This window comes from Pseudomonas sp. 8 R 14 (genome assembly GCF_900005955.1).
Lineage (GTDB): Bacteria > Pseudomonadota > Gammaproteobacteria > Pseudomonadales > Pseudomonadaceae > Aquipseudomonas > Aquipseudomonas marginalis.
The window spans coordinates 113,145-169,138 of sequence record NZ_CVTH01000092.1 but is presented as its reverse complement, the minus strand read 5'-3'; the positions used below and the strand labels follow the sequence as shown (position 1 = coordinate 169,138).

Annotated in this window: 52 protein-coding genes; 32 read left to right on the top strand and 20 right to left on the bottom strand. The window is 61.5% G+C overall.

Translation table 11 applies throughout. The features are described 5' to 3' along the window. Positions 1-158 precede the first annotated feature (158 nt). Positions 159-995 (bottom strand): cache domain-containing protein, encoded by an 837-nt coding sequence (locus tag BFQ01_RS30340; RefSeq protein ID WP_065928187.1) that lies wholly within the window; start codon positions 993-995, stop codon positions 159-161. A gap of 50 nt (positions 996-1,045) precedes the next feature. Then, entirely contained in the window at positions 1,046-1,819 is a 774-nt protein-coding gene (locus BFQ01_RS30335) for a transporter substrate-binding domain-containing protein (protein WP_065928186.1), read from the bottom strand. 347 nt (positions 1,820-2,166) lie between these two features. Between BFQ01_RS30335 and BFQ01_RS30330 the strand changes: the two genes are divergently transcribed. From BFQ01_RS30330 to BFQ01_RS30310, 5 genes are all read left to right on the top strand, one after another. Beyond that, a complete protein-coding gene (locus tag BFQ01_RS30330; protein ID WP_065928185.1) occupies positions 2,167-3,537 on the top strand; it encodes a glutamine synthetase family protein in 1,371 nt (456 codons plus the stop codon). Between the two features lie 101 nt (positions 3,538-3,638). After that, positions 3,639-4,238, top strand: a complete 600-nt coding sequence (locus tag BFQ01_RS30325) for a class I SAM-dependent methyltransferase (RefSeq protein ID WP_027604278.1) — start codon at positions 3,639-3,641, stop codon at positions 4,236-4,238. 122 nt (positions 4,239-4,360) lie between these two features. After that, positions 4,361-5,494 carry a ribonuclease D gene (gene rnd / locus BFQ01_RS30320; protein WP_065928184.1) on the top strand — a complete coding sequence of 378 codons (1,134 nt, stop codon included), beginning with the start codon at positions 4,361-4,363 and terminating at the stop codon, positions 5,492-5,494. Next, a complete protein-coding gene (locus BFQ01_RS30315; RefSeq protein WP_027604276.1) occupies positions 5,491-5,784 on the top strand; it encodes a YcgL domain-containing protein in 294 nt (97 codons plus the stop codon). The genes rnd and BFQ01_RS30315 overlap by 4 nt, the downstream gene beginning before the upstream one ends. A 107-nt stretch (positions 5,785-5,891) precedes the next feature. After that, positions 5,892-6,824, top strand: a complete 933-nt coding sequence (locus tag BFQ01_RS30310) for a D-2-hydroxyacid dehydrogenase (protein ID WP_027604275.1) — start codon at positions 5,892-5,894, stop codon at positions 6,822-6,824. Positions 6,825-6,951: 127 nt separating this feature from the next. On the opposite strand, the gene BFQ01_RS30305 is transcribed toward BFQ01_RS30310, so the two are convergent. Then, complete coding sequence (locus tag BFQ01_RS30305; RefSeq protein WP_027604274.1) at positions 6,952-7,536, bottom strand: nitroreductase family protein; 585 nt, start codon at positions 7,534-7,536, stop codon at positions 6,952-6,954. A 153-nt stretch (positions 7,537-7,689) separates the two neighbouring features. Between BFQ01_RS30305 and BFQ01_RS30300 the strand changes: the two genes are divergently transcribed. Together BFQ01_RS30300 and BFQ01_RS30295 are read left to right on the top strand one after the other, a co-directional pair. Next, entirely contained in the window at positions 7,690-8,139 is a 450-nt protein-coding gene (locus tag BFQ01_RS30300) for a YcgN family cysteine cluster protein (protein ID WP_065928183.1), read from the top strand. 13 nt (positions 8,140-8,152) lie between these two features. After that, positions 8,153-9,373 (top strand): hypothetical protein, encoded by a 1,221-nt coding sequence (locus tag BFQ01_RS30295; protein ID WP_065928182.1) that lies wholly within the window; start codon positions 8,153-8,155, stop codon positions 9,371-9,373. A 188-nt stretch (positions 9,374-9,561) separates the two neighbouring features. Here the strand turns inward: BFQ01_RS30295 and BFQ01_RS30290 are convergent, their stop codons facing one another. From BFQ01_RS30290 to BFQ01_RS30280, 3 genes are all read right to left on the bottom strand, one after another. Then, positions 9,562-9,912: a YgaP family membrane protein gene (locus tag BFQ01_RS30290; protein ID WP_027604272.1), complete on the bottom strand. Its 351-nt coding sequence runs from the start codon at positions 9,910-9,912 to the stop codon at positions 9,562-9,564. A 67-nt stretch (positions 9,913-9,979) separates the two neighbouring features. Next, positions 9,980-10,447 (bottom strand): RNA methyltransferase, encoded by a 468-nt coding sequence (locus tag BFQ01_RS30285; RefSeq protein WP_065928181.1) that lies wholly within the window; start codon positions 10,445-10,447, stop codon positions 9,980-9,982. 168 nt (positions 10,448-10,615) lie between these two features. After that, the gene (locus BFQ01_RS30280; RefSeq protein WP_003210675.1) at positions 10,616-10,990 is read right to left on the bottom strand and encodes a YajD family HNH nuclease; all 375 of its coding nucleotides are present in this window, start codon (positions 10,988-10,990) and stop codon (positions 10,616-10,618) included. A 106-nt stretch (positions 10,991-11,096) separates the two neighbouring features. Between BFQ01_RS30280 and BFQ01_RS30275 the strand changes: the two genes are divergently transcribed. Beyond that, the gene (locus BFQ01_RS30275) at positions 11,097-12,017 is read left to right on the top strand and encodes a ParB/Srx family N-terminal domain-containing protein (RefSeq protein WP_065928180.1); all 921 of its coding nucleotides are present in this window, start codon (positions 11,097-11,099) and stop codon (positions 12,015-12,017) included. 40 nt (positions 12,018-12,057) lie between these two features. Here BFQ01_RS30275 and BFQ01_RS30270 read toward each other — a convergent pair whose 3' ends face one another. Beyond that, positions 12,058-12,744 (bottom strand): spermidine synthase, encoded by a 687-nt coding sequence (locus BFQ01_RS30270; RefSeq protein ID WP_065928179.1) that lies wholly within the window; start codon positions 12,742-12,744, stop codon positions 12,058-12,060. A 78-nt stretch (positions 12,745-12,822) separates the two neighbouring features. Between BFQ01_RS30270 and BFQ01_RS30265 the strand changes: the two genes are divergently transcribed. Then, entirely contained in the window at positions 12,823-13,101 is a 279-nt protein-coding gene (locus BFQ01_RS30265) for a hypothetical protein (protein WP_027604268.1), read from the top strand. Here BFQ01_RS30265 and BFQ01_RS30260 read toward each other — a convergent pair. After that, positions 13,098-13,571, bottom strand: a complete 474-nt coding sequence (locus tag BFQ01_RS30260) for a cyclic nucleotide-binding domain-containing protein (RefSeq protein WP_027604267.1) — start codon at positions 13,569-13,571, stop codon at positions 13,098-13,100. The two genes, BFQ01_RS30265 and BFQ01_RS30260, sit on opposite strands and share 4 nt — an antisense overlap. A gap of 69 nt (positions 13,572-13,640) precedes the next feature. Continuing rightward, positions 13,641-15,683 (bottom strand): S9 family peptidase, encoded by a 2,043-nt coding sequence (locus BFQ01_RS30255; RefSeq protein ID WP_065928178.1) that lies wholly within the window; start codon positions 15,681-15,683, stop codon positions 13,641-13,643. A gap of 1,148 nt (positions 15,684-16,831) precedes the next feature. Here BFQ01_RS30255 and ltrA point away from each other — a divergent pair. The 4 genes from ltrA (at position 16,832) to BFQ01_RS30235 (ending at position 20,454) form a co-directional block, all read left to right on the top strand. Continuing rightward, positions 16,832-18,538 (top strand): group II intron reverse transcriptase/maturase, encoded by a 1,707-nt coding sequence (gene ltrA, locus BFQ01_RS30250; protein ID WP_065928177.1) that lies wholly within the window; start codon positions 16,832-16,834, stop codon positions 18,536-18,538. 87 nt (positions 18,539-18,625) lie between these two features. After that, positions 18,626-19,093, top strand: coding sequence for an MFS transporter (locus BFQ01_RS30245; protein ID WP_065928176.1), 468 nt, complete (start codon positions 18,626-18,628; stop codon positions 19,091-19,093). Between the two features lie 30 nt (positions 19,094-19,123). Continuing rightward, the gene (locus BFQ01_RS30240) at positions 19,124-19,900 is read left to right on the top strand and encodes a class II glutamine amidotransferase (RefSeq protein WP_065928175.1); all 777 of its coding nucleotides are present in this window, start codon (positions 19,124-19,126) and stop codon (positions 19,898-19,900) included. A gap of 11 nt (positions 19,901-19,911) precedes the next feature. Next, positions 19,912-20,454, top strand: a complete 543-nt coding sequence (locus BFQ01_RS30235) for a DUF2937 family protein (protein WP_027604263.1) — start codon at positions 19,912-19,914, stop codon at positions 20,452-20,454. Positions 20,455-20,513: 59 nt separating this feature from the next. On the opposite strand, the gene BFQ01_RS30230 is transcribed toward BFQ01_RS30235, so the two are convergent. Further along, positions 20,514-21,428: a LysR family transcriptional regulator gene (locus BFQ01_RS30230; protein WP_065928174.1), complete on the bottom strand. Its 915-nt coding sequence runs from the start codon at positions 21,426-21,428 to the stop codon at positions 20,514-20,516. 174 nt (positions 21,429-21,602) lie between these two features. Here BFQ01_RS30230 and BFQ01_RS30225 point away from each other — a divergent pair, with 174 nt between their 5' ends. Genes BFQ01_RS30225 through BFQ01_RS30215 form a run of 3 tightly spaced genes read left to right on the top strand, consistent with a single transcriptional unit; the run spans position 21,603 to position 23,949 of the window. Continuing rightward, positions 21,603-22,343, top strand: a complete 741-nt coding sequence (locus tag BFQ01_RS30225; protein WP_065928173.1) for a 5-oxoprolinase subunit PxpA — start codon at positions 21,603-21,605, stop codon at positions 22,341-22,343. Further along, entirely contained in the window at positions 22,340-23,044 is a 705-nt protein-coding gene (pxpB, locus tag BFQ01_RS30220) for a 5-oxoprolinase subunit PxpB (RefSeq protein ID WP_065928172.1), read from the top strand. The genes BFQ01_RS30225 and pxpB overlap by 4 nt, the downstream gene beginning before the upstream one ends. Next, positions 23,041-23,949 carry a 5-oxoprolinase subunit C family protein gene (locus tag BFQ01_RS30215; protein WP_065928171.1) on the top strand — a complete coding sequence of 303 codons (909 nt, stop codon included), beginning with the start codon at positions 23,041-23,043 and terminating at the stop codon, positions 23,947-23,949. The genes pxpB and BFQ01_RS30215 overlap by 4 nt, the downstream gene beginning before the upstream one ends. Positions 23,950-24,031: 82 nt before the next feature. On the opposite strand, the gene BFQ01_RS30210 is transcribed toward BFQ01_RS30215, so the two are convergent. The 3 genes from BFQ01_RS30210 to BFQ01_RS30200 all read right to left on the bottom strand — a co-directional run bounded on the left by BFQ01_RS30210 (position 24,032) and on the right by BFQ01_RS30200 (position 27,317). Then, entirely contained in the window at positions 24,032-25,210 is a 1,179-nt protein-coding gene (locus BFQ01_RS30210; protein ID WP_024074064.1) for a vWA domain-containing protein, read from the bottom strand. Further along, on the bottom strand, positions 25,210-26,055 hold the full coding sequence (locus tag BFQ01_RS30205; RefSeq protein WP_027604257.1) for an AAA family ATPase: 846 nt from the start codon (positions 26,053-26,055) through the stop codon (positions 25,210-25,212). Before BFQ01_RS30205 ends, BFQ01_RS30210 begins: the two co-directional genes overlap by 1 nt. Before the next feature lie 185 nt (positions 26,056-26,240). Then, positions 26,241-27,317 (bottom strand): DUF748 domain-containing protein, encoded by a 1,077-nt coding sequence (locus BFQ01_RS30200; protein ID WP_065928170.1) that lies wholly within the window; start codon positions 27,315-27,317, stop codon positions 26,241-26,243. 129 nt (positions 27,318-27,446) lie between these two features. On the opposite strand from BFQ01_RS30200, the gene cysK reads away from it, so the two are divergent. Together cysK and BFQ01_RS30190 are read left to right on the top strand one after the other, a co-directional pair. Beyond that, on the top strand, positions 27,447-28,421 hold the full coding sequence (cysK, locus tag BFQ01_RS30195; RefSeq protein WP_065928169.1) for a cysteine synthase A: 975 nt from the start codon (positions 27,447-27,449) through the stop codon (positions 28,419-28,421). 127 nt (positions 28,422-28,548) lie between these two features. After that, positions 28,549-29,487, top strand: coding sequence for an aspartyl/asparaginyl beta-hydroxylase domain-containing protein (locus tag BFQ01_RS30190; protein WP_065928168.1), 939 nt, complete (start codon positions 28,549-28,551; stop codon positions 29,485-29,487). Positions 29,488-29,619: 132 nt separating this feature from the next. Here the strand turns inward: BFQ01_RS30190 and acnA are convergent, their stop codons facing one another. Further along, a complete protein-coding gene (gene acnA / locus BFQ01_RS30185; protein WP_065928167.1) occupies positions 29,620-32,361 on the bottom strand; it encodes an aconitate hydratase AcnA in 2,742 nt (913 codons plus the stop codon). A 196-nt stretch (positions 32,362-32,557) separates the two neighbouring features. On the opposite strand from acnA, the gene rlmM reads away from it, so the two are divergent. Then, entirely contained in the window at positions 32,558-33,634 is a 1,077-nt protein-coding gene (rlmM, locus tag BFQ01_RS30180; protein ID WP_046490414.1) for a 23S rRNA (cytidine(2498)-2'-O)-methyltransferase RlmM, read from the top strand. 27 nt (positions 33,635-33,661) lie between these two features. Then, entirely contained in the window at positions 33,662-33,913 is a 252-nt protein-coding gene (gene tusA, locus BFQ01_RS30175) for a sulfurtransferase TusA (protein ID WP_065928166.1), read from the top strand. A gap of 126 nt (positions 33,914-34,039) precedes the next feature. Here tusA and BFQ01_RS30170 read toward each other — a convergent pair whose 3' ends face one another. Beyond that, the gene (locus BFQ01_RS30170) at positions 34,040-35,428 is read right to left on the bottom strand and encodes an MATE family efflux transporter (protein ID WP_065928165.1); all 1,389 of its coding nucleotides are present in this window, start codon (positions 35,426-35,428) and stop codon (positions 34,040-34,042) included. Positions 35,429-35,589: 161 nt separating this feature from the next. Here BFQ01_RS30170 and pdxB point away from each other — a divergent pair, with 161 nt between their 5' ends. Next, positions 35,590-36,735, top strand: a complete 1,146-nt coding sequence (pdxB, locus tag BFQ01_RS30165) for a 4-phosphoerythronate dehydrogenase PdxB (RefSeq protein WP_065928164.1) — start codon at positions 35,590-35,592, stop codon at positions 36,733-36,735. Positions 36,736-36,789: 54 nt separating this feature from the next. Here the strand turns inward: pdxB and BFQ01_RS32690 are convergent, their stop codons facing one another. Beyond that, positions 36,790-36,963, bottom strand: coding sequence for a PA1571 family protein (locus tag BFQ01_RS32690; protein ID WP_027604248.1), 174 nt, complete (start codon positions 36,961-36,963; stop codon positions 36,790-36,792). Between the two features lie 246 nt (positions 36,964-37,209). On the opposite strand from BFQ01_RS32690, the gene BFQ01_RS30160 reads away from it, so the two are divergent. Then, the gene (locus tag BFQ01_RS30160) at positions 37,210-38,994 is read left to right on the top strand and encodes an ABC transporter transmembrane domain-containing protein (RefSeq protein WP_176718772.1); all 1,785 of its coding nucleotides are present in this window, start codon (positions 37,210-37,212) and stop codon (positions 38,992-38,994) included. Positions 38,995-39,059: 65 nt separating this feature from the next. On the opposite strand, the gene BFQ01_RS30155 is transcribed toward BFQ01_RS30160, so the two are convergent. Beyond that, positions 39,060-40,988, bottom strand: coding sequence for a transglycosylase SLT domain-containing protein (locus BFQ01_RS30155; RefSeq protein ID WP_065928162.1), 1,929 nt, complete (start codon positions 40,986-40,988; stop codon positions 39,060-39,062). Positions 40,989-41,201: 213 nt separating this feature from the next. On the opposite strand from BFQ01_RS30155, the gene BFQ01_RS30150 reads away from it, so the two are divergent. Next, complete coding sequence (locus BFQ01_RS30150; RefSeq protein WP_065928161.1) at positions 41,202-43,121, top strand: ATP-binding cassette domain-containing protein; 1,920 nt, start codon at positions 41,202-41,204, stop codon at positions 43,119-43,121. A gap of 82 nt (positions 43,122-43,203) precedes the next feature. Here the strand turns inward: BFQ01_RS30150 and BFQ01_RS30145 are convergent, their stop codons facing one another. Continuing rightward, complete coding sequence (locus BFQ01_RS30145; RefSeq protein ID WP_027604244.1) at positions 43,204-43,644, bottom strand: universal stress protein; 441 nt, start codon at positions 43,642-43,644, stop codon at positions 43,204-43,206. Positions 43,645-43,749: 105 nt separating this feature from the next. Between BFQ01_RS30145 and BFQ01_RS30140 the strand changes: the two genes are divergently transcribed. The 7 genes from BFQ01_RS30140 (at position 43,750) to BFQ01_RS30110 (ending at position 52,299) form a co-directional block, all read left to right on the top strand. Continuing rightward, positions 43,750-44,187, top strand: a complete 438-nt coding sequence (locus BFQ01_RS30140; protein WP_027604243.1) for a hypothetical protein — start codon at positions 43,750-43,752, stop codon at positions 44,185-44,187. Between the two features lie 611 nt (positions 44,188-44,798). Continuing rightward, positions 44,799-46,946: a fatty acid oxidation complex subunit alpha FadB gene (gene fadB, locus BFQ01_RS30135; protein WP_065928160.1), complete on the top strand. Its 2,148-nt coding sequence runs from the start codon at positions 44,799-44,801 to the stop codon at positions 46,944-46,946. 29 nt (positions 46,947-46,975) lie between these two features. Then, positions 46,976-48,151 (top strand): acetyl-CoA C-acyltransferase FadA, encoded by a 1,176-nt coding sequence (fadA, locus tag BFQ01_RS30130; RefSeq protein ID WP_026136849.1) that lies wholly within the window; start codon positions 46,976-46,978, stop codon positions 48,149-48,151. A 96-nt stretch (positions 48,152-48,247) separates the two neighbouring features. Next, positions 48,248-48,484 carry a DUF1653 domain-containing protein gene (locus BFQ01_RS30125; protein WP_027604241.1) on the top strand — a complete coding sequence of 79 codons (237 nt, stop codon included), beginning with the start codon at positions 48,248-48,250 and terminating at the stop codon, positions 48,482-48,484. 114 nt (positions 48,485-48,598) lie between these two features. Beyond that, positions 48,599-51,220 carry a type I DNA topoisomerase gene (gene topA / locus BFQ01_RS30120; RefSeq protein ID WP_065928159.1) on the top strand — a complete coding sequence of 874 codons (2,622 nt, stop codon included), beginning with the start codon at positions 48,599-48,601 and terminating at the stop codon, positions 51,218-51,220. A 205-nt stretch (positions 51,221-51,425) separates the two neighbouring features. Further along, positions 51,426-51,947, top strand: a complete 522-nt coding sequence (locus tag BFQ01_RS30115; RefSeq protein WP_027604239.1) for a DUF6586 family protein — start codon at positions 51,426-51,428, stop codon at positions 51,945-51,947. 118 nt (positions 51,948-52,065) lie between these two features. Next, entirely contained in the window at positions 52,066-52,299 is a 234-nt protein-coding gene (locus BFQ01_RS30110; protein WP_010212068.1) for a hypothetical protein, read from the top strand. Positions 52,300-52,382: 83 nt separating this feature from the next. On the opposite strand, the gene sulA is transcribed toward BFQ01_RS30110, so the two are convergent. Both sulA and lexA read right to left on the bottom strand, forming a co-directional pair. After that, positions 52,383-52,856, bottom strand: a complete 474-nt coding sequence (sulA, locus tag BFQ01_RS30105; RefSeq protein WP_027604238.1) for an SOS-induced cell division inhibitor SulA — start codon at positions 52,854-52,856, stop codon at positions 52,383-52,385. Positions 52,857-52,866: 10 nt separating this feature from the next. After that, a complete protein-coding gene (gene lexA, locus BFQ01_RS30100) occupies positions 52,867-53,475 on the bottom strand; it encodes a transcriptional repressor LexA (RefSeq protein WP_003172575.1) in 609 nt (202 codons plus the stop codon). Positions 53,476-53,738: 263 nt separating this feature from the next. Here lexA and BFQ01_RS30095 point away from each other — a divergent pair, with 263 nt between their 5' ends. Next, complete coding sequence (locus tag BFQ01_RS30095; RefSeq protein WP_027604237.1) at positions 53,739-54,446, top strand: TetR/AcrR family transcriptional regulator; 708 nt, start codon at positions 53,739-53,741, stop codon at positions 54,444-54,446. A 136-nt stretch (positions 54,447-54,582) separates the two neighbouring features. After that, positions 54,583-55,593 carry a beta-N-acetylhexosaminidase gene (gene nagZ, locus BFQ01_RS30090; RefSeq protein WP_065928158.1) on the top strand — a complete coding sequence of 337 codons (1,011 nt, stop codon included), beginning with the start codon at positions 54,583-54,585 and terminating at the stop codon, positions 55,591-55,593. Positions 55,594-55,994: the final 401 nt, after the last annotated feature.

The following is a 55,994-nucleotide window of genomic DNA, read 5'->3' as shown; positions in this document are numbered from 1 at the left end:
TCGCCACAGGGGAACTCGCCAGTCTCTGAAAATTGTGTAGATACCCATGCCCTGATGGCGGTGGTTCAGTTGGAACATCTTCGACTGACACACTGCCATCGGGGGCAAGTCGAATCGGCGCACCGGCCCTCCCACATTTGAATGCATTCCAGTTCAGATCAGGGGCTGTAGTAACCCACCGCAACCATGAAATGCCCGCTCTTGCGGATATACGCATGCTTGTTCTCGACCTTGCCCGTCACCGGGTTCTTCCAACGGTATTTGTATTCTCCCTGGTCCTGCTCGGCCATCAGCTTGAGGATCGGCTCGCCCACCGGCTTGCCGTCGGGGTCCTTGATCTTGCTGAAATCGGTGTTGATCAGTCGCAGGTTGGTGCCATGGGCCACGTAACGCTGGGTGTTCAAGTCCACCACAAACACATAGAGGTCATCCTGCAGGAAACCGCCCTGCAATGAGTTGATGGCCTTGAGCGTGCCGGCTTCATCCTTCACCAACGCGTTCACCGCCTTGTTGCGCAGGGCCCGGGCCTGTTCCGGGGTGGCGCGCGGCAGGTAATAACCCACAGCGAGGATGCGCTGGCCGACGCGCTGGTAAAACACATGCTTGTGCTCGACCTTGCCGTCGTTCCAGTTCTGCCAGCGGTAGTCGGCCTGTTGGATACCCTGGCCTTCCGGTACCTTGAGCGCGTCCTTGAATGACTGGCGCAACTCCGGCCCGAGTACCTCGGACACATCGCGGCCGATCAGGGCGGAGGAGGGCCCGCCACTGGCCAGCAGCACGCCCTGGGTATCGACCACGAACACATAGCGGTCGTGGTCGATGAACTCGCCCTGGCGGCTGAACGCCGCAAAGGCCTTGTCACCGTTGGTCTGGTAGTAGGCCAGGGCTTTTCCCAGCAAGGCCTTGGCGGCCTGGGCGTCCTCACCCGGCGTGTCGGCGTGCACCTGGCTGAAACACAACAGCAGCAGCCAGGTGGCGCGGAGCAATCCCTTCATGTTCCGTCCCTCGTTCTTATTGATGTGACCACAGCGTAGACGGCCATGGCTCAGGGCGCCGCCAACCATTGGCTGACGATGCCGTCGTAGACGCCGGTGGCCACGCTCAGGTGCAACCACTGGTCGACATAGCTCTTCCACGCCACATCATCGCGGGGCAGCAGGAAGGCTTTTTCGCTGTACTGCATCTGCCGCTCCGGGTTGACCGCGCACAACCCGGGCTTTTGCTTCTGCTGGTAACGCGCCTCGCTGGCGTCGGTGATCATCACGTCGGCCTTGCCGGCCAGCAGTTCGTCGAAGATGGTCACGTTGTCGTGCAGGCGGATTTGCGCCTGGCCCAGATGGGCGCGAGCGAAGACTTCGTTGGTGCCGCCCGCCGGTTCGATCACGCGCACCTGGGGCTGGTTGATCTGCTCCACGGTCTGGTAACGCTTGACGTCGGCGCAACGCACCAGCGGAATCTTGCCGTCGACCCCGAGGGACTGGCTGAAGAAGGCTTTTTTCTGGCGTTCCAGGGACACCGAAATCCCGCCCACGGCAATGTCGCAGCGCTGGGCGAGGAAGTCCGGCATCAGGGTTTTCCAGGTGGTGGGCACCCACTGGATCCTGGCATTAAGGCTCTTGGCCAGGGACTCGGCCATGGCAATGTCGATGCCTTCATAGCCGCCATCGGCGCGCAACGAGGTGTAGGGCTTGTAGTCGCCGGTGGTGCAGACGCTGAGGGTGCCGCGCTCAAGCACCTGGTCAAGGCGCGAGGGGGCGGTGTCGGCCAGGGCGGAGGTGGCCAGGCTTACCAGTACGCACAGGGTTATCGTTGTTTTCATGCGATCGAGTCCTTGGGGCATGCTCGGGGGCGGTCATTATTTCCAGCAGCAAGGCCAGGTAGCAAGGGGCGTTGAATGTTTAGCCAAGTCGCAACCAAACTCCATCAACCCTGAATTTAAACACCTATGCGGGCGTGTGACGCTGGGCGCATCTCTATCATTGTGATCCACCCATGGGCGGCTCTTCCGACACTCACCCTGCGACACTGCCCTCCGAGCTCGCCTTCTGGGCCCTGTTCCACTGCCGCCACGCGCGCCCGCCAGACCCCCTTCTCCTACGCTGATTTACCCCACGGATGACGCACCCTTGTGCGCGCCTGCCTGAAACAAACGTACGAGAACCCCCCATGAGTGTTTTTGCCAGCCTGCACGAAGCCCACGCCTTCCTTGAACAGCATCCGGACATCGAGATGTTCGAGCTGTTTATCCTCGACAACAACGGCGTGCCGCGCGGCAAGTTGCTGCACCGCGACGAATTGCTGGCGGTGTATGAAAGCGGGCGGCCGCTGCCCAGCACCATCCTCGGCCTGACCATCAATGGCGACGATGTGGAAAATTCCGGGCTGGTGTGGGAAGTGGGCGATATCGACTGCCGCGCCTACCCGATCAGCGGCAGTTTGCAGCGCATGCCGTGGCGGCTGATCCCGACCGCTGCGGTGCAGGTCAGCATGCACCCCACCGAAGGCCTGCCCGCCACCGTGGCCGACCCCCGGCATTTGCTGGTCAAGGTGATCGAGGGCCTGAACGCCGACGGTTATTACCCGGTAATGGCGGCGGAGCTGGAGTTCTACCTGCTCGACCAGAAGCCCGACGGCAATGGCCGCCCGCAACCCGCACGGGACGTGGACGGCGGGCGCCCACGCGCAACCCAGGTCTACGGCCTGCGTGAGCTGGAGCAGATCGAACCGTTCCTCGCCGACCTTTACAGCGCCTGCAAACTGCAAGGCATTCCGGCGCGCACGGCGATCTCCGAATACGCCCCGGGCCAGGTGGAAATCACCCTGGAACACCGCGCCGACGCCCTGCAAGCCATGGACGAAGCGGTGCGCTACAAGCGCCTGGTCAAGGGCGTGGCGCACAAACACGGCATGGCTGCGTGCTTCATGGCCAAGCCGTTCGATGACCTGGCGGGCACCGGCATGCACATGCACGTCAGCCTGGCCGACGCCGAGGGCAACAACCTGTTCGCCAGTGAAGCCGCCGACGGCACGCCACTGCTGCGCCACGCAGTGGGGGGCATGCTCAGCACCCTGCTCGATTCACTGCTGATGTTCTGCCCCAACGCCAACTCCTATCGCCGTTTCCAAACCAACAGCTATGCGCCGCTGGCCGCCACCTGGGGCGTGGACAACCGCACCGTCAGCCTGCGGGTGCCGGGTGGTCCGGCCCATTCCCGGCATATCGAACACCGCATTTGCGGCGCCGATGCCAACCCTTACCTGGCGGCGGCCGCGATCCTGGCGGGCATCCACCGTGGCCTTCGCGAACAACGCGACCCCGGTGCCCCGGTGGAAGGCAACGGCTACGCCCAGGCCAAGGCGTTGCTGCCCACCGATTGGCTCACCACCCTGCGCGCACTGGAGGCTTCAAGCTGGGCGCGGGAGGCGTTCGGCAGCGAGTTCCTGGGCGTGTACCTGGCGGTGAAACATGCTGAATACCGCCAGTTCATGGGCGAGGTGGGCGAGCAGGACTGGCGTTGGTATCTGCATCAGGCGTGATGGTTTTTACGCTGGTGAGGGCTTCGACCTTTTTTTCACGTTGCAAGGGTTAAGCTGCGAATCAAGGTCGTTCACTACCGTTTCAGTCACATGAGCCTGCGATGTCGCCACAACCTCCTTCTTCCATCGAGATCGAATACGCCGAACGCTGTGGCCTTGAGCACGCCAGGGTCTGCGGTGACACGCGCCCGCCCGGTCTGCGCCAGCGCCTGGCGTCATGGCGCGACGAGTGGTTGGTGCGCCAGGCGCTCAAGGTCGCTGGCGAGCCGGGGCTGATCCTGGACCTGGCCTGCGGCTCGGGGCGCTTCTGGCCGGTGTTGGCCGAGCACGTCAACCGCGTGATCCTGGCCTCGGACAATTCCCAGGACATGCTCGACCACGCCCGTAGCCACCATCCGCCGTCATTGCTCAAGCGCGTCAAGACCTTTCAGGGCTCGGCATTTTCCATCGGTTTGTCGGCGAATGCGGTGGATTGCATTTTCTGCCTGGAGTTGTTTCGTCATGTGCCCAGCAGCGAAGGGCGCATGGCGTTGCTGCGCGAGTTTCACCGGGTCAGCCGCGACACGGTGATTGTCTCGGTACCCTCGCGTACCGCTGTGGAAGAGGAATTTCGCCAGGCCGGGTTCAAGGTCTTGAGTCAGCAGGAATTCATGCCGGGCTCCAGCCTGTGGCGGGTCTACGTTCTTCGTAAGAAAGGATAACTCCCACTTGTCGGACTATTCTTCATCTCCTGTCTGAGTTTTCATGGTTGCCTGTGCACTGCGGATGCTCGCTAGCCCCGTTCGCGATATATACTGCGCGCCATTCTTCAAGGGAGAGCCGTGTGGCCATCGATATTCACTGGATCTGCGACAACGATAGCCTCGGCCAGCATTGCGCCGAATGGCAGCAGTTGCCATTCGTCGCCCTCGACACCGAATTCATGCGGGTCGACACCTTTTATCCCATTGCCGGGCTGATCCAGATCGGTGATGGCGTACGCGCTTACCTGATCGATCCCCTGACCATCGACAACTGGCAACCCCTGGCCGCGTTGCTGGAGAACCCGGCGGTGATCAAGGTGGTGCACGCCTGCAGCGAAGACCTTGAGGTGTTGCTGCGCCTGACCGGCAGCCTGCCGGTGCCGTTGTTCGATACCCAATTGGCCGCCGCCTACCTGAACCTCGGCTTCTCCATGGGCTACTCGCGCCTGGTGCAAGCCGTGCTCGATATCGAGTTGCCCAAGGGCGAGACCCGTTCGGACTGGCTGCAGCGGCCATTGTCCGAGACCCAGGTGAGCTACGCCGCCGAAGACGCCGTGCACCTGGCCGAGGTCTACATTCGCCTGCGCCCGCGCTTGTCGGATGATAAATACGCCTGGGTCCTGGAAGACGGTGCCGAACTGGTTGCCAACCTGCGCCGCGAAGTCGACCCGTACGAGGTCTACCGTGACGCCAAGCTGGCGTGGAAACTCTCCCGTGCCCAGCTTGCCGTATTGCGTGAACTCTGCGCCTGGCGCGAGCAGCAGGCCCGCGCCCGCGACCTGCCGCGCAACCGCATCATTCGCGAACACTCGCTGTGGCCCCTGGCCAAGTCCCAGCCGGACAACCTCGCCGCCCTGGGCAAGATCGAAGACATGCACCCGCGTACCGTGCGCCAGGATGGCCAGTTCCTGTTGGACCTGATCAAGCGTGCCGGCAGCGTGTCCATGGACCAGTGGCCGCCGGCCGTGGCTGAACCGCTGCCGGTGGACGCCGCCACGTTGATCAAGCAACTGCGCGCCCTCGGCCAGACATTCGCCGAGCGCCTGGAGATGGCGCCGGAACTGATGCTGCGCAAGAAAACCCTCGAAGCCCTGGTTAAAAGTGGCTTCCCCGATGGGCCTTACCAATTGCCAGACTCGCTGCGTGGCTGGCGCCGCGAGTTGATGGGCCAGGCGCTGCTCGACAGCCTGGCCCCTGCCGGAGAACAGCCTTGAAACGTATTTGCTCCATCTATCGCAGCCTGAAAAAAGACGGCATGTACCTCTACGTGCTCAAAAGCGACGCCCTGGAGCGCGTGCCGGAGCCCTTGATGGCGGCGTTCGGCAAACCGCACCACGCCTTCGACATGGTGCTGACGCCGGAGCGCAAGTTGTCCCGCGAAGACATCATCGTGGTGCTGGAAAACCTCGACAAGCAGGGCTATCACCTGCAAATGCCGCCGGCCGAGGACGAGTACATCGAGCACCTGCCCGAAGAGCTGCTGCGTCGCAACGACCCGATGTGATCGGGCAGTGCCTCGCCCGGGGCACAGGTTTCAATGGAATCGTATTAGTGGGCGGTGGCCGTAGGGAAGCGGGCGGCCGTCTGCACTGTTTTTGAAAGGTTTGAACCATGCGTGTTCTGATTGCTGAACAGGATCACCCGCTCTACGCCCAATTGCTCAATGACGCGGCGCCGGACCTGGAGGTGCTCACCAGCGGCGACTCGGCCGAGCTGTCGCGCCTGGCCGCCGATTGCCCGGTATGGCTGGGCCAGCCGGACCTGTTGGCGACGCTGTTGCGCCAGGGACACCAGCCGCAGTGGCTGCAATCGACCTGGGCCGGCATTACGCCGCTGCTGGCCGAAGGCTTGCCCCGCGACTATCGCCTGACCCGCGCCGTCGGTATTTTTGGCCAGGTCATGGCCGAATTTGTCCTCACCTACATGCTGGGCCACGAGCGCGAAGTACTGGCGCGACTGGTCAGCCAGGTCGAGCGCAAGTGGGACAGCCGCACCGGCCAGAGCCTGGCGGGGCGCAAGGCGTTGATCGTGGGTACCGGTGACATCGGCCAGCGTGTCGCCGAGTTTCTCGTGCCGTTCGGCGTCAAGCTGTACGGCATCGCCAGCACTGCGCGGGAACAAGCGCCGTTTATCGAAGTGGCCGGGCTCGACCAACTGGGCCGGTTGGTGGGGGAGGTGGACTACGTGATCAACCTGCTGCCCAACACACCGAACACCCATGACCTGTACGACGCAGCGCTGTTCAAGCAGTTCAAGCCGACCGGTTTGTTCATCAACGTCGGGCGCGGTGTGGCGGTGGTGGATGCCGATCTGGTCGAGGCCCTGAAAGAAGGGCACCTGGCCGGCGCGGTGATCGACGTGTGCCGCCAGGAACCGTTGCCGCAGCGCCACCCGTTCTGGACCGCCTGGGGCCTGCTGTTGACCGGGCACAGCTCCGCGCCGACCTCGCCGCCGATGATGGTGGAGCTGTTCCTGGAAAACCTGCGCGCGTACAAGGCCAAGCAAGCCTTGCGCGGGGAAGTGGATTTCGAGCGCGGTTACTGAGGCGGCGCGGGGAGAAAGTGTGGGAGGGGGCTTGCTCCCGATAGCAGAGTGTCAGTCACTGTATCTATTGACTGAACCACCGCTATCGGGGGCAAGCCCCCTCCCACATTTTGAGATTGCGTCAGTTTCAGAGGCTGAAATCACCTTCTGACACCAGCTCGCTCAGCGGCTTGCGCGGGCTTGGCGCTTCACGGCCTTGCAGGTACTCCGGCAAGGTCGATTTGTCGCCCAGCTTGCCCACCGCAACGGCGGCATGCAGCGCATAACCCTGTGGAATCTTCAGCTCCTTGCGCGTCAGTTCCTGATCGAAGCCGGCCATGCCGTGGGTGTGCCAGCCGCTGAGGCTGGCTTGCAGCGCCAGGTGGCCCCAGGCCGAGCCGGTGTCGAAGGTGTGCCACAGTGCCGGGGTTTCTTCCGTGGCGCCGGGGGCGATGAAGTCGGTTTTCGAGGCAATGATCACCAGGGCCGACGCATGCTGTGCCCAACCACGGTTGAATTCATTCAGCAGGCCCAGGAAGCGCTCCCAGTCCGGCGTGTCACGGCGTGCGTAGAGAAAACGCCAAGGCTGCGAGTTGTAGGCCGACGGTGCCCAGCGTGCGGCTTCGAAGAAGCTCAGCAGGGTTTCCTGCGGGATGCTCTCGCCGGTAAAGGCACGGGGCGACCAGCGTTCGGTGAACTGGGTATGGATCGGGTAATCGGCAACGCGTGTCATGGGCAGCTCCTGATCGTCAATTCGGCGCTCAAAGCTACTGCGCCCCCGCTAGACTGACAAGTCTTGTCATACCGACAGTCGTAAGCGCTTGGCCCCAGGGGCCTTGGGCACTAGACTGGCGGCCTTTTCACCTACCGATACCGATGTAGAGCCATGGCCGCCAAAGTCGAACCTTTCTGGATACGCAAAACCCTTGAACACCTCGACCAGGAGGAGTGGGAGTCGTTGTGCGACGGCTGTGGCCTGTGCTGCCTGCAAAAGCTTGAGGATGAAGACGATAACAGCGTCTATTACACGCGCATCGCCTGCAAGCTGCTGGACCTGAAAACCTGCCAGTGCACCGACTACCCCAACCGCCGTGCCTCGGTACCCGACTGCATCCAGCTCACCCCGGGCCAGGCCGACCAGTTCAAATGGCTGCCGCCCACCTGCGGCTACCGCCTGGTCAGCGAGCGCAAGGACCTGCCGTTGTGGCACCACCTGGTCTGCGGCGACCGCGATGCCGTGCACCACGAACGCATTTCCCAGTCCGGGCGCATGCTCTGCGAAGGCAGCGTGCCCGAGGACGACTGGGAGGATTACCTGATCTTCCGCGCGGGCTGAACAAGGAGTGTGTATGAGGGCGGGAACCAAGCTGGCGGCAAGCCTGGTGTTGCTGGCGTTGAGCATGCCTGCGTGGTGCGCGAAGAAAGTCGACCTGGATTATCACGTCAAGCTGCTGCCCCAGGACGATCAGGCCGAGGTGCGGGTGAGCCTGTCCCAGGGTTCGGCGGTGCGCAGCCTGAACTTCGACCTGGGCCGCGCCGGCGACTACAGCGACTTCAAGGCCGATGGCCAGTGGAGTGTCAATGACCACCGTGGCCTGTGGCAACCCAGCGCCAACAAGGCCAGCCTGACCTATCGGGTGCGCCTGAGCCACGCGCGCAAACCGGGTATTTACGAAGCTCGGATGACTCCGAGCTGGGCGCTGTTTCGCGGCGAAGACCTGGTGCCGCCCGCACGCCTCGACCAGCAGGACGGCGTCGAACTGGTCTCGCGCCTGGTGTTCGAACTGCCGGCCGGCTGGAAAAGCATCGAAACCGCCTGGCCGCGCATCGGCAAGAACAAGTTCCGCATCGACAACGTCTCGCGCCTGTTTGACCGGCCCACCGGCTGGATGCTCGCCGGCACCCTGGGCAGCCGCCGCGTGCGCCTGGGCGAGACCGAAGTGACCATCGCCTCGCCCAAGGGCCAAGCCATGCGGCGGATGGATGTGCTGACACTGCTGACCTTTGTCTGGCCGCAGGTGGAAGCGGCGTTCCCACGTCATCCGGCCAAGCTGCTGGTGGTGGGCGCCAGCGATCCGATGCGCCGTGGTGCGGTCTCGTCGCGCGACTCGATCTACCTCAACAGCCGCACGCCGCTGGTCAGCGAGAACGGCAGCAGCCCGTTGATCCGTGAAGTGGTGCAGGCGATTGGCCGCTTCAACGACCACGACACCAGCGACTGGATCAGCGAGGGGCTGGCGGAGTACTACGCCATTGAACTGGTGCGCCGTGCCGGCGGGGTGACCGATGAGCGCTATCAGGCGATACAGGCGCGCTTGGCCAGGGACGGCAAGGACGTGACCAGCCTGCGCGGCGACCACGTCAGCGGTGCGACGGTGTCACGGGCGGTGGTGGTGTTGCAGGAGCTGGATCGCGAGATCCGCGTAAAGACTCACAACAAGCGCTCCCTGGATGATCTCGCGCAGGCGGTGATGCGCGCCAACAGCATCACCACCGCCGAGTTTGTGCAGTTGGCCGAGAGCATCATTGGGGAATCGTCGGTGGTACTGGACAGCAAGCTGCTGCGCTGAGCCCTCGCCATACACAAAACAAAAGGTGGGAGGGGGCAAGCTCTAATGCCATGTAGGAGCGAGCTTGCTCGCGAAAAACGTCAACGATAACGCGTGCTTCCTGAATGAACGCGGCGCCTGTGAGTTTTTCGCGAGCAAGCTCGCTCCTACATGATGGCATTAGGACTTGCCCCCTCCCACATTTGAATCTAACCCGTGGTCTTAACGGCCTTCTCAGCCGCCACTTCCGCCTTGGTCTTCAGGTTTTTCAGCTCTGCACCGGCACGCTCGATCTTCGTGCGTACGCTGTTCATTTCCTGGCGGCCCTGTTCCAGCTTGTCTTTAAGCGCACTGTGCCCGGTAAACCCGCGCGCCAGTGCCACGCCGCCGATCGCCACCTGAATCAGGCCGAAAATCCCGCCACGGCGCAGGCCTTTGCCCACCATCATCACGCCACCGGCCACTGAGCCGATACGTTCCCAGCCGTGCACGTTCTGGGTGGGCTGATTCTGGAAGGGGGTGTGTTCGATGATAGGTCGCAAGGTTGTGCTGTCGCTCATGATCTGTCTCCAACAAGGTCAAGTGTATGCAGCTGACTGCGCGCAGGCGCCGGATGTTCCCAAAAGATCAGTACTTGGGGCCCGAACGGGTGTTATTGCCCTTGGCCATGCGGTCGTAGAGCACCACGTTGACGGTGGCGGCCAGGTTCATGCAGCCGGTGGTGGGGATGTACACGACGTCTTCGCACCAGTCGCGGATGTCTTTATCCAGCGACCCGTCTTCAGGGCCGAAGATATACAGCGCGCGGTCGGGGTGAGTGTATTCGGGCAGCGGGCGGGCACCGTCCACCAGCTCCACGGCGACCGGGATGCAGCCCAGGGGCAGGATCTTCTTCAGGTCATCGATGCCGATCAGCGGAATATCGTGGTGGACCTTCTTGGTGTCGGTGATGAAGTCCCGGGCGCGCTCGTAGCGCACGCCGGTGTAGAACACCGAGGCCACGCCGTAGCAGCCGGCGGCACGCATGACCGAGCCAACGTTTTCGGGGGATTTGGGGTTATACAGACCGATGCAGCTGTAGCGTTTATTGGCCACGGGGAAGGGTGCCTTGGAGAAAAGCGGCGATTATACGGCCTCAAGGCGGTGTATTGCTTGGGCTAACGCTATCGGGAGCAAGCCCCCTCCCACATTTGAAAGTGTTCACAACTCAAAATGTGGGAGGGGGCTTGCTCCCGATGAGGCCAGGACAGGCGACGACACTCTTCAGTCGTCTTTCTTCATCAACCCCGCCAACGCCGCAAACGGGTTATGCGTGGCCTTGGCGATCGTCGGGCTGCTGGTGGAGCCTTCGCCGAAGTACTGCTGGTCGGTGTAGCGCGAGTGTTCGTTGTCGTGGCAGTACAGGCACAGCAACTCCCAGTTCGAGCCGTCCTGGGGATTGTCATCATGATTGTGGTTACGGTGGTGTACGGTGAGTTCGCTCAAGCGCTTGCCGGCGAACTCACGGGCGCAGCGGCCGCACACGTGGGGGTACATCTTCAGGGCTTTGTCGCGGTAGCCCATTTCCCGGTCGCGCTGGGCATCGGCAAGGATGCGGTCCAGCTTGGCGGTGTGGGAGGGCGGGTTGGTCGAGCTCATCATGGCTCCTGGCTGTTTGGTGGTCACGGATAGCGTTGATTCTAGCCGCTTGCGCCGCAAATGACCGCTGGGATCGATTTACTTTACTCATAAGGATCTGAAAAACATGCGTCTGCTTTCATGGACTGTTGCACTGCTGCTGTGTGTCGTTACCCTTCAGGCCCAGGCGTTCTCGACGCCCAAGCCCGGGCAGGTGATCGAGGTTGCCCTTGAACAGTTGCATCCGACCCAGGCGGTGGTGGGCTTCGACCAGATCTACTACAGCCTGGGCCTGTTCGCCGACAAACCCGCCAAGGTCTTCGATGAATACTGCGAAACCAACGGCCAGGGTGAGGCCGGCAAGGTGCCCGACAAGGCTGACCTGCACCAGCCCGACAGCTTCACCTGCAAGGACCCGGTGGGCACCCATCCCGAGGACATGAAAACCGTGGTGGTCGGCCCTGCCGGCCAGCTGTACCTGACCGACGGTCACCACAGTTTCACCACCTTGTGGGAAGTGCCCGGCGGCGGCCCGCGCTTGAAGATGTGGGTCAAGGTCACCGACGACTTCAGCAACAGCCCGAACATGGCGAGCTTCTGGCAGCGCATGGAAGCGGCCCGCAAGGTCTGGCTCAAGGACAACCAGGGCCAGGCCCTGCCGCCGGAACAACTGCCGGCACACCTGGGCTTCAAGAACCTGCAGGACGACACCTTCCGCAGCCTGGTGTACTTCACCCGCAAGGCCGCCTATGGCAAGCCGAATGACGGGCAGATCGCCCCGGAGTTCCTGGAGTTCTATTGGGGTAACTGGCTGCGCACGCAGATTGATCTGGGCCAGTACAACCTGAACAAGAAAGGCGGCTACAAGGATGCTATCGAAGCGGTCGCCAAGCGCATGGTCAGCCTGGCGCCGGGCTCACAGGTGGGTGACAGCGGTTTTACCGCCCATCAACTGGGCGGCATGACCCGGCTGGACCGCGATGAGCTGGAGAAGACCTTCGACAAAAAAGTGCCGTACGTGATCGACTACCGCAAATCCCACAACTGACAGGGATCAACATGTGGGAGGGGCGTCTTGGGAAGCGTGCTCAGCCCTTGAGCTTCTCCGCTATCCAGATGGTATGCCGGGTGCCCTTGTTGCCATGGGCAAACACCTGCACTTCCTCGGCTTTGAAACCGGCCTTGCGCAGTTTGTCGCTGAACAGTTTGTCGGCGCTGGCGGACCACACCGCCAGCACGCCCTTGGGCCGCAAGGCCTTGGCGCAGGCAGCCAGGCCACCGGCGGAATAGAGCCAGCTGTTGGCCTTCTGCGTCAGGCCTTCGGGGCCGTTGTCGACGTCGAGCATGATCGCGTCAAAGCCCTGGGGCTCGGCCTGCAGCACCTTGGCCACGTCTTCCATGCGGATCACCGTGCGCGGGTCCAGCAGTGGGCGGCCGGACTTTTCCCCCAGTGGCCCCCGGTTCCATTCCACGACACCGGGCACCAGTTCCGCCACCACCACTTCGGCGCTCTTGCCCAGGTGCTTGAGCGCCGACGCCAGGGTAAAGCCCATGCCCAACCCACCGATCAATACCCGTGAGCCCGGGCGCCCCGCGACCTTGCGGCAAGGGATTTGCGCCAGCGCGTCTTCGGAGCCGTGCATGCGCGTGTTCATCAACTGGCCGCCGTCACCGCCCTGGATCTTGATGACAAAGTCTTCACCGTATTCGAACAGGCACAAGGCACCGCCGTTGTCGGGGATCGGGGTGGTGTCCAGCAGAACGAAACGTTTCATGGAAATCTCATTGGGAAGGGCATTCTTGCGCGGTTGGGAGTAGCCTTACGACATTCCGGTCAGGCCATGGAGCCATCGATGAAGTGCAGCATTCTAACGGTCATTGTGTTGAGCGCGCTCGCATTGGGTGCGGCGCAGGCTCAGGAGTTGCAAACCGTACCGGTGGCGCCGGCACCTAGCCCCGGCGCACCGGGCACGCCAACGCCGACGCTGTACCCGCAGATCACCCCGCCGGCCGTGCCGAAGACGAACGGTTCACCGCCGTTGGTGCCCATCGTATTGCCGACGCCGCCGAAGGACCAGACGGTGCCTGGCCTGCAGCAGAACGACAGCAAGCCGAAGACGCCCGGCGGTTAAAACTGTTGGGAGAGTAATTGCCCATCGGCCATGCGCAGGCGCTTGGACAACGCGATGGCGATTGCGCGGATGATCTTCGCCGCCACACGCGGCGTTTCATTGAGCATCTTTTCCAGGGCGTCCTTGCCCAGGTTCAACAACACGCAGTCGCTGGCGGCCACGCAACTGGCGGAGCGCCGCTCGCCGTCAAGCACGGCCATCTCCCCAAAGGCCCGGCCGCTGCGCAGGGTGGCAATGGTCAGGCGCTGGCCGGTGTGGTTGGTTTTCTGCACCGCCACCTGGCCGCTGTGGATGATGCACATGAAGGTGCCGGCATCGCCCTCGAGGAAAATCACCTCGCCCTCGGCAATGCTGCTGATATTGAAGTAGCCGGCGGCGACGTAAAAGTCTTCCGGCAACAACGGGTCGAACAGGCCGCAGTCCATGAGCATGTCGCGGATTTCGGTATTCATTAAAGTCGGGAGTGCCATGGCTGCAATCTTGGTCCATCAATCAGGAGGCGGTCTGAATGTTCAGACAGGACCGCCCCGCTAAGTTCCTTAAACCAGCCCCAGCGCCTTGAACACAAATGCATATTCGAGTGCTACGTCACGTAATCCCTGGTAGCGACCGCTCATCCCGCCGTGGCCGGCACCCAGTTCGGTCTTGAGCAACAGCAGGTTGTCGTCCGTCTTGGTTGCGCGCAACTTGGCCACCCACTTGGCCGCTTCCCAGTACTGCACGCGGCTGTCGTTGTAGCCGGCGATCACCAGGGTGGCCGGGTAGGCCTGGGCGCTGACGTTTTCGTACGGTGCGTAGGCCTTGATGCGTTCATACACCGCGGGCTCTTCGGGGTTGCCCCACTCGTCGTACTCGGTGATGGTCAGCGGCAATTCCGGGTCGAGCATGGTGTTGAGCACGTCGACAAACGGCACTTCGGCAATCGCCGCCTGGAACAACTCCGGACGCTGGTTGAGCACCGCGCCGATCAACAGGCCGCCGGCACTGCCGCCGCTGATGACCAGTTGCCTGGAGGTGGTCAGGCCCTCGGCGATCAGGTGTTCGGCACACGCGATAAAGTCGCTGAAGGTGTTCTGCTTGTGTTCCTGCTTGCCATTGCGATACCAGGCTTCACCCAGTTCGCCACCGCCGCGCACATGCGCAATGGCGAAGGCCACGCCACGGTCCAGCAGGCTCAGGCGTGCATGGGAGAACCACGGGTCGAGGCTTGAGCCATAGGCGCCGTAGCCATACAGGTACAACGGTGTTGGCTTGCCGAGCTGGTCGCGCTTGACCACCAGGCTGATCGGCACCTGGGTGCCATCGGCGGAGGTGGCCCACAGGCGCTGGCTGACGTAGTCATCGGCATTGAACACGCCGAGTACCGGGGTTTCCTTGAGCACCTGTTGCGCGCCGCTGGCCAGTTCCAGCTGGCGCACCTGGGCCGGGCGGTTCAGGGCTTCATAGCGCAGGCGGATCTTGTCGCTGACGAATTCCAGGCTGTTTTGCACGTAGAGGCTGTAGGCGGCATCGGGCAGCTCCACGCGATACGGCGGCAAGCCCTGGGGGTGTACTTCGATCACCGGCAGGCCGCCGATGCGCAGGCTCAGGGTCATGGCACCGGTGTTCAGGCTGACGCCGTCGAGCATCACGTCATCGCTGTGGGGGATCAGGTTCTGCCACTCATCCTCGGTTGGCACGTCGCCAATGTCGGTCGCCACAAACAGGGCGTAGTTGATGCCATCACGGTTGCTACGGATAAACCAGGTCCACGCGCCATTCAGTTGGCCGTGGTCGACATCGTATTCATGGTCCTCGACCCGTGGCGCCAGGCAGGTGAAGTCCAGGTGCGGCTGGTCGGCATCCAGCGCCCAGACCTCGCTGGTGGTCTTGCTGCCGAGCGAGAGCAGCAACTGGCGCTCGGAGCTGGAGCGGTAGCAGTGCAGGAAGAAACGCCCGTCGGGCTCGTGGAACACTTCCTGCGCCGCCGTGCCATCCAGGCGGTAGCGATACAGCTTGTGCGGGCGGTGGGTGTCGTCCAGCTCGCCGAAGAACAGGGTCAGGCTGTCATTGGCCCAGGTCATGCTGCCGTCGCAGTTCTCGAACGCCAGTTCGCTGACTTTGTCGGTGGCCAATTCCTTCACGAACAGGGTATAGATCTCTTCGCCACTGGTATCGAGGCTGTAGGCCAGGCGCTGGTGATCGGGGCTGATGCTGAATGCGCCGAGGGAAAAGAAGCCGCCGTTGGCCAGCACGTTCGGGTCCAGCAACAGCTCTTCGCTGCTGTCGTCCACCTGGTTGCCGTCGTCGGCCGGGCGGCGGCAGCGGTAGTGGCGGGCGTATTCGTCACCGGCGGTGGTGCGCGTGTAATACAGATACGGGCCCCAGGGAGAGGGCAGGGACAGGTCGGTTTCGAGGATGCGGCCCTTGATCTCCTCGAACAGGGTTTCGCGCAGGGCCTGCTGGTCGGCGAGCTGGGCTTCCTGGAAGGCATTTTCGGCCTTCAGGTAATCAAGGACTTCAACGCTGTCGCGCTCTTGCAGCCAGGCGTACGGGTCCTGGCCTGGGGCTTTACGGGCAATCGGGGCGGTCGATGAAGGCATGGAGCACTCTCTGTCTGGCGGAAGGTGGCAGGCATTGCAGCCGCGACACGCAAAAGCCGTTATCATAGCCGCCTGTGTGCGACACGCGTAGCGTGTCTTCAGAACCTTGAGGTGTTCAGTCATCTTGAGGGATTTCCATCGCGGAAATCGACAGCTTGGGTACCCAGTCCCAGGAACCAAAACTGCCCTTTAAGTCCAATGCCTTCAAGGACTTACCGCTGCGGCGGTTGGCACAGAGATAGGTCGACTAGCACTTGGAAGCTCGACCACAGGACCGGTTCCCCCGATCTTGAAGTGCACATTAGTCCTCAGCCCTTTTAGGGCTTATCCCATGCGGGAGAGAATCCCCGCAGGGGTTTTCTCCTGCTTTTGAAACAGGAGGAAACACTATAGAGAGCATGCTGACTCGTCAGTTCCTGCTCACATCCATCTGAAGACCCGAGCGAAAGCTCTGTCTGTCATTGTCCAACTACCTTGCTTGCAGGGTGGCAGCGGACTCGTTGTGCGACCAACGATAGCCTAGGAAAACATGCGTCACTGGTAACGGTGGGGTGTGAAGCTTTTCCAACAATGCAGTCCTCGTCAGGGTGCGCTTTCACCGCGAGGTGGCGCGCAGAGGCTCGGAGCAGTACCGGGTCGAGACGCTAGGCTGGTTGGCATGGGTAACGTAAGTGAACTGCTGATAAACACCGTAACTATGAACAAGCCAAAACTGCTGACAGGCTTGGGCCAAAAGGCACGTGGTCGGTTACGTCCGTACAGGTTGGGCGTACGTCGTCCTCAAGACCACCGGTGAAAAGGCAGACCCTAAACCAATCGTGTGACAGGCAGGGAACGTGGTAAGCCCGTATGGCTGCCTTCGGGCAGGTGAACCGCAAGGGGATCTGTTGGCTATGCGGGTATGGGATCGCAGAAAAAGCGAACGCCGGGCTGTAATGGTTCGGATAGGGGTTGAGACATTACCCCACGGGAAACCGGGCAGACTTCTGCGTGGTCTTTTATCGCATGAACACTGAGTGAACCTGTCTCAAAGATCGTCGAAGTCCGGCAGTAATGGGCTTCTTATTCATCCACTCCTGACGGGAGCGTCCATTCCCGTCAGGGGATGCGTACGTCTTCTGCTCGGGGCAACTTGAGAGGAAGGCAGCATGTTAGTACCTAGCCAGATGGCCGGGTCTGCGCCTTCCGGCGTTCCGCAGCATTGGCATGACATCGATTGGTGTCGTGTGCAGCAGAACGTACGGGCGATGCAGATTCGGATTGCGAAGGCTTGTAGGGAAGGCAACTGGCGCCGGGTGAAAGCCCTGCAAAGAATGCTGACCCGTTCTCGTTCGGCCAGATACCTGGCCGTACGGCGTGTCACTGAGAACCAAGGCAAGCGCACGGCGGGAGTCGACCGCGTGCTTTGGGATACACCCGATGCCAAATGGAAAGCGGCAAATGGGTTGAAGCGCCACGGGTATAAACCACGGCCATTACGGCGTGTGTTTATCCCAAAGTCGAATGGGAAAGAACGCCCTCTGGGCATTCCAACCATGACTGACAGAGCCATGCAGGCTCTTTACCTGCTGGCCCTGGCGCCCATCGCAGAAACCACCGGTGATCCAAACAGCTACGGCTTTCGGATCGAGCGTTCTACGGCGGATGCAATGGGGCAATTGTTCGTATGCCTATCCAAGAAGGTTTCGGCCCAATGGGTATTGGAGGCGGACATTAAAGGCTGCTTTGACCACATTAACCATGACTGGCTGATCGCAAATGTCCCCACGGACAAAGAGATCCTCCGGAAGTGGTTGAAGGCTGGCGTGATTCATAAAGGCCAGCTACAGGGGACGGATGCGGGTACGCCACAGGGCGGGATTATCTCGCCCACCTTGGCAAATTTGGTGCTGGACGGGCTGGAGTCGCAACTCAAGCAACATCTGGGTGTGACAAAGGCGAAGAAGCTGAAAATCAACGTGGTGCGATATGCGGACGATTTTGTGATTACCGGTAGCTCGAAAGAGCTGCTTGAAAACGAGATCAAGCCTTGGGTTGAGCAATTTCTCGCGCTGCGGGGATTGCAGTTGTCGCCCGAGAAAACCCATGTCGTCCACATAGATGAAGGCTTCGACTTCCTGGGTTGGAGTTTCCGCAAGTACAGTGGGAAGCTTCTGATCAAACCGAGCAAGAAGAACGTGGGAACGTTCTATCGCAAGGTCAAGACCGTGATAGATACCAACAAGATGGCGACACAGCACTACTTAATAAAGCTGTTGAACCCAATCTTGAAAGGCTGGGCGTTGTATCACCAGCCAGTGGTTGCCAAGCAAGCGTACAGTCGTCTGGACCATTTGCTGTTTCGTGCATTGTGGCGCTGGGCAAAACGGCGACATCCCAAGAAATCGCTGGAATGGGTCAAGAAGAAGTATTTTCGGACTCGGGAAAGCAGGGACTGGGTGTTTGCCACCACAGTAGTAGAGGAAAGCGGAAGCATTAGGACTGTCGAGTTGTATTCGCTCGCGGGTACACCGATTGAGCGGCACAAGAAGGTGAGCGGGGAGTACAACCCCTTCGACCCTTCCATGGAGGAAACGGGCGAGAAATTGCGAATGGCGCGGATGTTGAACAAACTGAAGTACCGCAAGCAGATTTTGAGCCTGTTCCAGAGTCAACGAGGATTGTGCCCATTGTGTAATGGAGCGATTACCAAGACAACGGGATGGCATGACCATCACATCGTCCACCGCTCCCAAGGCGGTAGAGACACCTTGGATAACCGAGTACTATTGCACCCAGTGTGTCACCAACAGCTTCACAGCCGTGGATTGACAGTGAACAAGCCGGCCCCACAAGGGGTTTTACTTAAGACTTGAGCCGTATGCGTTGAAAGACGCACGTATGGTTCTTAGGGGGAGGCAGACCAGTAATGGTCTGTCTCCACCCGACTTGCCTACCTTGCCATGGACACCATGACCGAGAACGACTATCTGACCGCTTGGGGCCTTTACGCCTTCGCTGCCTTGGGCTGCCTGTTGGTGTGGTGGCGCATGACCCGCTGGATCTGGCGCTGGCTGCGCGAACCGCTGCAATTGCTGATGGCCGTGCTGTTGTTGAGCCCGACCATCGTCGACCCGGTCAAGACTCAGTTCGCGCCGGCCGTGGCCATCACGGCCCTGGACCTGGTGCTCAAGGTCGGCAATAACGCCTGGCGGGCGATTTCCGATTTGTTCATGTACACCCTGATCGCCTTTGGTGTGTACCTCGTGTTTGTGCTGATCCGCTGGCCCATCGAGCGCGCCGCCAACGCCCGCCGTGAGCGCAAGGCCGCCACCGACGCCGCCTTGGCCGCCGAGCCTGTGGATGAAGACGACGAGCCGTTCCGTCGTCCTGCACCGGTGAGCGGTATGCGGGTCGAACCGCGCCTTTAACGTTGTCCGCCCTGCAGCGAGAGCCCTGGCATGTGTGAATTATTGGGCATGAGTGCCAACGTCCCCACCGATATCGTGTTCAGCTTTACCGGGCTGATGCAGCGCGGTGGACGTACGGGCCCCCACCGCGACGGTTGGGGCATCGCTTTCTACGAAGGTCGTGGCCTGCGCCTGTTCCAGGACCCGGCCGCCAGCAGTGAGTCGGAAGTCGCCCTGCTGGTGCAGCGTTACCCCATCAAGAGTGAAGTGGTGATCGGCCATATCCGCCAGGCCAACGTCGGCAAGGTGAGCCTGGCCAACACCCACCCGTTCGTGCGCGAACTGTGGGGCCGCAACTGGTGTTTCGCCCACAACGGCCAGTTGGCAGACTTCCACCCCCGCGCCACGTTCTATCGGCCAGTCGGCGATACCGACAGCGAAGCGGCCTTCTGCGACCTGCTCAACCGCGTGCGCGAGGCCTTCCCCGAGCCGGTGGACATCGAACAGATGCTGCCGGACCTGATCGCCGCCTGTGCCGAATACCGCAGCAAAGGTGTGTTCAACTGCCTGCTCAGCGACGGTGACTGGCTGTTTTGCTATTGCTCGACCAAACTGGCGCAGATCACCCGGCGTGCGCCGTTTGGTCCGGCGCGCCTGAAGGATGTCGACGTGATCGTCGATTTTCAGGCCGAAACCACCCCCAACGATGTGGTGACGGTGATCGCCACCGAGCCGTTGACCGACAACGAAAACTGGACCCGCTACGAACCGGGCCAATGGAGCCTGTGGCGACGCGGTGAATGCGTCAGCCAGGGCGTTACCGAGTAAGGATATCGACCATGTTGCTCAGCTATCTGCGGTTGGTGCTGTTTGCCATTGGCCTGTTGGTCGGCGTGCAAGTGCCGGGGTTTATCAACGACTACGCCAAGCGCGTCGAAGCCCACCTGATCGAGGCGCAGACCGGCCTGAGCGGGTTTGAAACCACCGCACGACAGTTCTTCAACGGTGACTTGAAGGCCTTGGTGGCGCATTACCGCGCCAGCGACGACCCGGTGTTCCAGAGCGACGCCAACAGCCTGGGTGCCATGCTTGACCGCCAGGTGGCGTTGGACAAGCAATTCCAGGCCATGCAAGGCCCGTGGTACATCCGTGCCCTGCAAGTGGCGGTGGCCGCCGACCCGGATATCCGCCTGGAGACCTGGAACGGCTACAGCTACCAGATCCTGCTGACCCCCGAAGCCATGGGCTGGGGCCTGGGCGGGGCGATGCTGCTGTCGTTTGGCCTGGAGTGTCTGTTCCGCCTGATCGACTGGGTGGTGCTGGGTGGCAAGCGCTTGCGCCAGAGCCGGCCAATCGAAGAGCGGGACCTGAAAGGTCTCTAACCCACACCTCGGTCTAATGTGGGAGGGGCTTGCCTCCTCCCACATTTGTACCGGTTTATTCAGTTGCTCAGCACCATCCGCTCTTCGCCGACTTCCTCGGCATAGCGGGCAACGACCTGTTGGCACAACCCCACGATCTCCTCCACCAATTCCACCCCCACGCGCCACGACACCACCACCTGCAGGTTCGGCAGTTTCTGCGCCATCGGCAACATCACCAATTCGCCCCGCGCCAGTTCTTCCCTGACCAGCACCGGCGGCAACGCACCAATCCCGAAGCCATCGCGCAACAACCGGGTAATCGCCGACACCGAGTTCACGCAGTTCATCCGTGGCGCGGCCACGCCGTTGGCCTGCATCAGGCTGATGACGTCCTGGTGCGGGTGGGAGTTTTTCGAGTAGGTGATGATGCGCTCCTGGGCCAGTTCGGCGAGGGAGGCGTAGTCGCGGTTGTAGATCGACTGGCTGGCGACGATCCAGGCCATGGGGTGGCTGGCCAGCTCCAGGCTGCGCACGGTTTCCAGGCGCAGCAGGTCGGTTTGCAGGATCAGGTCGAGAAAGCCTTTTTGCAGCTGATCGCTGAGGTTAAGCGCGGTGTCGGCGATCAATTCGATTTCCACCAGGGGGAAATGATCCATCAGTTCCGCCACCAACGGGCTGAGCCAGGTATGGATCACCGTGTCCATCGCACCGATGCGAATGCGCCCGACCTTGCTGCTGGTGGTTTCCAGGGACTGTTTCAGGCCCTGCATGGTCACCATCATCTGCTCGGCGTAATCGAGCACCTTCAAGCCTTCCGGGGTCAGGCTGACGCCCCGGGAGTCGCGCAGGAACAGCTTTACCCCCAGCTCGCTTTCCAGCACGGCGATGCGGCTGGAAATCGAGGCCTGGGTGGTGAACAGCTTCTCCGCAGTCAGGCGGAAGCTCTTGAGCTTGGCCACCCAGACGAAGGTTTCGAGGAACTTCAAATTCATGGGATCAACTTTTTCTTATGCATGGATCGGTTTTTATTAGTTGGACGCCGCACCGGGCAAACGCCAAAAATCAGGCTATTCCACGATAAGCGCCGTTGGGGTATCAGGACAAGTTGCGAGTTCTGCGTAAAAAATCCCACACTACAAAAAACAAAGCCTACAGGAGCAACCACCGTGAGCCGTCTGCTATTGAATTGCGACATCGGCGAGAGCTTTGGCAACTGGACCATGGGTCTGGACGCCGAGGTGATGCCGTTCATCGATTGCGCCAACGTGGCCTGCGGCTTTCATGCCGGCGATCCGAGCATCATGCGCAAGACCGTCAGCCTGGCCCTCAAGCACGGTGTACAGGTGGGCGCACACCCGGCGTACCAGGACCTGCAAGGCTTCGGCCGCCGCTCCATGGCGTACACCCCCCAGGAAATCCAGGACCTGCTGCATTACCAGATCGGCGCCCTCGACGGCATCTGCCGTGCCCAGGGCGGACGTGTCAGTTACGTCAAACCCCATGGCGCGATGTACAACGACATGATGGCCAACCCGGCGCAACTGCGTGCGGTGATCGAGGCCGTGGCCGCGTATGGCGACCTGCCGCTGATGCTGTTGGCGACCCGCGACAACAGCGCGGCCCAGGCACTGGGCGACGAATACGGGGTGATCCTGTGGTTCGAGGCCTTTGCCGACCGTGCCTACGACGCCAACGGCCATCTGGTTTCACGTCAATTGCCGGGGGCGGTGCACCATGATCCAGAGGTCATCGTCCAACAGTCCTTGACCCTTTCCCGTGGTCAACCCCTGACCGCCAGCGACGGCAGCCCGCTGCTATTGCGCGCCAATACCCTGTGCGTGCATGGCGACAATGCCAGCTCGGTCGCCGCCGTAAAGCGTATCCGCGAGGCATTGAAGCCAGCATGAAGCCGCGGATTGAAGTGGTGGCGATCGACTGCCTGATGGTGCGTCTGTTCGAGGTGATCGCCGAAGCCAATATGCCGTGGATGCTCGCCGCCACCCATCGCTTGCGCAGCGGTTTTGGCGCAGCCTTGGTGGATCTGGTGCCGTCCTACACCACCTTGATGGTGCATTACGACCTCACGGCGTTGAGCCCGGCCCAGGCGCGGGAATTGATCGACCAGGCCCTGACCGACCTGCAACCCCAGGCCCAGGGCAGCGGCCAGTGCCATGTGCTGCCGGTGTGGTACGACCTGAGTGTCGGCCCTGAACTGACATTACTCGCCCAGCGCAGTGGCCTGGCCGTCGACGACGTGATCCGCCGCCACAGCGCCCACGAATACCAGGTATTCGCCCTCGGCTTCGCCCCCGGTTTTGCCTTTATGGGGCTGGTGGATGAAATCCTCGCCACACCGCGCCTGAGCACCCCGCGCCAGCGCGTGGCGGCCGGCAGTGTCGGTATCGCCGAGCGACAGACCGCTGCCTATCCGGTGGTGTCCCCCGGTGGCTGGAATCTCATTGGCCGTACCCCGGCCAAGCTGTTTGATCGCGAGCGCGACGGCTACAGCCTGATGCAGCCTGGCGACACGGTACGCTTTGAGTCAGTCAGCCACGCCGAATTTATCAATCTGGGTGGCGATGACACGCCGTTGGAGGCGCAGGCATGAGCCGCTTGATCATCCAGGCCAGCACGCCGCTGTGCCTGTTGCAGGACGTCGGTCGTTTTGGCGTGCGTCACCTGGGCGTGACCCAGGGCGGCGCGCTGGATTGGGTGTCGATGTCCTGGGCCAACTGGCTGCTGGGCAATGCGCTGGACGCGCCGGTGGTGGAAATCACCCTCGGCGGCTTTACTGTGCAGGCCGAGGAGTATTGCCTGCTGGCGTTGGCCGGTGCGGATCTGGGCGCGTATATCGACGAGCGCGCCCTCAGCCCCGGGCGCAGTTTTATCCTGCAAAAGGGCCAGCGCCTGCGCTTCACCCAGCCGTTCAGCGGCGCGCGGGCTTACCTGGCGGCGCCCGGCGGGTTTGATGCGCCGGATGTGCTGGGCAGCTGCGCCACGGTGGTACGTGAGGCGCTGGGCGGGCCGGACGGTTTCGGCAAGGCCTTGGCCGAAGGCGGGCGCTTGGCCTATTCCGGTACCGGCGGTGCGATGAAAGTGCTGAGCGAACAGGCGTTGCCGGCCAAGGTGCCGCTGGAGGTGATCGTCGGCGCCCAAATTGGTCGGTTCAGCGGCCAGAGCCTGTTCGATGCCTTCAACACCGACTGGGCCCTGGACAGCCGCGCCGACCGTATGGGCATGCGCTTGCTCGGTACGCCGTTGCAGTACCAGGGGCCCTCGCTGATTTCCGAAGGGATCCCGTTGGGTGGCATCCAAGTGCCGCCGGATGGGCAGCCGATTGTGTTGCTCAATGATCGCCAGACCATTGGCGGGTACCCGCGTCTAGGGGCGTTGACGCCATTGGCGCTGGCGCGGCTGGCGCAGTGTTTGCCGGGAGAAAAGGTGAGGTTGGCGCCGGTGGTGCAGGAAACGGCGCATCGGCAGCATGTCGAGTATTTGCGCCGCTTTACATAACACCGCAATTTAAAATGTGGGAGGGGCGGTGCGACGCACCGCCCCTCCCACATTAGATTTCCTACATGATTGGGACCGGCGTTTATTTCGAAAGGAAGCGCATCCCTTCCTCAAGCCCGCGCAACGTCAGCGGGTACATCTGATCCTCCACCAACTCCCGCACAATCCCCGTCGAGGCCGTGTAACCCCAGGTATCCTTGGGATACGGGTTAATCCAGATCAGTTTCTTGTACTTGGCCATGAAGCGCTGCATCCACACATACCCCGGCTCTTCATTCCAATGCTCGACGCTGCCGCCGGCCTGGGTGATTTCATAGGGCGCCATCGACGCATCGCCGATAAAGATCACTTTGTAATCGGCACCGTACTTGTGCAGCAGGTCCTGGGTGGAGGTGCGCTCGGAGGTGCGGCGCTGGTTGTTCTTCCACACCGACTCGTACACGAAGTTGTGGAAGTAGAAGTACTCCAGGTGCTTGAACTCGGTCTTGCAGGCCGAGAACAGTTCTTCGCAGATCTTCACGTGGGCATCCATCGAGCCGCCGATATCGAACAGCAACAGCAGCTTGATGGTGTTGCGCCGTTCCGGGCGCATCTGGATATTCAGCAGCCCGGCATCGCGAGCGGTGTGGTCGATGGTGCCGTCGATGTCCAACTCTTCGGCCGCACCCTGGCGGGCGAACTTGCGCAGGCGGCGCAGGGCGATCTTGATATTGCGGGTGCCCAGTTCCACCTGGTCATCGAGGTTCTTGTATTCGCGCTGGTCCCAGACTTTTACCGCCTTGCCCTGGCGTTTGCCGGCGTCGCCGACGCGAATGCCTTCGGGGTTGTAGCCGCCGGAGCCAAACGGGCTGGTACCGCCGGTGCCGATCCATTTGTTGCCGCCGGCGTGGCGTTCCTTCTGTTCTTCCAGGCGTTTCTTGAATGCCTCGATCAGCTTGTCGAGGCCGCCCAGGGACTGGATCTGTGCGCGCTCTTCATCGCTCAGCGAGCGCTCGAATTCCTTGCGCAGCCAGTCTTCGGGGATCAGCGCCTGCAGGTGATCGTCGAGCTTTTCCAGGCCATTGAAGTAGGCGCTGAAGGCGCGGTCGAACTTGTCGAAATGCCGTTCGTCCTTGACCAGGATCGCCCGGGCCAAGTAGTAGAACTCGTCCATGTCGGCAAAGGTCACGCGCTGTTTCAGCGCGTTGATCAGGTCGAGCAGCTCGCGCACCGACACCGGGACCTTGGCTGCGCGCATTTCATTGAACAGGTTGAGCAACATTATCGATTACCGCGACGGCTCATGAATGCCAGGCGTTCGAGCAACTGCACGTCTTGCTCGTTCTTGACCAAGGCACCGGCCAGAGGCGGGATGGCCTTGGTGGGGTCGCGCTCGCGCAGCACCGCTTCGCCGATATTGTCGGCCATCAGCAACTTGAGCCAGTCAACCAGCTCGGAGGTGGACGGTTTTTTCTTCAGGCCGGGGACTTTGCGCACGTCGAAAAACACGTCCAGCGCCTCGCTGACCAGCTCCTTCTTGATGTCCGGGTAGTGCACATCGACGATTTTTTGCAGGGTGGTGCGGTCGGGGAAGGCGATGTAGTGGAAGAAGCAGCGGCGCAGGAACGCGTCCGGCAGCTCTTTTTCGTTGTTGGAGGTAATGATGATGATCGGGCGCTTCCTGGCCTTGATGGTCTCGTCGATTTCGTAGACGTAGAACTCCATCTTGTCGAGCTCTTGCAGCAGGTCGTTGGGGAACTCGATGTCGGCCTTGTCGATTTCATCGATCAGCAGGATCACCCGCTCCTCGGACTCGAATGCTTCCCAGAGCTTGCCCTTCTTCAGGTAGTTGCGCACGTCGTGCACCTTGTCCACTCCCAGTTGCGAGTCGCGCAGGCGGCTGACCGCGTCGTACTCGTACAGGCCCTGGTGGGCCTTGGTAGTGGACTTGATGTGCCAGGTAATCAGCCTGGCGCCGAAGGACTCGGCCAGTTGTTCGGCGAGCATGGTCTTGCCGGTGCCGGGCTCACCCTTGACCAGCAGCGGACGCTCCAGGGTGATGGCAGCGTTGACGGCCAGTTTCAGGTCATCAGTGGCAACGTAGGCCTGGGTGCCTTCGAACTTCATCGGTCATTCCTCGAATTCATCAATGCCCGGACTATACCTCGCGGCCCCGGCGACTGTGAACGCAGACGGGTTATTCAGTCTCTGAATGACCAATGTGGGAGGGGGCTTGCTCCCGATGACGGCGGATCAGCCAATGAATCTGTTGGCTGAAACATTGCCATCGGGAGCAAGCCCCCTCCCACATTTTAATCTGCGCTGGGCTTGGGCTGCTCATAGCGCGCATTGAACGCCTGGATAAAACCATTACGCAAAATCGCCAAAAATGCGGAGAACGCGCTGACATTTTGCTGGTGCACGCTGCCACTGAGTTCCACGCGGGTGGCGAACTGGTTCTTTGCCTGGTTCTTCAATACGGTCTCGCTGGCGCCCACCACGGCCTCCCAGATCGAACGAAAGATGTTCTTGTCCTTGTTCTCCACGTCCTGCTGCCAGTCGAAGACTTCCACGTCGCGCAGCAGCGGCTTGATGTACCCGGTCAATTGACCTTTTTCCGCCTGGGCTTCGATCACCACGTCCCCGGTGCCGGCCTTGAAGTCGAACTTGCCATAGGCGGCGGCGAAGTCGTTCATGCGCTTGAGCTGCAAGTCCCTGGCGCGGAAGCGAAACTCGAAGTTCTCGAAATTGCTCAGCGGGTCGAAGGTGGCGGTGGCTTCCAGCGGGGCCTGGCCTTGCAGCAGGGCCTTGCCGTCGAAGCGCGCGTCGCGCCGGCCTTTGACGTCAACCACATTGGTCAGGTTGTAGAAGCTGGCGTTGACGTCGGTCGCGTCGATCTTCACCACGGGCTTGGAGCTGAAGTTGTGGAAGGCGATCTTGCCGTCTTCGATGCGTACTTCGTCGAGGGTGATGGGGGCCAACTTACTCAACTGCTCGCGCCAGTCGGTACCCTTACCGGTCTGGGAGGCTTGTTTGTTGGCGCCGCCGTCGACGAAGTTAACCTCGGGCTGGATAAACAGCACTTTGGCCACCACCGCGTGGTCGTACCAAAGAGAGTGCCAGCTCACCGCCAGGTCGATCAGCGGCGCCTTGACGAACGGGACGGGCACCTTGCCGTCGACCTTGACGATCTCCAGGCCGTTGATCCGGTACGCACCCCGCCACAGCGCGAGGTCCACGTCGGTCACCTGGCCGCGGTAATCGCCCATGTCGGCGAGCTTGTCATTCAGGTAGTTACGCACCAAGTAAGGGAGCGCGATGCTCACGGCGACCAGGACCACCAGCAATCCGGCAATGGTCCATAGTGGCCAGCTGTAGCGACGTTTCATGGGGAGAGTCCTCTGTCCATACTGGTGCGGTGGACCCCTGCGGCAGGTGCAACGTTCCTTCGACTGGACGCTTTGCAGCACGAGGCATACCCTTGGAGCCTTTCTGAAAACCGCCTAATAGGACCCGCCATGAGCCGCATTTTTGCAGACAACGCGCACTCCATCGGTAACACGCCCCTGGTTCAGATCAACCGTATCGCACCGCGTGGCGTGACCATCCTGGCCAAGATCGAGGGGCGTAACCCGGGTTATTCGGTGAAGTGCCGCATTGGCGCAAACATGATCTGGGACGCCGAAAGCACCGGCAAGCTCAAGCCGGGCATGACCATCGTGGAACCGACTTCCGGCAATACCGGCATCGGCCTGGCCTTTGTCGCCGCCGCCCGTGGCTACAAGTTGCTGCTGACCATGCCGGCGTCCATGAGTATCGAACGCCGCAAGGTGCTCAAGGCCCTCGGCGCCGAATTGGTCCTCACCGAGCCGGCCAAGGGCATGAAGGGTGCCATCGACAAGGCCGGCGAAATCGTTGCCAGTGACCCGGCCACCTACTTTATGCCGGCCCAGTTCGAAAACCCGGCCAACCCGGCCATCCACGAAAAAACCACCGGCCCGGAAATCTGGAACGACACCGATGGCGCCGTGGACGTGCTGGTGGCGGGCGTGGGCACGGGGGGCACCATCACCGGTGTGTCGCGCTACATCAAGAACACTGCAGGCAAGCCGATCCTGTCGGTGGCTGTCGAGCCGATGGTGTCGCCGGTGATCACCCAGGCCCTGGCCGGTGCAGAGATCAAGCCCAGCCCCCACAAGATCCAGGGGATTGGCGCCGGGTTCGTGCCGAAAAACCTCGACCTGTCGATGGTCGACCGCGTGGAACTGGTGACCGACGAGGAATCCAAGGCCATGGCCCTGCGCCTGATGCAGGAAGAGGGCATCCTGTGCGGTATCTCCTGCGGTGCCGCCATGGCCGTGGCCGTACGCCTGGCCGAGAAGCCGGAAATGCAGGGCAAGACCATTGTGGTGATCCTGCCGGACTCCGGTGAACGCTACCTGTCGAGCATGCTGTTCAGCGATTTGTTTACCGAGCAGGAAAACCAGGCTTGATTTATGTCAGCCGGTCAGCCTGGGCCTTCTGCATAATGGCCCAACTGTTTATCATGGCCGGCTGTCACGTCTGGTCTCCCGTCGCCGGGAGGCTGTTGGCCAGGCGCTTATTTCCAGGAGTTGCTGCATGACCTTTTCTTTGGCCGCCAAACTGTCGGTGTTGTTGCTGTTTATCGGCAGCACGCTGTATGTGCACCTGCGCGGCAAGGCCCGTTTGCCGATGTTGCGCCAGTTCGTCAACCATTCGGCGCTGTTCGCCCCCTATAACGCCTTGATGTACCTGTTTTCGGCTGTGCCGTCCAAGCCGTACCTGGACCGCAGCAAGTTCCCGGAACTGGACGTGCTCAAGGACAACTGGGAGGTGATCCGCGAAGAGGCCATGCACCTGTTCGACGAGGGTTACATCCGCGCCGCCGAAAAGAACAACGACGCCGGTTTCGGTTCGTTCTTCAAGAAGGGCTGGAAGCGTTTCTACCTCAAGTGGTACGACAAACCCCTGCCATCGGCCGAGGTGCTGTGCCCGAAAACCGTGGCCTTGGTGAGCAGCATCCCCAACGTCAAGGGCGCGATGTTCGCGCTGTTGCCGGGCGGCAGCCACCTCAACCCGCACCGTGACCCGTTTGCCGGTTCCCTGCGTTATCACCTGGGCTTGTCCACGCCGAACTCCGACGACTGCCGCATCTTCGTCGACGGCCAGGTGTATGCCTGGCGCGACGGTGAAGACGTGATGTTCGACGAAACCTATGTGCACTGGGTGAAGAACGAAACCGAGAAGACCCGCGTGATCCTGTTCTGCGACATCGAGCGTCCGCTGAGCAACCGCCTGATGACCCGCGTCAACCGCTGGGTCAGCAAGCAGTTGGGCCGCGCCACCGCACCGCAGAACCTGGATGACGAGCGCGTCGGCGGCATCAACCAGGCGTATGCCTGGAGCAAGACCTTCAGCGACAAGTTCAGCGGCGTGGTCAAGCAGTGGAAGCGCAAGCATCCGAAGGCTTACCGCATTGCGCGGCCGGTGCTGGCGGTAGTGGTGCTGGTGCTGTTGTGGAAGTGGTTGTTCGGCTGATCTGAAGCGTTAAACGCGATCAAAATGTGGGAGGGGGCTTGCTCCCGATGGCAGTGGATCAGTCATAGATGTTTTGACTGACATACCGTCATCGGGAGCAAGCCCCCTCCCACATTTGATCTCCAGCGACCCTTAGCTGGCAATCAACTGCCGCAGCACATAGTGCAGAATCCCCCCCGACTTGAAGTACTCCACTTCATTCAAGGTATCGATCCGGCACAGCACCTCGACCTTCTCGCTGCTGCCATCCTCGCGGGTAATCACCAGCGTCAGGTTCATCCGCGGCACGATCTCTACCTCGGTCAGGCCGAGAATATCGATCTTCTCCTTGCCCGTAAGCTTCAGCGCCTTGCGGTTCTGATCCAGCTTGAACTGCAGCGGCAGCACGCCCATGCCCACCAGGTTGGAACGGTGAATCCGCTCGAAACTCTCGGCGATCACCGCCTTGACCCCCAGCAGGTTGGTGCCCTTGGCGGCCCAGTCGCGGCTGGAGCCGGTGCCGTACTCCTGACCGGCGATCACCACCAGCGGTGTGCCCGAGGCCTGGTACTTCATGGCCGCATCGTAGATCGGCATTTTCTCGCCGGTGGGGATGTACAGCGTATTGCCGCCTTCCTCGCCGCCAAGCATTTCGTTGCGAATGCGTATATTGGCGAAGGTGCCGCGCATCATCACTTCATGGTTGCCCCGACGTGAGCCGTAGGAGTTGAAGTCACGCGGCTCCACGCCTTGCTCGCGCAGGTAGCGGCCGGCGGGGCTGTCGGTCTTGATGTTGCCGGCGGGGGAAATGTGGTCGGTGGTCACCGAGTCCCCCAGCAACGCCAGTACGTGGGCGCCCTTGACGTCTTTGATCACCGGCAGAGGCCCGGCGATGTCGTCGAAGAATGGCGGGTGCTGGATGTAGGTGGAGTCTTTCTGCCACACATAGGTCGCGGCCTGTGGCACTTCAATGGCTTGCCACTGTTCGTCACCGGCAAACACCTCGGCGTATTCCTTGTGGAACATTCCGGTGCTGACCTGCGCAACGGCGTCGGCGATCTCCTGGCTGCTCGGCCAGATGTCCTTCAAATACACCGGATTACCCTGTTGATCGTTACCCAGCGGTTCGCTGCTGATATCGATGCGTACGGTCCCCGCCAAAGCGTAGGCCACCACCAGCGGCGGCGAGGCCAGCCAGTTGGTTTTCACCAGGGGGTGCACGCGGCCTTCAAAGTTGCGGTTGCCGGACAGCACCGACGCTACGGCGAGGTCGGCCTTCTGGATGGCTTTTTCAATCGGCTCGGGCAACGGCCCGGAGTTGCCGATGCAGGTGGTGCAGCCATAACCCACGAGGTCGAAACCAAGTTTATCCAGATACTGGGTGAGGCCCGCGGCCTTGTAGTAGTCGGTGACCACTTTGGAGCCAGGCGCCAGGGAGGTTTTCACCCAGGGTTTGCGCGTGAGGCCTTTCTCCACGGCTTTTTTCGCCACCAGCCCGGCGGCCATCATCACGCTGGGGTTGGACGTGTTGGTACAGGAGGTGATGGCGGCGATCACCACGGCGCCGTTTTTCAGGCGATAGGTCTGGCCTTCGTATTCATAGTCGGTTTCGCCCACCAGGTCGGCGTTGCCCACGGCCACACCGCCGCCGCCTTCACTTTCCAGGCGGCCTTCTTCCTTGGTGGTGGGTTTGAACTGCAGGTCGAGGAAGTCGCTGAACGCCTGGCCGACGTTGGGCAGGGACACACGGTCCTGTGGGCGTTTCGGCCCAGCGAGGCTGGCTTCGACGCTGCCCATGTCGAGGGCCAGGCTGTCGGTGAACACTGGCTCCTGACCAGCGTTGCGCCACAGGCCCTGGGCCTTGGTGTAGGCCTCGACCAGCTTCACAGTGGCAGCCGGGCGACCGGAGAGGCGCAGGTAGTCCAGGGTCACCTCATCCACCGGGAAAAAGCCGCAGGTGGCGCCGTATTCCGGGGCCATGTTGGCGATGGTCGCGCGGTCCGCCAGGGGCAGGTCGGCCAGGCCGTCGCCGTAGAACTCGACGAACTTACCCACCACGCCTTTTTTACGCAGCATCTGGGTGACGGTCAGCACCAGGTCGGTGGCGGTGATGCCTTCTTTCAATTTGCCGGTGAGCTTGAAGCCGATCACTTCCGGGATCAGCATCGACACCGGTTGGCCGAGCATCGCCGCTTCCGCTTCGATCCCGCCCACGCCCCAGCCGAGCACGCCGAGGCCGTTGATCATGGTGGTGTGGGAGTCGGTGCCCACCAGGGTGTCGGGGAAGGCGTAGGTGCGGCCGTCCTCGTCCTTGGTCCACACGGTGCGGCCCAGGTATTCGAGGTTGACCTGGTGGCAGATGCCGGTGCCCGGCGGTACCACACTGAAGTTGTCGAAGGCGCTCTGGCCCCAGCGCAGGAAGGCGTAGCGTTCGCCGTTGCGCTGCATTTCGATGTCGACGTTCTGCTCGAAGGCGTCGGCGTTGCCGAACTTGTCGACCATCACCGAGTGGTCGATCACCAGGTCCACCGGCGAGAGCGGGTTGATGCGCTGCGGGTCGCCCCCGGCCTTGGCCACGGCGGCGCGCATGGCGGCCAGGTCGACCACGGCGGGTACGCCGGTAAAGTCCTGCATCAGGACGCGGGCGGGGCGGTACTGGATCTCGCGGTCGGACTGGCGCTCTTTGAGCCAGGCGGCAATGGCCTTGAGGTCGGCGCCGGTGACGGTCTTGTTGTCTTCCCAGCGCAGCAGGTTCTCCAGCAGCACCTTGAGGGACATCGGCAGCTTATCCAGGTCACCCAGGCTCTTGGCGGCCTCGGGCAGGCTGAAATAGTGGTAGGTCTTGTCGTCGATTTCTAAAGTTTTAAGGGTTCTCAGGCTATCAAGGGATGACATTACATGACTCCTTATGGTCCGCACGGCTACGGACCTGACGGGACGAACAGAGCTTTCAAACTAGCCCTGTTTTCAGTAGCTGGCTAATTACTGGACTCTATGGACAGAACCAAGGTTCCGAACTCGGCTATCATGCGCGCGTTTTCATGACAGGCATTGCGATAGCGCAACGTCAGTTGAGTCACCAGGAGAGTCGATGAACACCCTTTTTATGCACTGCCGCCCGGGGTTTGAGGGCGAAGTCTGTTCCGAGATCGCGGAACACGCCGCGCGCCTGAACGTTTCCGGCTACGCCAAGGCCAAGACCGGCAGCGCCTGCGCCGAATTTGTCTGCACCGAAGAAGACGGCGCCCAGCGCCTGATGCACGGCCAGCGCTTTGCCGAGCTGATCTTCCCGCGGCAGTGGGCGCGCGGGGTGTTTATCGACCTGCCGGAAACCGACCGTATCAGCGTGATCCTCGCTCACCTGCGTGAATTCCCGGTGTGCGGCAGCCTGTGGCTGGAGATGGTCGACACCAATGACGGCAAGGAACTCTCGAACTTCTGCAAGAAATTCGAAGTGCACCTGCGCAAAGCCTTGTTGAACGCCGGCAAGCTGGTGGACGACCCGAGCAAGCCGCGCCTGCTGCTGACCTTCAAAAGCGGCCGCGAAGTGTTCATGGGCCTGGCCGAGTCGAATAACTCGGCGATGTGGCCGATGGGCATCCCGCGGTTGAAATTCCCCCGGGACGCGCCCAGCCGCTCGACCCTGAAGCTGGAAGAGGCCTGGCACCACTTTATCCCCCGCGACCAGTGGGACGAGCGCCTGCATGGCGACATGACCGGCGTCGATCTGGGCGCGGCCCCTGGTGGCTGGACCTGGCAACTGGTCAACCGTGGCATGCTGGTGACCGCCATCGACAACGGTCCCATGGCCGAAAGCCTGATGGACACCGGCCTGGTGCAGCACCTGATGGCCGACGGCTTTACTTTCGTGCCCAAGCAGCCGGTGGACTGGATGGTGTGCGACATCGTCGAAAAGCCGGCGCGCAACGCGGCGCTGCTTGAGACCTGGATCGGCGAAGGGTATTGCCGCGAGGCGGTGGTGAACCTGAAGTTGCCGATGAAACAGCGTTACGCCGAGGTCAAGCGCCTGCTGGAACGTATCGAGGACGGTTTCAAGGCGCGCGGCATTCGGGTGGAGATCGGCTGCAAGCAGCTGTATCACGACCGTGAAGAAGTGACCTGCCACCTGCGTCGGCTGGTGGATGTGAAGAAAACCAAGGCCCGCTAAACTGAGCGCCGGTTTCAGGAGTAGACAATGAGCGATATTTTCGACACCGCCGTGGATGGCACCCTCGACGCAACGGGCCTCAACTGCCCTGAGCCGGTGATGATGCTGCACCAGCACATCCGCGACCTGCCGCCCGGCGGCTTGCTCAAGGTGATCGCGACCGACCCGTCGACGCGCCGCGATATCCCCAAGTTCTGCGTGTTCCTTGACCATGAACTGGTGGATCAACAGGAGCAGGCCGGTACCTATCTGTACTGGATCCGCAAAAAACTCGACTAACACCGGTCCCTGTAGGAGCGAGCTTGCTCGCGAAGGGCGTTAACGATGATGCGGGTATCCTGAAGGAACGCGGCGCTCTCGGGTTTTTCGCGAGCAAGCTCGCTCCTACAGGGGTACGCGTTGTGCTTATGCCTTGTTGGCGCGAATGCGCCGGCGTGCACTGCGCGCCAGGCGCACCAGCAGCATCCCCGCCGCACAGCTCAAGCCCACGATCAGCCCTTGCCACAAACCGCTCGGGCCGCTGGGTTCGCCCAGCCAGTTGCTCAGCCCCAGGGCGTACCCCACCGGCAGCCCCACGCCCCAATAGGCAAACAGGGTCAGCACCATGGTGACACGGGTGTCCTGGTAGCCCCGCAGGGCGCCGGCGGCGGTGACCTGGATCGAGTCACTGAACTGAAACAGCGCTGAAAACACGATCAGCGTCGAGGCCAGGTGTATGACGATGGGGTCCGGGGTGTAGATCGCCGCAATCTGCTCGCGAAACACCAGCATCAGGCTGCACGACAGACAGGCGTACGCCAGCGCCGTGCCCATGCCGACCCCGGCGGCGAAGCGTGCTTCACGCGCCTCGCCACGCCCCAGGGCCTGGCCGACGCGCACGGTGACGGCCATGCTCAGGGAGTAGGGGATCATGAACACCAGTGAGCTGACGTTCAGCGCGATCTGGTGCCCCGACACAACGGTGGCGCCCAGGCTGCCGAGCAGCAGGGCGATGACGGCAAAGATGCTCGATTCGGCAAAGATCGCGATGCCGATCGGCAGGCCAATCCCCAGTACGCGCTTGATCACCGACCACTGCGGCCAGTCGAAGCGCTTGAACAGTTCGCTGCTCTGGTAGGCCGCCCCCCAGCGGGTCCAGGCGGCCATGCCGAGCATCATCACCCACATCGCAATGGCCGTGGCCCAGCCGCAGCCCACGCCGCCCATGGCCGGCACGCCCAGGTGGCCGTAGATGAAGATGTAGTTCAGTGGAATATTCAGCGCCAGCCCGCACAGGCCCATGGCCATGCTGGGCAGGGTGCGGCCCAGGCCATCACTGAAACAGCGCAGCACGTAGTAGAGGGCGATGGCCGGCATCCCGGCGGCGATGCCATGCAGGTAGCCCATGGTGGGGGCGATAAGGTCCGGCTCGACCTTCATGGCATGCAGGATCGGCTCGGCGCAAAGCAACAGCAGTGCGCCGATGATGCCGACCACCACCGCCAGCCACAGTGACTGACGCACCAATGGCCCGATTTCGCCGTAGTGGCCCGCACCGTAGCGCTGGGCGACTTTCGGCGTGGTGGCCAGCAGCGTACCGGTCATCAGCAGGTACACCGGAATCCAGATCGAATTGCCCAGGCCCACCGCCGCCAGGTCCTGGGGGCTGACGCGCCCGGCCATCACCGCATCGACGAAGCTCATGGCCGTGGTTGCCAGTTGGCCGATCATGATCGGCAGCGCGAGCGTCAGCAGGCCACCCACTTCCCGGCTGATGCGGGCGGGGCGGGTGAGGGGGGCAGTGGCAGTGTTCACGTACGCAAGTCCAGTCAAGAGGGTGCAAGGCCGCGGATTCTACGCCTTGACGTAACGGTCAGGAAAAAACCTGTGTTAGGGATTTGTAAGCGACCTGCCAGCCCCCTCCCACATTGAAGATCGCATCCCTGTACACTGCTGATCCGCCAAAGGAGCCTGCCATGCTGATTGTTGCCGACGAAAATATCCCGCTGCTCGATGAGTTCTTCCAAGGATTTGGCGAGATTCGCCGAGTGTCCGGCCGTTCCATCGACCGCGCCACCGTCGAACAGGCCGATGTGCTGCTGGTGCGCTCGGTGACCAACGTCAACCGCGCCCTGCTGGACGGCACGCAGGTGCGTTTTGTCGGCACCTGCACCATCGGCACCGACCACCTCGACCTCGATTACTTCAAGCAGGCCGGTATCCAGTGGTCCAGCGCCCCCGGCTGCAATGCGCGTGGCGTGGTGGACTATGTGCTGGGCAGCCTGCAAACCCTGGCCGAGATCGAAGGCGCCGACCTCAATCAGCGTACCTATGGCGTGGTCGGCGCCGGTGAAGTGGGCGGGCGGCTGATCGAAGTGCTCAAGGGCCTGGGCTGGAACGTGCTGGTCTGCGACCCGCCGCGGCAGATCGCCGAAGACGGCGATTACGTCAGCCTCGAGCAGATCATCGAGCAATGCGATGTGATCAGCCTGCACACGCCGCTGACCAAGTCCGGCAATGGTTCCACCTGGCACCTGTTTGATCGCGACCGCCTCAACCGCCTCAAGCCCGGCGCCTGGCTGATCAACGCCAGCCGTGGCCCGGTGGTGGACAACGCGGCCCTGCGCGATGTGCTGCTGGCGCGTGAAGACCTGCAAGCGGTGCTGGACGTTTGGGAAGGCGAGCCCGAGGTGGACGTCGACCTGGCCGACCTGTGTGTGTTGGCCACCCCGCATATCGCCGGTTACAGCCTGGACGGCAAGCAGCGCGGTACGGCGCAGATCTATCAGGCGTTCTGCGGGCACCTGGGCCAGGAGCCGAGCATTCAGTTGGGCGACTTGTTGCCGCAACCGTGGCTGGCCGAAGTGCACTTGAACGCATCGACCGATCCGGCCTGGGCGCTGGCGACGTTGTGCCGCAGCGTGTACGACCCGCGCCGTGATGATGCGGATTTCCGCCGCAGCCTGGTGGGTACCGTCGAAGAACAACGCAAGGCGTTCGACGTGCTGCGCAAGCATTATCCGGAGCGTCGTGAAATCGACGGCTTGAAGGTGCGCATTGTGAATGGGGAGTCAGCGGTGTTGGCGCGCATCGTGTCCGCATTGGGCGCGGCAACCGTTTAAACACCGAATAAAAAACCCGGCCACCGGGGCCGGGTTTGAAAGAGCGTAGGCCCTTCAGCCTTGCTGGGCAGGCTTGACCAGTCGCTGTTCCAGCTCGCGGCACGCTTGCTGGATCATCTCTTCGGTAATCTGCACTTCGCGGCCCTGGGCGTCGATCACGGAGCAAGGCAAGTGCTGCGGTTGGCGGATCACTTCAATCTTGGCATCGCTGCTGTTTTGCAAGGTCATGGCCTGTCTCCTCATCAGGTTGTGTACCTACTGTATAACCCCCGAGTGACCGCGCTGTTACAACTCCTTACGAGATCACCGGTTCGAACACCCAGTCCACCAGAAACCGCTGTGGATTTCCAGCCGGGTGTTAGACCGATAGCCTCTAGGGGCCAGCATCGGCGGGCATAATTAACCTGACTCATTGTTATTCGCGCAAGTTCCCCCCATGTAAGCAGGCAGGTACCAACCCTTTCCGATCAGGTGATGCCCTCCATGCTCTCAGTCCGTCAACGCCGTGCAATTCGCCTGGCCAGTCGTTTCATCGCGCCCTACCGCTGGCAGGCCCTCGGTGCTCTGGTCGCGCTGATCGTCACCGCCGGCATCACCTTGTCCATGGGGCAGGGCATTCGCCTGCTGGTGGACCAGGGCTTCATGACCCAGTCACCGCACCTGCTCAACCAGTCCATCGGCCTGTTCATGGTGTTGGTGCTGGGCTTGGCCGTGGGCACGTTTGCGCGGTTTTACCTGGTGTCGTGGATCGGTGAGCGGGTGGTGGCGGACATTCGCCGGCAGGTCTTCAACCACCTGATCTACCTGCACCCGGGTTTCTACGAGAACAACCGCAGCTCGGAAATCCAATCGCGGCTGACCACCGACACCACCTTGCTGCAATCGGTGATCGGCTCGTCGTTGTCGCTGTTCCTGCGCAATGCCTTGATGGTGATCGGCGGCATCGTGCTGTTGTTCATCACCAACCCCAAGCTCACCAGCATCGTGGTGGTGGCGCTGCCGCTGGTGCTGGCGCCGATCCTGATCTTCGGCCGTCGCGTGCGCAGCCTGTCGCGCCTGAGCCAGGACCGTATTGCTGATGTGGGCAGCTACGTGTCCGAGACCCTTGGCCAGATCAAGACCGTGCAAGCCTATAACCACCAGGTCCAGGACGAGCAACGCTTTGCCGTGACCGTGGAAGAGGCGTTCACCACCGCACGCAAACGCATCGCCCAGCGCGCCTGGTTGATTACCCTGGTGATCATGCTGGTGCTGGGTGCGGTGGGCGTGATGCTGTGGGTCGGCGGCATGGATGTGATCAGCGGGCGCATTTCCGGCGGCGAGCTGGCTGCGTTCGTGTTCTACAGCCTGATCGTCGGCAGCGCCGTCGGTACCCTGAGCGAAGTCCTCGGTGAACTGCAACGTGCCGCCGGTGCAGCGGAGCGCATTGGTGAGCTGTTGCAGTCGAGCAACGAGATCCAGGCGCCGGCCACGGGTAAAGTGCAGTTGCCCGAGCGCGTCAGCGGCCGTATGGAGCTGCAGGACCTGCGTTTTTCCTACCCTTCGCGGCCGGACAGCTACGCCATCGACGGCCTGAACCTGACCATCAACCCCGGCGAAACCCTGGCACTGGTGGGGCCGTCCGGCGCGGGCAAATCGACGCTTTTCGACCTGCTGCTGCGCTTCTACGATCCCCAGCAAGGCCGCATCCTGATTGAAGGCCAGGCGCTGACCGATCTGGACCCCCTGGACCTGCGTCGCCACTTCGCCCTGGTGTCCCAGAGCCCGGCGCTGTTCTTCGGCAGCGTCGAGGAGAACATCCGCTACGGCAACCCAGCGGCCACGCGCGAGCAAGTCGAAGCCGCCGCCCGCATCGCCCACGCCCACGATTTCATCCTGCAAATGCCCGACGGCTACCAGACCCACCTCGGCGACGGCGGCATGGGCCTCTCCGGCGGCCAGCGCCAACGATTGGCGATTGCTCGTGCGTTGCTGGTGGACGCGCCGATCCTGCTGCTGGACGAAGCCACCAGTGCCCTGGATGCCCAGAGTGAACACCTGATCCAGCAAGCGTTGCCGCAATTGATGCAAGGGCGTACCACGCTGGTTATCGCCCATCGACTGGCGACGGTGAAGAACGCTGACCGTATCGCGGTGATGGATCAGGGCAGGCTGGTGGCGGTGGGCACGCATCAGCAGTTGATTGCGAGCAATCCGTTATATGCGCGATTGGCGGCGTTGCAGTTCAGTGATGGGGTTGAGGAGAGCAGCGAACACTGAGTTGCGGTGCGCATAAAAAATGCCCGCATCTCTCAATGCGGGCATTTTCATTTCTGCTTCAAACCTTATTGATCATCAAAGTAGCGCTCATGCCAGTCCACCAACGGCTGTGGCGAGTTGAGCTTCTGCCCGTAGATCACCGAATAAGACAGCACGTTCTGCACATACTGGCGGGTTTCGTCGAACGGGATGCTTTCCACCCATACGTCGAAACTCAGGTGGTCGGCGCCACGTAGCCACTGGCGCACGCGGCCGGGACCGGCGTTGTAGGCGGCGGAGGCGAGGACACGGTTGCCGTTGAACTGACTGTGCACCTGGCTCAGGTAAGCCGCGCCGAGCTGGATGTTTTTGTCCGGGTCCAGCACCTGGGCGGGTGAGGCCAGGGGGATGCTGAACTTGCGCGCAGTGTCCTTGGCGGTGCCGGGCATCAGTTGCATCAGGCCGCTGGCGCCGACCCCGGAGCGGGCGTCGTCCATGAATGCGCTTTCCTGGCGGGTGATGGCGAATACCCAACTGGAATGCAGGCCACGGACCTTGGCTTCGCGCACCAGGGTGTCGCGGTGGGCCATCGGGAAGCGGATGTCCAGGTCATCCCAGTACTGGGCCTGGCTGATGGTGCGGATCGCTGGGAAGTACCACTTCATGTCGTAGGCCAGCTTGGCCTGGGCGACCATTTCGTCACGGTTGAAATGGCGGCTGACGTGGTACCACTCGCGGCGGCCATCCACGATCTGGCCACGGGCGTAGAACTCAAGGGCACGGCGCACACCCGGGGTGTTACGCACTTTGTTGACCAGCGCCTGGCTCATCAGCAGCGGCTTGTTCTTCAACTGGTACGGAGCCTTGGAGCGATCGGCGGCCAGGAAGCCATAGAAGTCCCGCTCCTGTGCGAGGTTCTTATACAGCACCAGGGCTTGCGGGTTTTTCGGCTCGGCCAGTTCCAGGCTACGGGCCTGCCAGTAGCGCCAGCGGTTGGTGGTGGCCAAATCCTGCGGGAGTTTGCGCGTCAGTTGGTAGGCATCTTCCCAGCGGGCCAGGCGCAACAGCAGGCGCAGGCGCCATTCGGACACGGTGTTGTCGCGCAACTCGGGGTCGTACTTGGTCATCACCTCAAGCGCTCGCGGGTCGAAGCGCTTGGCCAGGGTCAGGCCGATTTCACGGGCGATTGCCACTTTTTCGTCACGGGAAAAGTGCATGCTGCTGGCGTAACCGTCGAGCAGGGCCATGGCCTTGTCCGGATCCTGGCGTGCCAGGCGGCGCAGGCCCAGGCCGACGGCGTCAGACATCGCCTCGGTGGCCGGTAGGAAGCGCGACGGGTCGCCGAGCATGTCGGGCTTCTGTGCTACGTCCACCATCAGGCGGCCCTGGGCGCCCAGGGTCGGCAGGGTTTTTACCAGGCTGTTGGCCAGCGGGTAATTGCGTGCTTCGGCGGCGAGTTTGGCGCGGTCCCAAATTTTTTGTTCAGTGAGTTGGCCGTCGGCGGCCCATTGGCTGAAGGTGGCATCACAGGCGGCCGGCTGGGATTTGCCGGTCATCCAGAGTTTTTCCGTGGTTTTGTAGCCTTCAGCCTTCAAGTTGTGGGTCAGTTGGAACTGGCCATGCAGGCAGTCCAGCTCGACGAAATTGAGCTTGGGGTCGTAGTACTTTTCAAAGGTCTGCCAGTCGCCACGCTCGGCCAACCAGCGCAACCAGCGCAGCTTCATCCAGTTGGCCTGGGGCAGGTCGCCGTTTTTGGCAAGGAATTGTTCGATTTCCTCGTTGCTGGCGGTCTTCAGCCGGGCGGTCAGTTCGTCGTAGGCCAGGTAAGGCGTCAGCGGGTAGTCGGCCAGGGCCTGGCTGTATTGCATGTAGGGGCCGGTATCGCCCTTGGCCAGGGCGCGTTTGGCTTCATCGTAATATTGACGTTGGGTGGTGAGGTCCACGGCCTGGGCGGATTGAACGGCGGTGGCGGAAAAAAGCAGACAAGATAAAAAGTTGAAAAGGCGACTGCGCATGAGACGTCCGTGCAGAGAAATCACGACTAGCACCGGCACCGCCGACACTGATTGCCCCTAGCTTAGCCTTTTGCCAGCGGCCGGCGAAAGCTTTGCCGGGTGGTTCGTTCAAGTTCTCCGGAAATGTCCTACAGAACGTGTCGGTAGCGAAAATGCTGGCCGCATCCCACCCTCAAGTCAGGTAGAATGCGCGCCCAGTTTTTGGAGAAGCGTATGACCCTGCTCAAATTCAGCGATGTGTCCCTTGCTTTCGGCGCTATGCCGTTGTTGGACAAGGTGTCCTGGCAGATCGCCCGTGGTGAGCGGGTGTGCATCATCGGCCGCAACGGCACCGGCAAGTCCAGCATGATGAAGCTGGTAAAGGGCGACCAGAAGCCCGATGACGGCTCTGTCTGGCGCGCCCCAGGCCTCAAGATTGGCGAATTGCCGCAGGAATTGCCGGTTGCCGACGGACGGACTGTGTTCGACGTGGTTGCCGAAGGCCTGGACGGTGTCGGTGAGTTGCTTGCGCAATACCATCACCTGGCCCAGAACTGCGTCACCGAAGCCGACCTGGACAAGCTGATGCACGTCCAGCAGGACCTCGAAGCCCGTGACGGCTGGCGCCTGCAGCAACTGGTGGACAGCACCTTGAGCCGCCTGCAGCTGCCGGCCGACAAGACCCTCGCCGAGTTGTCCGGCGGCTGGCGTCGTCGTGTGCTGCTGGCCCAGGCCCTGGTGTCCGAGCCCGACCTGCTGCTGCTTGACGAGCCAACCAACCACCTGGACATCGGCGCCATCGCCTGGCTGGAAGAAGCCCTCAAGGATTTCCAGGGCGCCGTGCTGTTTATCACGCACGACCGTTCCTTCCTGCAAAACCTGGCGACGCGCATCCTTGAGCTGGATCGTGGCGGCCTGATCGACTGGAACGGCGACTACGCCAGCTTCCTGGTGCACAAGGAAGCTGCGCTGTCCGCCGAAGAAACCGCCAACGCCCTGTTCGACAAGAAACTGGCCCAGGAAGAAGTCTGGATCCGCCAGGGCATCAAGGCGCGCCGTACCCGTAACGAAGGCCGCGTGCGTGCCCTCAAGGCCCTGCGCGTCGAGCGCAGCGAACGTCGCGAGCGCACCGGCAAGGCCAATATCCAGCTGGATACCGCCGATAAGTCGGGCAAGCAGGTCATGGTGCTCGAGAACGTCAGCTTCCATCACCCGGATGGCCCGTTCCTGATCAAGGACTTCTCCATGGTCCTGCAACGCGGCGACCGTATCGGCCTGTTGGGTGCCAACGGTACCGGCAAGACCACCTTGCTCAAGCTGATGCTCAATGGTCTGCAACCGACCAGCGGCACGGTGGAAGAGGGCACGCGCATCGACGTGGCCTACTTCGACCAGTTGCGCCATCAGTTGGACCTGGAAAAGACCGTGATCGACAACGTCGCCGAAGGCCGCGACTTTATCGATATCGACGGCCAGAGCCGCCACGTACTCAGCTACCTGGGTGATTTCCTGTTCAGCCCGCAACGTGCGCGTACGCCCGTGAAGGCCTTGTCCGGTGGCGAGCGTGCGCGCCTGCTGCTGGCCAAGTTGTTCAGCAAGCCGGCCAACCTGCTGGTGCTCGACGAACCGACCAACGACCTCGACGTGGAAACCCTCGAGCTGCTGGAAGAGGTCCTGCTGACCTTCAACGGCACTGTGCTGATGGTCAGCCACGACCGGGCATTCCTCGACAACGTGGTCACCAGCACCCTGGTCTTCGAAGGTGAAGGCAAGGTGCGCGAATACGTCGGTGGTTACCAGGACTGGCTGCGTCAGGGCGGCTCGCCGCGCCTGTTGGGCGTGACCGAGAGCAAGTCCGGCAAGGCCGACCTGGCCTCCGCTGTGGTGGCTCCGGTGGAAGCGGCTGCACCGGCCCAGGAAGCGGCACCGGCGGCCAAGAAGAAACTCAGCTACAAGCTGCAGCGTGAGCTGGAAGCCTTGCCGGGTGATATCGACGCCAAGGAACAGCAGATCGCCGCAGTAGAAGCGGAAATGGCTGACGCGGGTTTCTACCTGCGTCCGGCGGCGGAAACCGCCAAGGTCATCGCCTCCCTGGAGACGTTGAACCAGGAGCTGGAAGTGCTGGTCGAGCGTTGGGCCGAGCTGGATGCCTGAGTGACCTTCGTGCAATAAAAAAGCCCGGCGCCCTAATATGGGCGCCGGGCTTTTTCATATGAAATGCGGTTCAAATGTGGCCTTAAGAGGTTTTTACCAGTCTGACGGCCAATACATCGCACGGCGCACCGTGCAGCACATCATTGGCAGTAGAACCCAGCAGCAACGCCAAACCATGACGGCCATGGCTGCCGACCACGATCAGGTCGCAATGCTGCTCCTTGGCCAGGTGGTGGATTTCCTGGCGCGGTTGGCCGTAGGTGAGGTGGGAGTTTTCCTTGGTCACTTCGGGGTATTTGACGATCAGGCGGTCAAGGCGCTCCTTGGCCTGGTCGAACTGTTGTTGCTGCAATTGGGAAAGGTCCATGGGCACGTCGCCGCCAAAGGCCATGGCCATGGGCTCGACGATATGCACCAGTGACAGTTTTGCGCCACTGGCAACGGCAAACGCTCGGGCGCGCTTGATCACTGGATCGCACTCTTCGGTCAGGTCTACGGCGACCAGAATATGTTCGTAGGACATGGGGCGTTCCTCCAGGGGACTGCAATAGATTCAGTATGGCTGCTTTCAAGCGGATAGGGTTGCGTCAGGTCAAATCCGCTCATCAGAAAAATCGGGAGTACACATATGACGGTCTGGATAGTGGTGTCAATCCTTGTCGTGGTTCTGAGCCCCCTGGCATGGCTGCGCCCATCACGCCATCAGAGCGGGCGCATGGCCCTGCGCATGGAGGCACGCCGCATCGGCCTGGCCATGCAACTGGCGCCCCAGGAGTGGCCGCACTGGCTCAAGCAAGAGCCGCCGAGCCCGTGTGCGCAGTACTGCCGACCCCGGCGCGGCAGTATGCCGGCCGTTTGGAGCTACTGGCAGCTGGAGCCTGGCGTGTGGGTCAATCAGTGGCGCGAAGTGTGTGTGGACGAGAAGTTGTTGCCGCATTTTGCAACGCTGCCGGCGAATGTCTACAAGGTCGAGGCCGACAAGCAAATGATCGCCCTTTACTGGGGCGAGAAGGGCGAGGCGAGCGACCTGCTCGCCATTGATACATTGCTCAAGGCCCTGGCCTGATGCTGCCCTCTGCCGCTCTCTGTAGGAGCGAGCTTGCTCGCGAAAATCGTCAACGATAACGCGGGTATTCAGGTTATACGCGGCGCCCTTGAATTTTTCGCGAGCAAGCTCGCTCCTACAAAAATACCAAACGCCAGGCAATAAAAAGCCCGAAAGCATCATCGGGCTGGAGTTGGCCAGGCAGGCCGGTAAATCTGGGTTTTCCGCGTCGGATGTTCATCCAGGCGCGTTACGGTTGTCGCTAGCCTAGCGGCATATCCGGTTCTGTACAGCGGTTTTCCCTATCTTTTTCATTATTGATTTCGTGAATAGTTGAATATTGACGAATCGCGGGCCTGGCCCCGGGGTTCTGAAATGACTGGAAAGTCGCGTTTTTCCTAGCCTTTCGAGCGATTGACAATTGCTCGGAATTGGATGAAGGTGGCGTACCCAAATCAAACGGGCGTATGAATTGAGCGTTTGTCTGTCAGACCGCTCATACAGAAACCCGACTATCGCATTGGCGGGTGTGCCTGGCGGATTGGCCTGAGCATTGACGAAATTATCAATGTCCAAGCATAGGCCAGCGTCCAATGTGTACTGTTCAGCTTCCATATCGTGGAGATCAGTTGATGATTTACGAAGGTAAAGCCATCACGGTTAAGGCTCTTGAAAGTGGCATCGTCGAACTGAAGTTCGACCTCAAGGGTGAGTCCGTCAACAAGTTCAACCGTCTAACCCTGAACGAACTGCGTCAGGCCGTAGACACCATCAAGGCTGATGCATCGATCAAAGGCGTGATCGTCTCCAGCGGCAAGGACGTGTTTATCGTCGGCGCTGACATCACCGAATTCGTCGACAACTTCAAGCTGCCCGATGCCGAGCTGGTGGCTGGCAACCTCGAAGCCAACAAGATTTTCAGCGATTTCGAAGACCTCAACGTACCGACCGTTGCCGCGATCAATGGCATCGCGCTGGGCGGCGGCCTGGAAATGTGCCTGGCGGCGGACTTCCGCGTCATGGCGGCCACAGCCAAGATCGGCCTGCCTGAAGTCAAGCTGGGCATCTACCCGGGCTTCGGCGGCACCGTGCGCCTGCCGCGCATCATTGGTGCCGACAACGCCATCGAGTGGATTGCCGCCGGCAAGGAAAACCGTGCCGAAGACGCACTGAAAGTCGGTGCCGTCGACGCCGTGGTGGCTCCGGACAAGCTGGCCGAAGCCGCGTTGAACCTGATCAAGGGCGCCATCAGCGGCGAATTTGACTACAAGGCCAAGCGTCAGCCGAAGCTGGAAAAACTCAAGCTCAACGCCATCGAACAAATGATGTCGTTCGAAACCGCCAAGGGTTTCGTGGCTGGCCAGGCCGGCCCGAACTACCCGGCGCCGGTTGAAGCGATCAAGACCATCCAGAAGGCCGCGAACTTCGGTCGCGACAAAGCCCTGGAAGTGGAAGCAGCAGGCTTCGTCAAACTGGCCAAGACCTCGGCGGCCCAGAGCCTGATCGGCCTGTTCCTGAACGACCAGGAGCTGAAGAAAAAGGCCAAGGCCTACGACGAAATCGCCAAGGACGTGAAACAGGCTGCCGTGCTCGGCGCCGGTATCATGGGCGGCGGTATCGCCTATCAGTCGGCGTCCAAAGGCACGCCGATCCTGATGAAGGACATCAACGAACACGGTATCGAACAGGGCCTGGCCGAAGCCGCCAAGCTGCTGGTCGGCCGCGTTGATAAAGGTCGTATGACTGCGGCGAAGATGGCTGAAGTGCTTAACGGTATTCGTCCTACGCTGTCCTACGGCGATTTCGGCCATGTCGACCTGGTGGTCGAAGCGGTTGTCGAGAATCCGAAGGTCAAGCAGGCGGTACTGGCTGAAGTTGAAGGCCACGTCAAAGACGACACCATCCTGGCCTCGAACACCTCGACCATTTCCATTTCGCTGCTGGCCAAGGCCCTCAAGCGTCCGGAAAACTTCGTCGGCATGCACTTCTTCAACCCGGTGCACATGATGCCGCTGGTGGAAGTGATCCGTGGCGAGAAGTCCAGCGAGCTGGCGATTGCCACCACCGTTGCCTACGCCAAGAAAATGGGCAAGAACCCGATCGTGGTCAACGACTGCCCGGGCTTCCTGGTCAACCGCGTGCTGTTCCCGTACTTCGGCGGTTTCGCCAAGCTGGTGAGTGCCGGTGTGGACTTCGTGCGCATCGACAAGGTCATGGAAAAATTCGGCTGGCCAATGGGCCCGGCGTACCTGATGGACGTGGTCGGCATCGACACCGGCCACCACGGTCGTGGCGTGATGGCTGAAGGCTTCCCGGACCGCATGAAAGACGACCGCCGCTCGGCGATCGACGCGCTCTACGAGGCCAAGCGCCTGGGCCAGAAGAACGGCAAGGGTTTCTACGCCTACGAGGCGGACAAGAAGGGCAAGCAGAAGAAAGTGGCCGACCCGTCGGTGCACGAAGTGCTGGCTCCGGTCATCTACGAACAGCGTGAGGTGTCGGATGAGGACATCATCAACTGGATGATGATCGCCCTGTGCCTGGAAACCGTGCGTTGCCTGGAAGACGGCATCGTTGAAACCGCCGCCGAGGCCGATATGGGCCTGGTGTACGGTATTGGCTTCCCTCCATTCCGTGGTGGTGCGCTGCGTTACATCGACTCGATCGGTGTGGCCGAGTTCGTTGCCCTGGCTGATCAATACGCTGATCTGGGCCCGCTGTACCACCCGACCGCGAAGCTGCGTGAGATGGCCAAGAACGGCCAGCGCTTCTTCGGTTAAGTGCCCAGACGACTAGAGCGAGAATATTTATGAGCTTGAATCCAAGAGACGTCGTGATTGTCGACTTCGGTCGTACGCCGATGGGCCGCTCCAAGGGCGGCATGCACCGCAACACCCGCGCTGAAGACATGTCGGCGCACCTGATCAGCAAGCTGCTGGAACGCAACGTCAAGGTCGACCCGAACGAAGTCGAGGACGTGATCTGGGGCTGCGTCAACCAGACCCTGGAGCAGGGCTGGAACATCGCGCGCATGGCGTCGCTGATGACGCAGATCCCGCACACGGCAGCCGGCCAGACCGTCAGCCGCCTGTGTGGCTCGTCCATGAGTGCGCTGCATACCGCCGCCCAGGCGATCATGACCGGCAACGGTGATGTATTCGTGGTCGGTGGCGTGGAGCACATGGGCCACGTCAGCATGATGCACGGCGTCGATCCTAACCCGCACATGTCGCTGTACGCGGCAAAAGCCTCGGGCATGATGGGCCTGACCGCGGAAATGCTCGGCAAGATGCACGGCATTACCCGTGAAGCCCAGGACGCGTTCGGCGTGCGTTCCCACCAGCTCGCCCACAAGGCGACCGTGGAAGGCAAGTTCAAGGATGAAATCATCCCGATGAACGGCTACGACGAGAACGGTTTCCTCAAGCTGTTCGACTACGACGAAACCATTCGTCCGGATACCACCCTGGAAAGCCTGGCGGCCCTCAAGCCTGCCTTCAATCCGAAGGGCGGCACCGTGACGGCGGGTACTTCGTCGCAAATCACCGACGGCGCCTCGTGCATGATCGTGATGTCGGCGCAGCGTGCCCAGGACCTCGGCATCCAGCCGCTGGCAGTGATTCGTTCGATGGCGGTGGCGGGTGTGGACCCGGCAATCATGGGCTATGGTCCAGTACCGGCGACACAAAAAGCCTTGAAGCGCGCGGGCCTGACCATCTCCGATATCGACTTCTTCGAACTCAACGAAGCTTTCGCTGCACAGGCCCTGCCGGTGCTGAAAGATTTGAAAGTGCTCGACAAGATGAACGAGAAGGTTAACCTGCACGGCGGTGCGATTGCCCTGGGCCACCCATTCGGTTGCTCCGGTGCGCGTATTTCCGGCACTTTGCTTAACGTGATGAAGCAAAATGGCGGTAACCTTGGGGTTGCAACCATGTGCATTGGTCTCGGCCAAGGCATCTCCACCGTCTTCGAACGCGTCTAAGCGTTGAGTCGACGGAAGCCGGGGCCCAGTGCCCCGGTTTTTGTTTTTTGGAATTTTTAATATTTTTTTCAACAAATTTTGTAAGGGGGCCAGAGCATGAAAGTCGAACCAGGGCTCTACCAACATTATAAAGGTCCGCAGTACCGCGTTTTCAGCGTGGCACGGCATTCCGAGACCGAAGAAGAAGTGGTGTTCTACCAAGCACTGTATGGCGATTACGGCTTTTGGGTGCGCCCCTTGAGCATGTTCCTGGAGACCGTCGAAGTTGACGGCGAGCAGGTCCCGCGCTTTGCTTTGGTCCAGGTCGAACCCAGTCTTTTTTCAGGGCAATAACGGCAGGTCGCGCAGAATGCTGCGCTTGACCTCACCTTGTTGCCACTATATATAGCGTTGCCGCGTCAGGCGCCAACTGCCTTTCACTTCTCGAATTCAGGAATTTTCCGATCCATGGGCAAATCGCTGGTCATTGTGGAATCCCCGGCTAAGGCCAAGACCATCAACAAGTACTTGGGCAACGAGTACGTGGTGAAGTCGAGTATCGGCCATATCCGAGACCTGCCCACCAGCGGTTCGGCTAGCGCCAGCAAGGAGCCTGCCGCCAAGCGCGGCAAGGCGGCTGCGGGCGAAGGTCCGGTGCTCACGCCTAAAGAGAAAGCGCGCAAGCAGCTGGTCTCGCGCATGGGTGTGGACCCGGATCATGGCTGGAAGGCCAAGTACGAAATCCTTCCGGGCAAGGAAAAGGTCATCGAAGAGCTGCGCCGGCTCGCCAAGGATGCCGACACCATCTATCTCGCAACGGACTTGGACCGCGAAGGGGAAGCCATTGCCTGGCACCTGCGGGAAGCCATCGGCGGTGATGACAGCCGCTACAAGCGTGTGGTGTTTAACGAAATCACCAAGAAAGCCATCCAGGAAGCCTTCTCCAAGCCGGGCGAGCTGGACATCGATCGTGTCAACGCCCAGCAGGCCCGTCGTTTCCTCGACCGCGTGGTGGGTTACATGGTCTCGCCGCTGCTGTGGGCCAAGATCGCCCGTGGCCTGTCCGCCGGCCGTGTGCAATCGGTAGCGGTCAAGCTGGTGGTGGAGCGCGAGCGTGAGATCCGTGCGTTCAACCCCGAGGAATACTGGGAAGTCCACGCCGACCTGGGCACCGCCAAGGGCGCCAACGTGCGCTTCGAAGTGGCCCGTGAGAAAGGCGAGGCGTTCAAGCCGCTGAACGAAGCCCAGGCCATGGCCGCGCTGGAGAAGCTCAAGGCCTCCAGCTACAGCATCGTCAAGCGTGAAGACAAACCGACCAGCAGCAAGCCGTCGGCGCCGTTCATCACCTCCACCCTGCAACAGGCCGCAAGTAACCGCCTGGGCTTCGGGGTGAAGAAAACCATGATGATGGCCCAGCGTCTGTACGAAGCCGGCTACATCACTTATATGCGTACCGACTCCACCAACCTGTCGCAAGACGCGGTGGCGATGGCGCGTACCTATATTGAAAGCGAATTCGGCAAGAAGTACCTGCCGGAGAAGCCGAACGTCTACAGCAGCAAAGAAGGCGCCCAGGAGGCTCACGAAGCGATTCGTCCTTCCGATGCCAACACCGAGCCAAGCAAGCTGAGTGGCATGGAGCGCGACGCTGAGCGCCTCTACGAGCTGATCTGGCGCCAGTTCCTGGCTTGCCAGATGCTGCCGGCGCAATACCTGTCCACTACTGTCAGCGTGGGTGCGGGCGATTTCGAGTTGCGTGCCAAGGGCCGTATCCTCAAGTTCGACGGCTACACCCGTGTGATGCCGCAGATCGCCAAGCCTGGCGATGACGATGTGCTGCCGGACATGGCCCAGGGCGACACGCTGAAGCTGATCAAGCTCGACCCGTCCCAGCACTTCACCAAGCCGCCGGCGCGTTATTCGGAAGCCAGCCTGGTGAAAGAGATGGAGAAGCGCGGTATCGGTCGTCCGTCGACCTACGCGGCGATCATCTCCACCATCCAGGACCGTGGCTACGTCGCGCTGCACAACCGTCGTTTCTATTCGGAAAAGATGGGCGATATCGTTACCGAGCGCCTGTCCGAGAGCTTCTCCAACCTGATGGACTACGGCTTTACCGCCGGTATGGAAGAGAACCTCGATGACGTGGCCCAGGGCGAGCGCGACTGGAAAAACGTGCTCGACGAGTTCTACGGCGACTTCAAGAAAAAACTCGAAGTGGCTGAAAGCCCCGAGAGCGGCATGCGTGCCAACCAGCCGGTGATGACCGACATCCCGTGCCTGACCTGTGGCCGTCCGATGCAGATTCGTACCGCATCCACCGGCGTGTTCCTCGGTTGCTCGGGCTACAGCCTGCCGCCGAAAGAACGCTGCAAGGCCACCGTCAACCTGGTGCCGGGTGATGAAATCGCCGCCGACGACGAGGGTGAATCCGAGTCGCTGGTACTGCGTGGCAAGCACCGCTGCCCCATCTGCAGCACGGCGATGGACGCCTACCTGCTGGACGAGAAGCACAAGCTGCACATCTGCGGTAACAACCCGGATTGCGACGGCTACGAGATCGAAGAGGGCAGTTACCGCATCAAGGGCTATGAAGGCCCGAGCCTGGAATGCGACAAGTGCGGCAGCGAGATGCAGCTTAAGACCGGCCGCTTCGGCAAGTTTTTCGGTTGCACCAACCCGACCTGCAAGAACACGCGCAAACTGCTGAAAAGCGGTGACGCGGCGCCGCCGAAGATGGACCCGGTGAAGATGCCGGAACTCAAGTGCGAGAAGGTCAACGACACCTACATCCTGCGTGACGGCGCCTCGGGCCTGTTCCTGGCGGCCAGCCAGTTCCCGAAAAATCGCGAGACCCGAGCGCCGTTGGTGCTGGAGATCGTGCCGCACAAGGACGAGATCGATCCGAAGTACCACTTCCTGTGTGACGCGCCGAAGAAGGACCCGGATGGTCGCCCAGCCGTGATCCGCTACAGCCGCAAGACCAAGGAGCAGTACGTGCAGACCGAAGTGGACGGCAAGCCAACCGGCTGGAAAGCGTTCTACGACGGTGGCAAGTGGAAGGTCGAGGACAAGCGCCAGGGCGCTTGACCCGCTAGTCTGTTAACGTTAGAAGCCGTCTGTATAGACGGCTTTTGCTTGCTGTGGGAACGAGGAGGACGCCTGGTCCTCGCTCGCGAAGGTTGTTAACGATTACGCGAAAAACCTGGCACCGAACGGTGCTCTGAAGTTTTTCGCGAGCAAGCTCGCTCCTACATAGCCAGCATCACGCTTATTCGTTGTGGAGATTGCCGTTATGGCCAACGAGCTCTATACCCGTACCAATCAGAAAATTTATTTTGCGGGTTTGTCCCTGGAAGCCCTTGGCCGTGCCGAGGAGGGGAAGGAGATGAACGCGATTGCGCTGGTCCAGGCCGGGCGTGAAGCCGCGTTGTTCCACCTGTATGGTGCGTTACTGGGCTTGTGTCATGAGATCGCCGGGTTCTACCGCTTGCCCCAGGCCGGTTCGCCCCGTGCGGAAATGATCATGAATCGTGAGGTGCTGGAAAGCATGGCGATCCCTGAGCTGGCCGAGTTGGTGGAAATGGCGCAGAGCCCTGACAGCTGGGTCGCGCGTCTGCTTAAGGCCCATGCGGATATGTTTCAGCCGCCCCGTGTTCCCCATGTGCCCAAGGGCGATGTGACCCAGCCCTTGATCGTGGCGGTGGCGCTGGAAGAGGAAGAGCCCGAGCCACTGAGTCGCGAAGAGTTGGAAGGCTGGCGTCAGGCGCTGAAAAAGATGGCATTGCGCTTTCGTGAAGGTTTGAACGAGTGCTGAACGTTGGTCGGATTCACATGGCACCGTTCATCAAGCCGTAAAGAAACCTCTTCAGATCCTCAGCGAGGCCGGGCGGATGACTGATATAATCCCGGCCTTTCGTGGAGAACAGACTTTTATGCCGACGTCCTTTCTGGAAATTGTTGAGTTGCCTGACGGCCGAATCGAGCTGCGCCGGGCCGAGGACGAAGGTTCTCTGGTTATCCTGGATTTTTCCGAGGACGCCAAGGTGTTCCTGCAGGGCCAGCACGTGGAAGTGGCAAAAGCCATGTTGAGCGTTGGTGTGCAGATGGCCGGTCGCCTGGCAGAAGGCGAGCCCGAGAAAGAAGACGGCCCGCGCGTTCTTCACTGAGTGTGGCAAGTGGGTTCGCTGTTGTGGCAAGCCCGCTCACCACAACAGGCCCCCTCCACAGGGATAGCCTGCGGCACACAGAATTAACCCAATCGAATATTCAAGCTCTGTGCATCGCCGGTACGCGCTGCGCTGATCAGCTGTGCCTTGGCAGTGGCATTCAGCGGGTTGAGCCAGCTCACCACGGTGTGGCTACGGCCCAGGCGCAAGGCTTCACAGGTCAACTGCTGAGCACTTTGCGCACCGCGCGGTTGCAGCAGCAGGATGCGCTCGCGATTAAGGCCGGCATCCCGCAGCCAGGCCTGGGTCAGGCTGGCGGGCGGGGCGATCAGCGTCAACCAGCGTGCATCCTGTTCCTCGCTCAGTTCACGAAGGATCGGCGCCAGCAGGCTCAGGCAGCTCCCGGCCGCACCGCGCAACGACAGTTCACTGAACGCCTCAGGTTCGGCGCTCCAGGGCGCCTCGACCGTTTCCTTGAGGATGGGCGCAAGGGGTTGGGCCATAAAGGCCTCGAACAGCGACAGTTGTGTGTGTTGGGGGGTGTGCACGAGCTGCATGATGCCTCCTTTAGCGGCGAATGACGCCGACGCTCAGGCCTTCGATCACCAGGTCCTGATCTTTCAGGTTCACTTCAATCGGGGCGAACTCAGGGTTCTCGGCCAGGAGCCAGACCTTGCTGCCTTCGCGCTTGAAGCGTTTGACGGTGACTTCATCGCCGATACGGGCGACGACGATCTGGCCGTTACGGGCTTCTCGGGTGGTGTGGACGGCCAGCAGGTCGCCATCGAAGATACCCACGTCCTTCATGCTCATGCCATGTACCCGCAACAGGTAGTCGGCGCGAGGGTGGAAGAAGGTCGGGTTGATGTTGCAGGATTCCTCGACGTGCTGCTGCGCCAGGATGGGCGCGCCGGCGGCGACGCGACCGATGATCGGCAGTGTCGATTCGTCGGCCTTGGCTTCGAAGCCAGGGATGCGAATACCCCGTGAAGCACCGGGGGTCATCTCGATCGCGCCTTTGCGAGCGAGGGCCTTGAGGTGTTCTTCGGCGGCGTTGGGGGACTTGAACCCCAGTTCCAGCGCAATTTCGGCTCGTGTCGGCGGGTAGCCGTTGTCATCGAGGCAGCGCTTGATAAAAGCCAGAATCTCAGCTTGGCGTGGCGTCAGTTTTAGCATGTTGATCGCTCTGTCTTTTTATACAGTGACTGGGATTATATACAGTGGACTGCGCTTGGCAATCATCCTTTTCTACGCCTCCGCTGGACGGTCATTCGTTAACTGTCCTACAAGGCAGAGATAGCGCTGCCTACAGACCTGGGAGTATGTGATTAAATAGCGATGAAATAGATGACTGCCCGGCCGGAAAGCGAACTTGCAGGCTTGACAAGACACACCCTGAAACGTATGTTTCAAACAAGTGTTTGTCAGGCGGAGTATCCATGGCCCAGTCGGAAACCGTTGAACGCATTCTCGATGCTGCCGAGCAATTGTTCGCGGAAAAAGGATTTGCTGAAACTTCATTGCGGCTGATCACCAGCAAGGCCGGGGTCAACCTCGCCGCGGTGAACTACCATTTCGGCTCGAAAAAGGCCCTGATCCAGGCGGTATTCTCGCGCTTCCTGGGGCCGTTCTGTGCCAGCCTCGACCGTGAACTCGAGCGCCGCCAGGCCAAGGCCGACCACAAGCCGACCCTGGAAGACCTGCTGGAAATGCTCGTGGAGCAGGCGCTGGTGGTTCAGCCACGCAGCGGCAATGACCTGTCGATCTTCATGCGCCTGTTGGGCCTGGCATTCAGCCAGAGCCAGGGCCACTTGCGCCGTTACCTGGAAGACATGTACGGCAAGGTATTCCGCCGCTATATGTTGCTGGTCAACGAAGCCGCCCCGCGTATTCCGCCGATCGAACTGTTCTGGCGCGTGCACTTCATGCTCGGTGCAGCCGCATTCAGCATGTCCGGGATCAAGGCGTTGCGTGCGATTGCCGAGACCGATTTCGGCGTGAACACTTCCATTGAGCAGGTCATGCGCCTGATGGTGCCATTCCTTGCCGCCGGTATGCGCGCTGAAACCGGCGTGACCGACTCGGCCATGGCTGCCGCCCAGTTGCGCCCACGCAGCAAATCCACGCCAGCTGCCGCCAAGGTTTGACCGCTCCGGGTGTGCGCGGCCGCTTGCATCCGCTAAGCTAGCCGCCCATGCCGAATTCAGCTATTTACTCGCAACCTGTTGTCCTCACTGCGCCTGGTGAGGACAACGGGTTGCGTGCGTTATTTAAGGAAGGTTTATGACTGCTGCCCTGCAAGGTTCTTTGATGGTCGACGTGGCCGGTACTTGGCTGACGGCCGAGGATCGCCACCTGTTGCGCCAGCCTGAGGTCGGTGGCCTGATCATTTTTGCGCGCAATATCGAGCATCCGCGCCAGGTGCGGGAATTGAGCGCGGCGATTCGTGCGGTGCGCCCGGACCTGCTGCTGGCGGTCGACCAGGAAGGCGGTCGCGTACAGCGCCTGCGCCAAGGCTTTGTGCGCCTGCCGGCCATGCGCGCGTTGGCGGACAACCCCAACGCCGAGTACCTGGCCGAGCAGTGCGGCTGGATCATGGCCACTGAAGTGCTGGCGGTCGGCCTCGACCTGAGCTTCGCCCCGGTACTGGACCTGGACTACCAGCGCAGCGCCGTGGTCGGCACCCGTTCCTTCGAGGGCGATCCCGAGCGCGCCGCCGTGCTTGCCGGTGCCTTTATCCGTGGCATGAACAGCGCCGGCATGGCCGCCACCGGTAAGCACTTCCCGGGCCATGGCTGGGCCGAGGCCGACTCTCACGTCGCGATTCCCAATGACGAACGCAGCCTGGAACAGATTCGCGCCAATGACCTGGTGCCTTTCGCACGCCTGAGCAAGCAGTTGGCGGCAGTGATGCCGGCGCATGTTATCTACCCGCAGGTGGATGCGCAGCCTGCCGGCTTCTCACGCCGCTGGTTGCAGGACATCCTGCGCGGCGAGTTGCAGTTCGATGGGGTGATTTTCAGCGATGACCTGTCGATGGCCGGTGCCCATGTGGTCGGCGACGCGGCCAGTCGGATCGAGGCGGCGCTGACCGCAGGTTGCGACATGGGGCTGGTGTGCAACGACCGTGCGGCGGCTGAGCTGGCGCTGAGTGCGGCGCAGCGCATGAAGGTCACGCCATCGGCCCGCATCGCGCGTATGCGTGGGCAGGCGATTGCTTCGACTGACTATAAACAGGACCCACGTTGGTTAACGGCCCTGGCTGCTCTGAGAGCCGCTCAACTCATCGACTAATGCGTAGCAGCTGTCGAGCGCAAGCGAGGCTGCGCCAGGCGCGCTGATGATCCAGGACCGGGTCGGGGCCTACGCAGCCTCGCTTGCGCTCGACAGCTGCTACGAATGCCATGGCCTCACCCCCCCCGTAGCAGCTGCCGAGCGCAAGCGAGGCTGCGTAGGCCGCGCTGATGATCCAGGACCGAGTCGCGGCCTACGCAGCCTCGCCGGGGCTCGACAGCTGCTACGAATGCCATGGCCTCACCCCCCCGTAGCAGCTGCCGAGCGCAAGCGAGGCTGCGTAGGCCGCGCTGATGATCCAGGACCGAGTCGCGGCCTACGCAGCCTCGCCGAGGCTCGACAGCTGCTACGAATGCCATGGCCTCACCCCCCGTAGCAGCTGCCGAGCGCAAGCGAGGCTG

Bases quoted from the DNA above. Each gene is read 5' to 3' on its own strand.
- acnA (WP_065928167.1), bottom strand. From the start codon at position 32,361: ATGTCATCCCTTGATAGCCTGAGAACCCTTAAAACTTTAGAAATCGAC.
- pdxB (WP_065928164.1), top strand. From the start codon at position 35,590: ATGCTGATTGTTGCCGACGAAAATATCCCGCTGCTCGATGAGTTCTTC.
- BFQ01_RS30145 (WP_027604244.1), bottom strand. From the start codon at position 43,644: ATGTCCTACGAACATATTCTGGTCGCCGTAGACCTGACCGAAGAGTGC.
- BFQ01_RS30325 (WP_027604278.1), top strand. From the start codon at position 3,639: ATGTCGCCACAACCTCCTTCTTCCATCGAGATCGAATACGCCGAACGC.
- fadA (WP_026136849.1), top strand. From the start codon at position 46,976: ATGAGCTTGAATCCAAGAGACGTCGTGATTGTCGACTTCGGTCGTACG.
- rlmM (WP_046490414.1), top strand. From the start codon at position 32,558: ATGAACACCCTTTTTATGCACTGCCGCCCGGGGTTTGAGGGCGAAGTC.
- BFQ01_RS30190 (WP_065928168.1), top strand. From the start codon at position 28,549: ATGACCTTTTCTTTGGCCGCCAAACTGTCGGTGTTGTTGCTGTTTATC.
- tusA (WP_065928166.1), top strand. From the start codon at position 33,662: ATGAGCGATATTTTCGACACCGCCGTGGATGGCACCCTCGACGCAACG.
- BFQ01_RS30300 (WP_065928183.1), top strand. From the start codon at position 7,690: ATGGCCGCCAAAGTCGAACCTTTCTGGATACGCAAAACCCTTGAACAC.
- sulA (WP_027604238.1), bottom strand. From the start codon at position 52,856: ATGCAGCTCGTGCACACCCCCCAACACACACAACTGTCGCTGTTCGAG.
- BFQ01_RS30095 (WP_027604237.1), top strand. From the start codon at position 53,739: ATGGCCCAGTCGGAAACCGTTGAACGCATTCTCGATGCTGCCGAGCAA.
- ltrA (WP_065928177.1), top strand. From the start codon at position 16,832: ATGTTAGTACCTAGCCAGATGGCCGGGTCTGCGCCTTCCGGCGTTCCG.
- BFQ01_RS30310 (WP_027604275.1), top strand. From the start codon at position 5,892: ATGCGTGTTCTGATTGCTGAACAGGATCACCCGCTCTACGCCCAATTG.
- BFQ01_RS30110 (WP_010212068.1), top strand. From the start codon at position 52,066: ATGCCGACGTCCTTTCTGGAAATTGTTGAGTTGCCTGACGGCCGAATC.
- BFQ01_RS30270 (WP_065928179.1), bottom strand. From the start codon at position 12,744: ATGAAACGTTTCGTTCTGCTGGACACCACCCCGATCCCCGACAACGGC.
- BFQ01_RS30240 (WP_065928175.1), top strand. From the start codon at position 19,124: ATGTGTGAATTATTGGGCATGAGTGCCAACGTCCCCACCGATATCGTG.
- topA (WP_065928159.1), top strand. From the start codon at position 48,599: ATGGGCAAATCGCTGGTCATTGTGGAATCCCCGGCTAAGGCCAAGACC.
- BFQ01_RS30280 (WP_003210675.1), bottom strand. From the start codon at position 10,990: ATGAGCTCGACCAACCCGCCCTCCCACACCGCCAAGCTGGACCGCATC.
- BFQ01_RS30205 (WP_027604257.1), bottom strand. From the start codon at position 26,055: ATGAAGTTCGAAGGCACCCAGGCCTACGTTGCCACTGATGACCTGAAA.
- BFQ01_RS30215 (WP_065928171.1), top strand. From the start codon at position 23,041: ATGAGCCGCTTGATCATCCAGGCCAGCACGCCGCTGTGCCTGTTGCAG.
- BFQ01_RS30210 (WP_024074064.1), bottom strand. From the start codon at position 25,210: ATGTTGCTCAACCTGTTCAATGAAATGCGCGCAGCCAAGGTCCCGGTG.
- BFQ01_RS30340 (WP_065928187.1), bottom strand. From the start codon at position 995: ATGAAGGGATTGCTCCGCGCCACCTGGCTGCTGCTGTTGTGTTTCAGC.
- BFQ01_RS30245 (WP_065928176.1), top strand. From the start codon at position 18,626: ATGGACACCATGACCGAGAACGACTATCTGACCGCTTGGGGCCTTTAC.
- BFQ01_RS30115 (WP_027604239.1), top strand. From the start codon at position 51,426: ATGGCCAACGAGCTCTATACCCGTACCAATCAGAAAATTTATTTTGCG.
- BFQ01_RS30295 (WP_065928182.1), top strand. From the start codon at position 8,153: ATGAGGGCGGGAACCAAGCTGGCGGCAAGCCTGGTGTTGCTGGCGTTG.
- BFQ01_RS30330 (WP_065928185.1), top strand. From the start codon at position 2,167: ATGAGTGTTTTTGCCAGCCTGCACGAAGCCCACGCCTTCCTTGAACAG.
- BFQ01_RS30290 (WP_027604272.1), bottom strand. From the start codon at position 9,912: ATGAGCGACAGCACAACCTTGCGACCTATCATCGAACACACCCCCTTC.
- BFQ01_RS30230 (WP_065928174.1), bottom strand. From the start codon at position 21,428: ATGAATTTGAAGTTCCTCGAAACCTTCGTCTGGGTGGCCAAGCTCAAG.
- BFQ01_RS30150 (WP_065928161.1), top strand. From the start codon at position 41,202: ATGACCCTGCTCAAATTCAGCGATGTGTCCCTTGCTTTCGGCGCTATG.
- BFQ01_RS30235 (WP_027604263.1), top strand. From the start codon at position 19,912: ATGTTGCTCAGCTATCTGCGGTTGGTGCTGTTTGCCATTGGCCTGTTG.
- fadB (WP_065928160.1), top strand. From the start codon at position 44,799: ATGATTTACGAAGGTAAAGCCATCACGGTTAAGGCTCTTGAAAGTGGC.
- BFQ01_RS30160 (WP_176718772.1), top strand. From the start codon at position 37,210: ATGCCCTCCATGCTCTCAGTCCGTCAACGCCGTGCAATTCGCCTGGCC.
- BFQ01_RS30125 (WP_027604241.1), top strand. From the start codon at position 48,248: ATGAAAGTCGAACCAGGGCTCTACCAACATTATAAAGGTCCGCAGTAC.
- BFQ01_RS30275 (WP_065928180.1), top strand. From the start codon at position 11,097: ATGCGTCTGCTTTCATGGACTGTTGCACTGCTGCTGTGTGTCGTTACC.
- BFQ01_RS30140 (WP_027604243.1), top strand. From the start codon at position 43,750: ATGACGGTCTGGATAGTGGTGTCAATCCTTGTCGTGGTTCTGAGCCCC.
- BFQ01_RS32690 (WP_027604248.1), bottom strand. From the start codon at position 36,963: ATGACCTTGCAAAACAGCAGCGATGCCAAGATTGAAGTGATCCGCCAA.
- cysK (WP_065928169.1), top strand. From the start codon at position 27,447: ATGAGCCGCATTTTTGCAGACAACGCGCACTCCATCGGTAACACGCCC.
- lexA (WP_003172575.1), bottom strand. From the start codon at position 53,475: ATGCTAAAACTGACGCCACGCCAAGCTGAGATTCTGGCTTTTATCAAG.
- BFQ01_RS30265 (WP_027604268.1), top strand. From the start codon at position 12,823: ATGAAGTGCAGCATTCTAACGGTCATTGTGTTGAGCGCGCTCGCATTG.
- BFQ01_RS30255 (WP_065928178.1), bottom strand. From the start codon at position 15,683: ATGCCTTCATCGACCGCCCCGATTGCCCGTAAAGCCCCAGGCCAGGAC.
- BFQ01_RS30155 (WP_065928162.1), bottom strand. From the start codon at position 40,988: ATGCGCAGTCGCCTTTTCAACTTTTTATCTTGTCTGCTTTTTTCCGCC.
- BFQ01_RS30200 (WP_065928170.1), bottom strand. From the start codon at position 27,317: ATGAAACGTCGCTACAGCTGGCCACTATGGACCATTGCCGGATTGCTG.
- BFQ01_RS30260 (WP_027604267.1), bottom strand. From the start codon at position 13,571: ATGGCACTCCCGACTTTAATGAATACCGAAATCCGCGACATGCTCATG.
- BFQ01_RS30335 (WP_065928186.1), bottom strand. From the start codon at position 1,819: ATGAAAACAACGATAACCCTGTGCGTACTGGTAAGCCTGGCCACCTCC.
- pxpB (WP_065928172.1), top strand. From the start codon at position 22,340: ATGAAGCCGCGGATTGAAGTGGTGGCGATCGACTGCCTGATGGTGCGT.
- BFQ01_RS30305 (WP_027604274.1), bottom strand. From the start codon at position 7,536: ATGACACGCGTTGCCGATTACCCGATCCATACCCAGTTCACCGAACGC.
- nagZ (WP_065928158.1), top strand. From the start codon at position 54,583: ATGACTGCTGCCCTGCAAGGTTCTTTGATGGTCGACGTGGCCGGTACT.